52 protein-coding genes (2 of these 52 running past the window's edge) are annotated in these 56,599 nt (G+C 71.9%); 38 read left to right on the forward strand and 14 right to left on the reverse strand.

The annotated features are described in order from the left end of the window. The 6 genes from rpsM to truA form a co-directional block, all read left to right on the forward strand. Nucleotides 1-358, forward strand: partial view of a 30S ribosomal protein S13 gene (gene rpsM, locus TU31_RS18475; RefSeq protein WP_018090888.1) — the 3' portion only. It extends 23 nt beyond the left edge of the window; 358 of the gene's 381 nt are visible here — the last part of the coding sequence; its start codon lies off the left edge, out of view; its stop codon occupies nt 356-358. Between the two features lie 96 nt (nt 359-454). Continuing rightward, nucleotides 455-859 (forward strand): 30S ribosomal protein S11, encoded by a 405-nt coding sequence (gene rpsK / locus TU31_RS18480; RefSeq protein ID WP_004571845.1) that lies wholly within the window; start codon nt 455-457, stop codon nt 857-859. 29 nt (nt 860-888) lie between these two features. Continuing rightward, nucleotides 889-1,515: a 30S ribosomal protein S4 gene (gene rpsD, locus TU31_RS18485; protein WP_042155896.1), complete on the forward strand. Its 627-nt coding sequence runs from the start codon at nt 889-891 to the stop codon at nt 1,513-1,515. 109 nt (nt 1,516-1,624) lie between these two features. Next, on the forward strand, nt 1,625-2,647 hold the full coding sequence (locus tag TU31_RS18490; RefSeq protein WP_003956430.1) for a DNA-directed RNA polymerase subunit alpha: 1,023 nt from the start codon (nt 1,625-1,627) through the stop codon (nt 2,645-2,647). A gap of 196 nt (nt 2,648-2,843) precedes the next feature. Further along, a complete protein-coding gene (gene rplQ, locus TU31_RS18495) occupies nt 2,844-3,311 on the forward strand; it encodes a 50S ribosomal protein L17 (RefSeq protein WP_042155899.1) in 468 nt (155 codons plus the stop codon). A gap of 97 nt (nt 3,312-3,408) precedes the next feature. Continuing rightward, nucleotides 3,409-4,263: a tRNA pseudouridine(38-40) synthase TruA gene (gene truA, locus TU31_RS18500; RefSeq protein WP_042155902.1), complete on the forward strand. Its 855-nt coding sequence runs from the start codon at nt 3,409-3,411 to the stop codon at nt 4,261-4,263. A 49-nt stretch (nt 4,264-4,312) separates the two neighbouring features. Here the strand turns inward: truA and TU31_RS18505 are convergent, their stop codons facing one another. Further along, nucleotides 4,313-5,179, reverse strand: coding sequence for a hypothetical protein (locus tag TU31_RS18505; RefSeq protein WP_042155903.1), 867 nt, complete (start codon nt 5,177-5,179; stop codon nt 4,313-4,315). Between the two features lie 56 nt (nt 5,180-5,235). On the opposite strand from TU31_RS18505, the gene TU31_RS18510 reads away from it, so the two are divergent. From TU31_RS18510 to glmM, 4 genes are all read left to right on the forward strand, one after another. Next, the gene (locus TU31_RS18510) at nt 5,236-6,879 is read left to right on the forward strand and encodes an ABC-F family ATP-binding cassette domain-containing protein (protein ID WP_042155905.1); all 1,644 of its coding nucleotides are present in this window, start codon (nt 5,236-5,238) and stop codon (nt 6,877-6,879) included. 248 nt (nt 6,880-7,127) lie between these two features. Further along, a complete protein-coding gene (gene rplM, locus TU31_RS18515) occupies nt 7,128-7,571 on the forward strand; it encodes a 50S ribosomal protein L13 (RefSeq protein ID WP_042155907.1) in 444 nt (147 codons plus the stop codon). A 42-nt stretch (nt 7,572-7,613) separates the two neighbouring features. Further along, nucleotides 7,614-8,126, forward strand: coding sequence for a 30S ribosomal protein S9 (gene rpsI, locus TU31_RS18520; protein ID WP_042155909.1), 513 nt, complete (start codon nt 7,614-7,616; stop codon nt 8,124-8,126). 141 nt (nt 8,127-8,267) lie between these two features. Continuing rightward, nucleotides 8,268-9,626 carry a phosphoglucosamine mutase gene (glmM, locus tag TU31_RS18525; RefSeq protein WP_042155911.1) on the forward strand — a complete coding sequence of 453 codons (1,359 nt, stop codon included), beginning with the start codon at nt 8,268-8,270 and terminating at the stop codon, nt 9,624-9,626. A 123-nt stretch (nt 9,627-9,749) separates the two neighbouring features. On the opposite strand, the gene TU31_RS18530 is transcribed toward glmM, so the two are convergent. Next, entirely contained in the window at nt 9,750-10,688 is a 939-nt protein-coding gene (locus TU31_RS18530) for a DUF389 domain-containing protein (protein WP_042155913.1), read from the reverse strand. Nucleotides 10,689-10,702: 14 nt separating this feature from the next. Beyond that, a complete protein-coding gene (gene coaA / locus TU31_RS18535) occupies nt 10,703-11,686 on the reverse strand; it encodes a type I pantothenate kinase (protein WP_042155915.1) in 984 nt (327 codons plus the stop codon). Nucleotides 11,687-11,882: 196 nt separating this feature from the next. On the opposite strand from coaA, the gene TU31_RS18540 reads away from it, so the two are divergent. The 9 genes from TU31_RS18540 to TU31_RS18580 all read left to right on the forward strand — a co-directional run bounded on the left by TU31_RS18540 (nt 11,883) and on the right by TU31_RS18580 (nt 20,765). Then, the gene (locus tag TU31_RS18540) at nt 11,883-12,158 is read left to right on the forward strand and encodes a hypothetical protein (protein ID WP_245698588.1); all 276 of its coding nucleotides are present in this window, start codon (nt 11,883-11,885) and stop codon (nt 12,156-12,158) included. A gap of 264 nt (nt 12,159-12,422) precedes the next feature. Continuing rightward, complete coding sequence (gene glmS / locus TU31_RS18545; protein ID WP_042155916.1) at nt 12,423-14,270, forward strand: glutamine--fructose-6-phosphate transaminase (isomerizing); 1,848 nt, start codon at nt 12,423-12,425, stop codon at nt 14,268-14,270. Beyond that, the gene (locus TU31_RS18550) at nt 14,267-14,635 is read left to right on the forward strand and encodes a holo-ACP synthase (protein ID WP_042155918.1); all 369 of its coding nucleotides are present in this window, start codon (nt 14,267-14,269) and stop codon (nt 14,633-14,635) included. Before glmS ends, TU31_RS18550 begins: the two co-directional genes overlap by 4 nt. A gap of 97 nt (nt 14,636-14,732) precedes the next feature. Continuing rightward, nucleotides 14,733-16,157 (forward strand): bifunctional ADP-dependent NAD(P)H-hydrate dehydratase/NAD(P)H-hydrate epimerase, encoded by a 1,425-nt coding sequence (locus TU31_RS18555; RefSeq protein WP_042155920.1) that lies wholly within the window; start codon nt 14,733-14,735, stop codon nt 16,155-16,157. Nucleotides 16,158-16,264: 107 nt separating this feature from the next. Continuing rightward, entirely contained in the window at nt 16,265-17,074 is an 810-nt protein-coding gene (locus tag TU31_RS18560) for a L,D-transpeptidase family protein (protein ID WP_042155922.1), read from the forward strand. A gap of 59 nt (nt 17,075-17,133) precedes the next feature. Then, on the forward strand, nt 17,134-18,321 hold the full coding sequence (alr, locus tag TU31_RS18565) for an alanine racemase (protein ID WP_042155923.1): 1,188 nt from the start codon (nt 17,134-17,136) through the stop codon (nt 18,319-18,321). Then, nucleotides 18,318-19,652 (forward strand): alpha/beta fold hydrolase, encoded by a 1,335-nt coding sequence (locus TU31_RS18570; RefSeq protein WP_042155925.1) that lies wholly within the window; start codon nt 18,318-18,320, stop codon nt 19,650-19,652. The genes alr and TU31_RS18570 overlap by 4 nt, the downstream gene beginning before the upstream one ends. A 149-nt stretch (nt 19,653-19,801) precedes the next feature. After that, nucleotides 19,802-20,326 (forward strand): tRNA (adenosine(37)-N6)-threonylcarbamoyltransferase complex ATPase subunit type 1 TsaE, encoded by a 525-nt coding sequence (gene tsaE, locus TU31_RS18575; RefSeq protein WP_042155927.1) that lies wholly within the window; start codon nt 19,802-19,804, stop codon nt 20,324-20,326. 199 nt (nt 20,327-20,525) lie between these two features. Further along, complete coding sequence (locus tag TU31_RS18580; RefSeq protein WP_042155929.1) at nt 20,526-20,765, forward strand: hypothetical protein; 240 nt, start codon at nt 20,526-20,528, stop codon at nt 20,763-20,765. A 40-nt stretch (nt 20,766-20,805) separates the two neighbouring features. Here TU31_RS18580 and TU31_RS18585 read toward each other — a convergent pair whose 3' ends face one another. Beyond that, on the reverse strand, nt 20,806-21,375 hold the full coding sequence (locus TU31_RS18585; protein WP_042155932.1) for a L,D-transpeptidase: 570 nt from the start codon (nt 21,373-21,375) through the stop codon (nt 20,806-20,808). Nucleotides 21,376-21,514: 139 nt separating this feature from the next. On the opposite strand from TU31_RS18585, the gene tsaB reads away from it, so the two are divergent. From tsaB to TU31_RS18605, 4 genes are all read left to right on the forward strand, one after another. Beyond that, nucleotides 21,515-22,174 carry a tRNA (adenosine(37)-N6)-threonylcarbamoyltransferase complex dimerization subunit type 1 TsaB gene (gene tsaB, locus TU31_RS18590; protein WP_042155935.1) on the forward strand — a complete coding sequence of 220 codons (660 nt, stop codon included), beginning with the start codon at nt 21,515-21,517 and terminating at the stop codon, nt 22,172-22,174. Further along, the gene (locus TU31_RS18595) at nt 22,171-22,794 is read left to right on the forward strand and encodes a GNAT family N-acetyltransferase (protein ID WP_370682745.1); all 624 of its coding nucleotides are present in this window, start codon (nt 22,171-22,173) and stop codon (nt 22,792-22,794) included. Before tsaB ends, TU31_RS18595 begins: the two co-directional genes overlap by 4 nt. Nucleotides 22,795-22,799: 5 nt before the next feature. Further along, a complete protein-coding gene (tsaD, locus tag TU31_RS18600) occupies nt 22,800-23,939 on the forward strand; it encodes a tRNA (adenosine(37)-N6)-threonylcarbamoyltransferase complex transferase subunit TsaD (RefSeq protein WP_042155938.1) in 1,140 nt (379 codons plus the stop codon). Between the two features lie 120 nt (nt 23,940-24,059). Next, nucleotides 24,060-24,425 carry a hypothetical protein gene (locus tag TU31_RS18605; protein WP_042155940.1) on the forward strand — a complete coding sequence of 122 codons (366 nt, stop codon included), beginning with the start codon at nt 24,060-24,062 and terminating at the stop codon, nt 24,423-24,425. Here TU31_RS18605 and TU31_RS18610 read toward each other — a convergent pair. Both TU31_RS18610 and TU31_RS18615 read right to left on the reverse strand, forming a co-directional pair. Beyond that, nucleotides 24,409-25,659: a class I SAM-dependent methyltransferase gene (locus TU31_RS18610; protein ID WP_042155942.1), complete on the reverse strand. Its 1,251-nt coding sequence runs from the start codon at nt 25,657-25,659 to the stop codon at nt 24,409-24,411. The genes TU31_RS18605 and TU31_RS18610 overlap by 17 nt on opposite strands. A 508-nt stretch (nt 25,660-26,167) precedes the next feature. Beyond that, on the reverse strand, nt 26,168-27,520 hold the full coding sequence (locus TU31_RS18615; protein ID WP_042156617.1) for an FtsW/RodA/SpoVE family cell cycle protein: 1,353 nt from the start codon (nt 27,518-27,520) through the stop codon (nt 26,168-26,170). A gap of 505 nt (nt 27,521-28,025) precedes the next feature. On the opposite strand from TU31_RS18615, the gene groES reads away from it, so the two are divergent. Together groES and groL are read left to right on the forward strand one after the other, a co-directional pair. Further along, on the forward strand, nt 28,026-28,334 hold the full coding sequence (gene groES / locus TU31_RS18620; RefSeq protein ID WP_018090856.1) for a co-chaperone GroES: 309 nt from the start codon (nt 28,026-28,028) through the stop codon (nt 28,332-28,334). 135 nt (nt 28,335-28,469) lie between these two features. After that, entirely contained in the window at nt 28,470-30,092 is a 1,623-nt protein-coding gene (gene groL, locus TU31_RS18625; RefSeq protein WP_042155947.1) for a chaperonin GroEL, read from the forward strand. Between the two features lie 148 nt (nt 30,093-30,240). On the opposite strand, the gene TU31_RS18630 is transcribed toward groL, so the two are convergent. From TU31_RS18630 to TU31_RS18640, 3 genes are all read right to left on the reverse strand, one after another. Next, nucleotides 30,241-31,299: a hydroxyacid dehydrogenase gene (locus tag TU31_RS18630; RefSeq protein ID WP_245698589.1), complete on the reverse strand. Its 1,059-nt coding sequence runs from the start codon at nt 31,297-31,299 to the stop codon at nt 30,241-30,243. 217 nt (nt 31,300-31,516) lie between these two features. Then, entirely contained in the window at nt 31,517-32,290 is a 774-nt protein-coding gene (locus TU31_RS18635; RefSeq protein WP_042155951.1) for an SDR family NAD(P)-dependent oxidoreductase, read from the reverse strand. A gap of 132 nt (nt 32,291-32,422) precedes the next feature. Then, the gene (locus TU31_RS18640; protein WP_042155954.1) at nt 32,423-33,088 is read right to left on the reverse strand and encodes an MOSC domain-containing protein; all 666 of its coding nucleotides are present in this window, start codon (nt 33,086-33,088) and stop codon (nt 32,423-32,425) included. Nucleotides 33,089-33,245: 157 nt separating this feature from the next. Between TU31_RS18640 and TU31_RS18645 the strand changes: the two genes are divergently transcribed. Then, on the forward strand, nt 33,246-34,157 hold the full coding sequence (locus TU31_RS18645; RefSeq protein ID WP_042155959.1) for a LysR family transcriptional regulator: 912 nt from the start codon (nt 33,246-33,248) through the stop codon (nt 34,155-34,157). A 68-nt stretch (nt 34,158-34,225) separates the two neighbouring features. Here the strand turns inward: TU31_RS18645 and TU31_RS18650 are convergent, their stop codons facing one another. Next, nucleotides 34,226-34,558: a WhiB family transcriptional regulator gene (locus TU31_RS18650; protein WP_042155964.1), complete on the reverse strand. Its 333-nt coding sequence runs from the start codon at nt 34,556-34,558 to the stop codon at nt 34,226-34,228. Nucleotides 34,559-34,938: 380 nt separating this feature from the next. On the opposite strand from TU31_RS18650, the gene TU31_RS18655 reads away from it, so the two are divergent. The 4 genes from TU31_RS18655 to TU31_RS18670 all read left to right on the forward strand — a co-directional run bounded on the left by TU31_RS18655 (nt 34,939) and on the right by TU31_RS18670 (nt 39,292). Beyond that, on the forward strand, nt 34,939-35,550 hold the full coding sequence (locus TU31_RS18655; RefSeq protein WP_003948568.1) for a response regulator transcription factor: 612 nt from the start codon (nt 34,939-34,941) through the stop codon (nt 35,548-35,550). 283 nt (nt 35,551-35,833) lie between these two features. Next, nucleotides 35,834-36,409, forward strand: coding sequence for a sigma-70 family RNA polymerase sigma factor (locus TU31_RS18660; protein ID WP_018090849.1), 576 nt, complete (start codon nt 35,834-35,836; stop codon nt 36,407-36,409). 139 nt (nt 36,410-36,548) lie between these two features. Then, the gene (gene guaB, locus TU31_RS18665) at nt 36,549-38,051 is read left to right on the forward strand and encodes an IMP dehydrogenase (protein ID WP_042155968.1); all 1,503 of its coding nucleotides are present in this window, start codon (nt 36,549-36,551) and stop codon (nt 38,049-38,051) included. A gap of 125 nt (nt 38,052-38,176) precedes the next feature. Beyond that, nucleotides 38,177-39,292, forward strand: a complete 1,116-nt coding sequence (locus tag TU31_RS18670; protein WP_042155970.1) for a GuaB3 family IMP dehydrogenase-related protein — start codon at nt 38,177-38,179, stop codon at nt 39,290-39,292. Between the two features lie 466 nt (nt 39,293-39,758). On the opposite strand, the gene TU31_RS18675 is transcribed toward TU31_RS18670, so the two are convergent. Next, a complete protein-coding gene (locus tag TU31_RS18675; protein ID WP_042155974.1) occupies nt 39,759-41,006 on the reverse strand; it encodes a nucleotide sugar dehydrogenase in 1,248 nt (415 codons plus the stop codon). Between the two features lie 217 nt (nt 41,007-41,223). Between TU31_RS18675 and TU31_RS18680 the strand changes: the two genes are divergently transcribed. Continuing rightward, a complete protein-coding gene (locus tag TU31_RS18680; RefSeq protein ID WP_042155976.1) occupies nt 41,224-42,930 on the forward strand; it encodes a glycerol-3-phosphate dehydrogenase/oxidase in 1,707 nt (568 codons plus the stop codon). A 46-nt stretch (nt 42,931-42,976) separates the two neighbouring features. Here the strand turns inward: TU31_RS18680 and TU31_RS18685 are convergent, their stop codons facing one another. Next, complete coding sequence (locus TU31_RS18685) at nt 42,977-44,212, reverse strand: serine hydrolase domain-containing protein (RefSeq protein WP_042155980.1); 1,236 nt, start codon at nt 44,210-44,212, stop codon at nt 42,977-42,979. Between the two features lie 207 nt (nt 44,213-44,419). Here TU31_RS18685 and TU31_RS18690 point away from each other — a divergent pair, with 207 nt between their 5' ends. Beyond that, on the forward strand, nt 44,420-46,525 hold the full coding sequence (locus tag TU31_RS18690) for a serine/threonine-protein kinase (protein ID WP_042156619.1): 2,106 nt from the start codon (nt 44,420-44,422) through the stop codon (nt 46,523-46,525). A 216-nt stretch (nt 46,526-46,741) separates the two neighbouring features. Beyond that, nucleotides 46,742-48,949 (forward strand): serine/threonine kinase C-terminal domain-containing protein, encoded by a 2,208-nt coding sequence (locus tag TU31_RS18695; protein ID WP_042155982.1) that lies wholly within the window; start codon nt 46,742-46,744, stop codon nt 48,947-48,949. Nucleotides 48,950-48,977: 28 nt separating this feature from the next. Here the strand turns inward: TU31_RS18695 and TU31_RS18700 are convergent, their stop codons facing one another. Next, the gene (locus tag TU31_RS18700; RefSeq protein WP_042155984.1) at nt 48,978-50,501 is read right to left on the reverse strand and encodes a class I adenylate-forming enzyme family protein; all 1,524 of its coding nucleotides are present in this window, start codon (nt 50,499-50,501) and stop codon (nt 48,978-48,980) included. A gap of 224 nt (nt 50,502-50,725) precedes the next feature. Between TU31_RS18700 and TU31_RS18705 the strand changes: the two genes are divergently transcribed. The 3 genes from TU31_RS18705 (at nt 50,726) to TU31_RS18715 (ending at nt 53,867) form a co-directional block, all read left to right on the forward strand. Then, nucleotides 50,726-51,904, forward strand: a complete 1,179-nt coding sequence (locus tag TU31_RS18705) for an acyl-CoA dehydrogenase family protein (protein WP_042155987.1) — start codon at nt 50,726-50,728, stop codon at nt 51,902-51,904. A 7-nt stretch (nt 51,905-51,911) separates the two neighbouring features. Continuing rightward, nucleotides 51,912-52,910: an acyl-CoA dehydrogenase family protein gene (locus tag TU31_RS18710; protein ID WP_042155989.1), complete on the forward strand. Its 999-nt coding sequence runs from the start codon at nt 51,912-51,914 to the stop codon at nt 52,908-52,910. Nucleotides 52,911-53,381: 471 nt separating this feature from the next. Beyond that, nucleotides 53,382-53,867, forward strand: coding sequence for an ATP-binding protein (locus TU31_RS18715; protein WP_042155993.1), 486 nt, complete (start codon nt 53,382-53,384; stop codon nt 53,865-53,867). A gap of 335 nt (nt 53,868-54,202) precedes the next feature. Here the strand turns inward: TU31_RS18715 and TU31_RS18720 are convergent, their stop codons facing one another. Continuing rightward, entirely contained in the window at nt 54,203-55,129 is a 927-nt protein-coding gene (locus TU31_RS18720; RefSeq protein WP_042155999.1) for a cyclase family protein, read from the reverse strand. A gap of 108 nt (nt 55,130-55,237) precedes the next feature. Between TU31_RS18720 and TU31_RS18725 the strand changes: the two genes are divergently transcribed. Beyond that, entirely contained in the window at nt 55,238-56,158 is a 921-nt protein-coding gene (locus TU31_RS18725) for an SDR family oxidoreductase (protein WP_042156002.1), read from the forward strand. Nucleotides 56,159-56,407: 249 nt separating this feature from the next. Next, nucleotides 56,408-56,599: the beginning of an acyl-CoA dehydrogenase family protein gene (locus tag TU31_RS18730; protein WP_042156004.1), read on the forward strand. Its footprint extends 999 nt past the window's final position; 192 of the gene's 1,191 nt are visible here — the first part of the coding sequence; the start codon lies at nt 56,408-56,410; its stop codon lies off the right edge, out of view.

Genomic DNA, 56,599 nt, shown 5'->3' on the forward strand with positions numbered 1-56,599 from the left:
TCTCCCGCGCGAAAAGCGTGTGGAGGTCGCCCTCACCTACGTCTTCGGTATCGGGCGGACGCTGTCGCAGCAGACTCTCGCCGCCACCGGCGTGAACCCGAACACCCGGGTTCGCGACCTGGCCGAGGAAGACCTCGTCAAGATCCGCGAGTACGTGGACAACAACCTCAAGACCGAGGGTGACCTCCGTCGCGAGATCCAGGCCGACATCCGCCGCAAGGTCGAGATCGGCTGCTACCAGGGTCTGCGTCACCGCCGCGGTCTGCCGGTGCACGGCCAGCGCACCAGCACGAACGCCCGTACCCGCAAGGGCCCGCGTCGCGCGATCGCCGGCAAGAAGAAGCCGGGCAAGAAGTAGTCCTCAGCAGGACGCACTGTGTGCTCTGGGGGGATACCCCCCAAGCCCCCCAAGCGGTCTTCGCTGTAGGACCGACCACCTCCACGGGAGTAATGAATGCCTCCGAAGGGCCGTACGGCCGGCGCCAAGAAGGTGCGCCGCAAGGAGAAGAAGAACGTTGCCCACGGGCACGCTCACATCAAGAGCACGTTCAACAACACGATCGTCTCGATCACGGACCCCACGGGCAACGTGATCTCTTGGGCCTCGGCCGGCCACGTCGGCTTCAAGGGCTCGCGCAAGTCCACCCCCTTCGCCGCGCAGATGGCCGCCGAGTCGGCCGCCCGCCGCGCGCAGGAGCACGGCATGCGCAAGGTCGACGTCTTCGTCAAGGGTCCCGGCTCCGGCCGTGAGACCGCGATCCGCTCCCTCCAGGCCACCGGCCTCGAGGTGGGTTCGATCCAGGACGTGACCCCCACCCCGCACAACGGATGCCGCCCGCCCAAGCGCCGGCGCGTCTGACGCACTGAGGTAACGGAGACAACTGGAAAATGGCGCGTTACACCGGGGCCGACTGCAAGCGTTGCCGTCGGGAGAAGCAGAAGCTCTTCCTCAAGGGGAGCAAGTGCGAGAGCGCAAAGTGCCCGATCGAGATCCGTCCTTACCCCCCGGGTGAGCACGGTCGCGGGCGCACCAAGGACAGCGAGTACCTGCTCCAGCTTCGTGAGAAGCAGAAGTGCAGCCGTATCTACGGTGTCCTTGAGAAGCAGTTCGTGAACTACTACAAGGAAGCGAACCAGAAGACCGGCAAGACCGGTGAGAACCTTCTGCGCATCCTTGAGACCCGCCTCGACAACGTGGTCTACCGGGCCGGCTTTGCCAAGTCCCGCGACCACGCCCGTCAGCTGGTGCGTCACGGACACATCACTGTGAACGGCCGCAAGACCGACATCCCGTCGGCGCGGGTGGCCGTGAACGACATCGTCGAGGTCCGCGAGGGCTCTCGGAACCTGACCCCCTTCGAGGTGGCCAAGGCCGAGGCCGGCGAGAAGACGGTTCCGGCCTGGCTGGAAGCGATTCCGTCGAACCTGCGGATTCTCGTGCACAGCATGCCCGAGCGCCAGGTGATCGACACCCAGGTGCAGGAGCAGCTGATCGTTGAGCTCTACTCCAAGTAAGAGCTGACCGGTGGGGGCGGTACGGAGCCGATGGCGCCGTGCCGCCCGTACCCTTGTCAGTACAGCGGACGTCAAATAGCGGGCGTCCACGACTGAAGGATCGAAGAACATGCTGATTGCTCAGCGTCCCTCGTTGACCGAAGAGGTCGTCGACGAATACCGCTCCCGGTTCGTGATCGAGCCGCTGGAGCCGGGCTTCGGTTACACCCTCGGCAACTCCCTGCGTCGTACCCTCCTGTCCTCGATCCCGGGTGCGGCGGTCACGTCCATCCGCATCGACGGTGTCCTGCACGAGTTCACCACCGTGCCGGGCGTCAAGGAGGACGTCACCGACCTCATCCTCAACATCAAGCAGCTGGTCGTCTCCTCGGAGCACGACGAGCCGGTCGTGATGTACCTGCGCAAGCAGGGTCCCGGCCTGGTCACCGCGGCGGACATCGCCCCGCCGGCCGGTGTCGAGGTGCACAACCCGGACCTGGTCCTCGCCACGCTCAACGGCAAGGGCAAGCTGGAGATGGAGCTGACCGTCGAGCGCGGTCGCGGCTATGTCTCCGCCGTCCAGAACAAGCAGGTGGGCCAGGAGATCGGCCGTATCCCGGTCGACTCCATCTACTCGCCGGTGCTCAAGGTCACCTACAAGGTCGAGGCGACCCGTGTCGAGCAGCGCACCGACTTCGACAAGCTGATCGTCGACGTCGAGACCAAGCAGGCCATGCGCCCGCGTGACGCCATGGCGTCCGCCGGTAAGACCCTGGTCGAGCTGTTCGGTCTGGCGCGCGAGCTCAACATCGACGCCGAGGGCATCGACATGGGCCCGTCCCCGACGGACGCCGCCCTGGCCGCCGACCTGGCGCTGCCGATCGAGGAGCTGGAGCTCACGGTCCGCTCGTACAACTGCCTCAAGCGTGAGGGCATCCACTCCGTGGGTGAGCTCGTGGCGCGCTCCGAGGCCGACCTGCTCGACATCCGCAACTTCGGTGCGAAGTCGATCGACGAGGTCAAGGCGAAGCTGGCCGGCATGGGCCTGGCCCTCAAGGACAGCCCGCCCGGATTCGACCCGACCGCCGCCGCCGACGCGTTCGGCGCGGACGACGACGCGGATGCCGGGTTCGTCGAGACCGAGCAGTACTAAGAGGTCGGGCCGGACGGCCTGATTTCGGCTGCGGGCCGGCTGTCGCTGGTCGCGCAGTTCCCCGCGCCCCTTACAGGGCGCGGGGGTCCCGCCCCTCTCCTCGCGGGAGGGGCTGGTTGTTGCCGGTGAGCAACCGCTCGCCGGGTCCTGACCTCGGTACCTGATACGGCCGGGGCAGATACCAAGGAGAAAGAACATGCCGAAGCCCGCCAAGGGTGCCCGTCTGGGCGGCAGCGCTGCGCACGAGCGCCTCATGCTGCGCAACCTGGCCACCGCGCTCTTCGAGCACGGCCGCATCACGACGACCGAGGCCAAGGCCCGTCGTCTGCGTCCGTACGCGGAGCGCCTGGTGACCAAGGCGAAGAAGGGCGACCTTCACAACCGCCGTCAGGTCATGCAGCTGATCTCGGACAAGAGCGTCGTGCACACGCTCTTCACGGAGATCGCCCCGCGGTTCGAGAACCGCCCGGGTGGCTACACCCGTATCACCAAGATCGGTAACCGTCGTGGCGACAACGCTCCCATGGCCGTCATCGAGCTGGTGGAGGCGCTGACCGTGGCCCAGCAGGCCACCGGTGAGGCCGAGGCCGCGACCAAGCGTGCGGCCAAGGACGCGGAGGCGGCCGCGGCTGCCGAGGCGACCGAGGAGTCGAAGGACGCCTGAGTCCCGGCTTGAGCGTCAGCGGGTCCGCCCTTCGGGGCGGGCCCGCTTTCGTATGCGGGCGCGGGCAGCCCGCGCGGGGCTTGAGAGGATTGCTGGTGTGAGTGACGAAGTGAAGCCGGGCGCGGTCCGGGTGCGGATGGACCTTTCCTACGACGGAAAGGACTTCTCCGGATGGGCGAAGCAGGCCGGCGGGCGGCGGACCGTCCAGGGGGAGATCGAGGACGCGCTGCGGACGGTGACCCGGTCCGCGGAGACGTATGAGCTCACCGTGGCCGGGCGGACGGATGCCGGGGTGCATGCGCGGGGGCAGGTGGCGCATGTGGATCTTCCCGCGCAGCTGTGGGCCGAGCATCAGGACACGCTGCTGCGGCGGCTGGCCGGGCGGCTGCCGAAGGATGTGCGGGTGTGGCGGCTCGCCGAGGCGCCGTACGGCTTCAATGCGCGGTTCTCGGCGATCTGGCGGCGCTATGCGTACCGGGTGACCGATCACCACGGCGGGGTGGATCCGCTGCTGCGCGGCCATGTGCTCTGGCACGACTGGGCGCTGGACGTCGAGGCGATGAACGAGGCCTCCCGGCCGCTGCTGGGTGAGCACGACTTCGCGGCGTACTGCAAGCGGCGGGAGGGCGCGACGACGATCCGTACGCTCCAGGAGCTGAGCTGGGTGCGCGGGGCCGACGGGATCATCACGGCGACGGTGCGGGCGGATGCCTTCTGCCACAACATGGTGCGGTCGCTCGTGGGGGCGATGCTGTTCGTCGGGGACGGGCACCGGCCCGTGGAGTGGCCGGGCAAGGTGCTGGCCGCCGGGGTGCGGGACTCCGCCGTGCATGTCGTGCGGCCCCATGGGCTGACGCTGGAGGAGGTCGGCTATCCGGCCGACGAGCTGCTGATGGCGCGCAACCAGGAGGCGCGGAACAAGCGGACGCTGCCGGCGGGCGGCTGCTGCTGAGCGGCGGCCCGGTGGTGGCGCCGCCGGAGGGGCGGCGCCACCGGAGGCGTCAGGACTGGCCGGCCTTCTCCCGGGCGTCCTTCAGCTGCTGCTCGGCGGCCTTCGCGGCCTGGTCCTTGCCGCGCTGGGTGATCTGGCTGAACGCGTAGGCACCGCCGTCCCGGGCGATCTGCCGGGCCTTGGTCTCGGTGTTGGTGACGTCCTTGCCGTTGAGGTAGCCGGCGATCGTGAAGTAGGCGTAGCGGCCGGTGGCATTGGTCGCCATCCGGCACTTCGTGCCCTGGCAGAAGTCCGCCGGGACACCGCCGCCGGGCAGCGGCATGAGGTTGGCCTTGTTCTCGTTCATGACCTTGGTGGCCTGCGCCGGGGAGTCGAAGACCGCGATGCCGATGGTGACCGCGACACCGCCCTTGGAGTACGTGGCCCGCAGCAGCTTCCGGCAGCCGTTGTGGGTCAGCGAGGAGACCAGCGGGCCCTGGGCGGCTGCGGTGCAGTCCGTGGTGGCGGCGGTCTTGGTGCGGGGGTAGGTGTGCTCGCCGACGACCATGCTCTTCTGCGGGAAGACGGTGGCGGGCGTCAGCGGCGCCTTGTCCTTCTTGGGGTCGGAGATGTAGTCCCGCGGGTTGGGCGGGGGCGGGACGGAGACGTCCGGGAAGGACGGCTGGTCGTCCGGCACCGCGGCGTCGTCGGACGCGCTGGGCGACGCCGTCGGACTGCCGCCCTTCGCACCGCCGGTCATGACGGCGGCGGTGACGATGCCGGCCACCGCGAGGGCCGCCAGCACGCCGCCGCCGATCCACATCCAGCGTTTGCGTCGGGCCTGTGCCTCACTCTCCTCGGCGAGTGCGCCCCAGTCCGGCGTCGACGACGAAGAACCCCCGGGGCCGTCGAACGGCCCGCCTTGCCCAAAGCTCATGCCGCGCATCCTAAACCGGTTGGTAGAAGGCTTGGAGGGCGGTCACAATCCCGTTCATGGGACATCTTGAGGCGGGACATCTGGAGTACTACCTCCCGGACGGGAAGGTCCTGCTGGGGGATGTGTCCTTCCGGGTGGGGGAGGGTGCGTCGGTCGCGCTGGTGGGGGCCAACGGGGCCGGCAAGACGACGCTGCTGCGGCTGATCGCGGGGGAGATCCAGCCGCACGGCGGGGCGGTGACGGTCAGCGGCGGGCTGGGAGTGATGCCGCAGTTCGTGGGCTCCGTACGGGACGAGCGCACCGTGCGTGACCTGCTGGTTTCCGTGGCGCAGCCGCGGATCAGGGAGGCGGCCGCCGCGGTGGACGCCGCCGAGTTGGCGATCATGACCGCAGAGGACGACGACGAGGCCGCGCAGATGGCCTATGCCCAGGCGCTCAGCGACTGGGCCGAGGCCCGCGGCTACGAGGCCGAGACCGTCTGGGACATCTGCACGACGGCGGCGCTGGGGATGCCGTACGAGAAGGCACAGTGGCGCAAGGTGCGCACGCTCTCCGGCGGTGAGCAGAAGCGGCTGGTGCTGGAGTCGCTGCTGCGCGGCACGGACGAGGTGCTGCTGCTGGACGAGCCGGACAACTATCTGGACGTACCGGGCAAGCGGTGGCTGGAGGAGCAGCTGCGGGAGACCCGTAAGACGGTGCTGTTCGTCTCGCACGACCGGGAGCTGCTGGCCCGCGCCGCGGAGAAGATCGTCAGCGTGGAGCCGGGCCCGGCGGGCTCCGACGTATGGGTGCACGGTGATGGTTTCGCCACCTATCACGAGGCCCGCAAGGAGCGCTTCGCCCGCTTCGAGGAGCTGCGGCGGCGCTGGGACGAGAAGCATGTGCAGCTGAAGCAGCTGGTGAACATGCTCAAGAACAAGGCGGCGTTCAACGACGGCCTCGCCTCGCGCTACCAGGCCGCCCAGACCCGGCTGCGGAAGTTCGAGGAGGCCGGGCCGCCGCCGGAGCCGCCGCGCGAGCAGGAGATCACCATGCGGCTGCGCGGCGGGCGCACCGGCGTGCGCGCGATCACCTGCGAGGGTCTGGAGCTCACCGGCCTCATGAAGCCCTTCTCGCTGGAGATCTTCTACGGCGAGCGGGTCGCGGTCCTCGGCTCCAACGGTTCCGGCAAGTCGCACTTCCTGCGGCTGCTGGCCGGAGACGCCGACGAGTCCGCGCATCCCGTCCCGCACACCGGTGCCTGGAAGCTGGGCGCCCGGGTCGTCCCCGGCCACTTCGCGCAGACGCATGCCCACCCCGAGCTGCTGGGCCGCACCCTGCTCGACGTCCTGTGGACCGAACACGCCAAGGACAAGGGCCAGGCGATGTCCGCGCTGCGCCGCTATGAGCTGGAGAAACAGGCCGAGCAGCGCTTCGACCGGCTCTCCGGCGGCCAGCAGGCGCGCTTCCAGATCCTGCTGCTGGAGCTGGCCGGGACGACCGCCCTGCTGCTCGACGAGCCGACCGACAACCTGGACCTGGAGTCGGCGGAGGCGCTTCAGGAGGGGCTGGAGGCGTACGACGGGACGGTGGTGGCGGTCACCCACGACCGGTGGTTCGCGAAGTCCTTCGACCGGTTCCTGGTGTTCGGCTCGGACGGGCTGGTGCGGGAGACGGCGGAGCCGGTGTGGGACGAGCGGCGGGTGGAGCGGAAGCGGTAGCCGGGGCCGCCCCGGACCGTACGCCGGTTCGGGAGGCGTTTTGACCCCGCTGGGGACGGCCCGGTATTCTGCTGGTTCGTTATGCGTATTGGCTTGCTCTATCTCACGTGAGGGGCCCTTACGCCGGTCCCTGGGCCGATAACCAGCGGCGGACGATCGGGTTGCGTCACCCGTAGTGCCGCCCTGCTGCGGGATCGGTCACGGCGACCAGTACAGGACCCATTCACTTAAGAAGCGAAGGCTAAGACGTGCGTACGTTCAGCCCCAAGCCCGGCGATGTCCAGCGCCAGTGGCACATCATTGACGCGCAGGACGTTGTCCTGGGCCGTCTGGCCAGCCAGGCCGCGTCCCTCCTGCGGGGTAAGCACAAGCCGGTCTACGCGCCGCACGTTGACATGGGTGACTTCGTCATCATCGTCAACGCCGACAAGGTGCACCTGTCCGGCAACAAGCGGACCCAGAAGATGGCCTACCGCCACTCGGGCTTCCCGGGTGGTCTGCGCTCGGTCCGCTACGACGAGCTGCTCGACAAGAACCCCGAGAAGGCCGTCGAGAAGGCCATCAAGGGCATGCTCCCCAAGAACACCCTCGGCCGTCAGATGCTCTCGAAGCTGAAGGTCTACGCAGGTGCCGAGCACCCGCACGCTGCGCAGCAGCCGGTCCCGTTCGAGATCACCCAGGTCGCGCAGTAAGTCCGGCCACCCCCTAAGACGACAGAGAATCTGAGGAGCATCGTGGCCGAGACCACTCCCGAGACCGTCATCGAGAACGACGACGCCGTCGAGGAATACACCACCGAGACCGAGGTCGTGGAGTCGGAGTACACCTCCGAGTCCCTCGCGTCGCGCTTCGGCGACCCGCAGCCGGCGGCCGGCCTGGGCCGTCGCAAGAACGCCATCGCCCGCGTCCGGATCGTTCCGGGCACCGGCCAGTGGAAGATCAACGGTCGCACTCTTGAGGGCTACTTCCCCAACAAGGTGCACCAGCAGGAAGTCAACGAGCCCTTCAAGGTGCTCGAGCTCGACAACCGCTACGACGTCGTCGCCCGCATCTCCGGCGGCGGCATCTCCGGCCAGGCCGGTGCGCTGCGCCTGGGCGTGGCCCGTGCGCTGAACGAGGCGGACGTCGACAACAACCGCCCGGCGCTGAAGAAGGCCGGATTCCTCAAGCGTGACGACCGTGCGGTCGAGCGCAAGAAGGCCGGTCTGAAGAAGGCCCGTAAGGCGCCGCAGTACAGCAAGCGCTAATCGCGCGTGCTGCACCGTGCAGCATCTTGGCGAACGCCCCGGTGGCACCTCCGTGCTGCCGGGGCGTTCGGCTATCCGGGACCAGGGGCGTATACCTGGACTTAATGCTCTGGTCCAAGCTCATCTACTCGGAGGACACCAGTGGGACGACTCTTCGGCACGGACGGTGTGCGCGGCGTCGCCAATGCGGATCTGACGGCGGAGCTGGCGCTCGGTCTGTCGGTCGCTGCGGCGCATGTGCTCGCGGAAGCCGGCACCTTCGAGGGGCACCGGCCGGTGGCGGTGGTCGGACGGGATCCACGCGCGTCCGGTGAGTTCCTGGAGGCCGCGGTCGTCGCGGGCCTGGCCAGCGCCGGTGTGGACGTGCTGCGGGTGGGGGTGCTCCCGACCCCGGCGGTCGCGTATCTGACCGGCTCGCTCGGCGCGGACCTCGGCGTGATGCTCTCCGCCAGCCACAACCCGATGCCCGACAACGGCATCAAGTTCTTCGCCCGCGGCGGCCACAAGCTCGCCGACGAGCTGGAGGACCGTATCGAGCAGACCTACCGCGCGCACAGCTCCGGTGAGCCCTGGGAGCGGCCGACCGGGGCCGGCGTGGGCCGGGTCACCGTCTATGACGAGGGCTTCGACAACTACGTCGCGCACCTCGTCGGCGTGCTGCCCAACCGCCTGGACGGGCTGAAGATCGTCATCGATGGCGCCCACGGCGCGGCGGCGCGGGTCTCGCCCGAGGCGTTCGCCCGGGCCGGCGCCGACGTCATCACGATCGGCACCGAGCCCGACGGCCTGAACATCAATGACGGCTGCGGCTCCACGCACCTGGAGCTGCTGCGCGCCGCCGTGGTCGAGCACGGCGCGGACCTGGGTGTCGCCCACGACGGCGACGCGGACCGCTGCCTGGCGGTGGACCGCGAGGGCAACGAGATCGACGGCGACCAGATCCTGGCCGTCCTGGCGCTCGGGATGCGCGAGGCGGGCACGCTGCGCAAGAACATCGTGGTCGCCACCGTGATGTCGAACCTCGGCTTCAAGCTGGCCATGGAGGGCGCGGGCATCGACCTCGTCCAGACCGCGGTCGGCGACCGCTACGTCCTGGAGGAGATGAAGGCGCACGGCCTCGCGCTGGGCGGCGAGCAGTCCGGGCACGTCATCGTGCTGGACCACGCCACCACCGGTGACGGCACGCTGACCGGTCTGATGCTGGCCGCACGGGTCGCCGCGACCGGCAAGCCGCTGGCCGAGCTGGCGGGCGTCATGGAGCGGCTGCCGCAGATCCTGATCAACGTCCCCGACGTCGACAAGTCCCGGGTGGCCACCTCGCCCGAGGTGACCGCGGCGGTCGCCGAGGCGGAGCGCGAGCTGGGCGCCACCGGGCGGGTGCTGCTGCGGCCGTCCGGTACGGAGCCGCTGGTGCGGGTGATGGTGGAGGCGGCGGACATCGAGCAGGCCCGCGCGGTCGCCGAGCGGCTGGCGGACGCGGTCAAGTCGGCGCTGGGATGAGTCCCGTACGCGGTGGCCGCGGCCGCCGTTGAGGCAACGGACCGCGGCGCGGGTGCCGCGGACGCACCGGCCTCGCCCCGGGGTGGCATCTTGTCGCCTCGGGGCGAGGCCGTTTCCGGTCTGCTAGCGGGCGACCGGGAGAGTGCCGTGCCGGGCCCACAGCAGCTTCTGTGTGGCCAGGGTGAGGGTGCCGGCGACCACGATGCCCACCATGTTCAGCCCGAGCTGGCCGACGGAGCCCCAGGTCTGCGCGTAGTCGCCATAGGTGAAGGCGACGGCGGCGTTGGCGGCGGCGGGCACGGTCGTCACGGAGATGGCCACGCCCACCAGGGCGCCGGACTTCGCCGAGGTCAGCGAGAGGGTGCCGGCGACACCGGCGAGGAAGGCCACCACGAACGACATCCAGTCCGGCTGCCAGATGAACGACGTATTGGGCCGCGGGCCCTCGACCCGGTGCTCGGTGAACAGCCCCACCGCGTCCATGAAGTAGCTGAAGCCGCCGGTCAGCGCCATCGCCACAACGAAGCCGACGACCAGCGCCACCAGCGAGCGCCAGGCCGGCCGCGGGGCGCGCCGGACCAGGGCGGTGGAGATGCCCGCCAGCGGGCCGAACTCGGGGCCGACCGCCATCGCGCCGACGATCAAGATGGCGTTGTCGAGGACCACACCGCAGGCCGCGATCATCGTCGCGAGGGTCAGGAACGCGAGGTAAGTGGCCGACAGCGTCGACTCCTCGTGGGTGGCGTCGGTCAGCGACTCCCACAGCACGGCGTCCGCGCCCTCGCCGGGGGCTTCGTCCTCCGCCCGGTCGGCCCGCCGGGACAGCGACAGATCGATGTGCTCCAGCGCGATGGAACCACTCCGGTCGAGGCCCATCTCCCGCAGCCGGGCCAGCAGTCCGTCACCGGCCTCCCGGGCGACATCGCACAGCACCACATCGCCCCGCGGCTCACGGGCCGCCCCGCTCAGCACGACGAGATGGGTGGTCCCGACGGTCCGCTCCAGCAGCTGGAGCACCTCGTCCGTACGGTCCGCAGGGATGATCAGGCGCAGATGCAGCACGGCGTTCGCACTCCCTAGAGTTTGCGCAACGACAGCCGTTGCACCTTGTGGTCCGGCCCCTTGCGGAGCACCAGGTTGGCGCGGCCGCGGGTCGGGGCGACGTTCTGTTGCAGGTTGGGCTTGTTGACGGTGCGCCAGATCATCCGGGCGTAGTCGAGGGCCTCGTCCTCGGAGACCTGGGTGTACTTGCGGAAGTACGAGAACGGGTTCTGGAAGGCGGTCTCGCGCAGCTTGCGGAAGCGGCCGAGGTACCACTTCTCGATGTCCTCGGTGCGGGCGTCGACGTAGACGGAGAAGTCGAAGAAGTCGGCGAGCCCGAGGCGGGTGCGGCCGTCCTTGCCGGGCAGGGCCGGCTGGAGGACGTTCAGGCCCTCGACGATGAGGATGTCGGGGCGCTGCACGGTCAGCTGCTCGCCGGGCACGATGTCGTAGATCAGGTGGGAGTAGACCGGTGCGGTGACCTCGGCCTTGCCGGACTTCACCGCCGCGACGAAGCGGGTCAGCGCCCGCCGGTCGTAGGACTCCGGGAAGCCCTTACGGGACATCAGACCGCGCCGGTGCAGTTCGGCGTTGGGGAAGAGGAAGCCGTCGGTGGTGACCAGCTCGACGCGCGGGTGCTCGGGCCAGCGGGCCAGCAGCGCCTGGAGCAGCCGGGCGGTGGTGGACTTCCCGACCGCCACGCTGCCCGCGACCCCGATGACGAACGGGGTGCCGGGCTGGGGGCCGCCGCCCGCGTCGCCGAGGAAGGTGTTCAGCGCACCGCGCAGATTGCTGGTGGCGCCGACATAGAGGTTGAGGAGCCGGGACAGCGGGAGATAGACATCGCGTACCTCGTCGAGGTCGATGACATCGCCCAGGCCCCGCAGCTGTTCGACCTCGTCGGCCGTCAGGGGCAGCGGGGTCTTCTCCCGCAGGGCGCTCCACTGTGCGCGCGTCAGATCGACGTACGGGGAGCTCTCGGCGCGGCGTCGTTGCTGCGGATCGGTCGTCAGGGGCACGCGCCCATTGTGCGCAGCCGCCACCCGCCGTTCATCTCGGGGTGGCCGGCCGGGCGCCGGAAGGTGGTCTTGTGGATGTCAGGGTGGTCTTGGGTGAATCTCAGCCACCCTGTCTGTACCCGGTCGATATTGCCCGGTACGGTCAGCGGCGGGGAAGGGCCCGGAGACGGGCCGCGGACGAATCAGGGGGGTTCGGGTGCGCACGCGTAAGGCCGGTCTGCTGGGACATCGGCCATGGGGGAGAAGTGCCGGCGCGGACCACACCGGTCCGGACTGCACCACGGACGGCTTCGCCGCCCAGGTGTACGCCGAGCTGGCCGAGGAACTGCCGGACGAGGACCTGGGAGAGGATCTCGCCGATTTCCTGGAGCGCTACGAGCCGGGCACCGGCCCCGGCGCGGACGCGGAGGCGGACGAGGAGTCCTTGGAGGCGGTGCGGGAGGCGCACGACCGGATAGCGCGGGGGTACTGAGGCCCGCGACGGCCGCCGCGGGACCCGGGCATGTGGGCCTTGCCGCGCTGTGTGGGGGGGCGTCCCCTGGGGGCGCGGTCATCGGTCATGATCATGACTGGGGTGTTGATACGGCCCTCCGCGCCGCGTAACCGGTATCTGAAGAGCTTCCTTCCGGAACCTGAGCCCCGCGGCGAACGGTGACCTCGGGGTCGGCGGTACGGCCGCGAGCCAACCGCGTCGCCGTGCCGCCGCGGCGCAGGACCCGGCGCGTACGCTGCCCCCATGTGCGGAATCGTGGGATATGTGGGCGGGCAGAGCGCCCTTGATGTTGTCCTGGCCGGGCTGAAGCGGCTGGAGTACCGCGGGTATGACTCGGCGGGGGTCGCCGTGCTGGCCGATGGGGGGCTGGCGGCGGCCAAGAAGGCCGGGAAACTGGCCAACCTGGAGAAGGAGCTGGCGGACCGTCCGTTGCCGGCTGGTTCGACGGGGATCGGGCACACCCGGTGGGCGACGCACGGCGGGCCCACCGACGAGAACGCCCATCCGCATCTGGACAACGCCGGCCGGGTCTCGGTCGTGCACAACGGCATCATCGAGAACTTCGCCGGGCTGCGCGCCGAACTCACCGACCGCGGGCATGAGTTGGCGTCCGAGACGGATACCGAGGTCGTGGCGCATCTGCTCGCCGAGTGCTACTCGTCGTGCGGTGAGCTGGCCGAGGCGATGCGGCAGGTGTGCCGGCGGCTGGAGGGTGCGTTCACGCTGGTCGCGGTGCACGCCGATGAGCCGGATGTGGTCGTCGGGGCGCGCCGGAACTCGCCGCTGGTGGTGGGCGTCGGGGACGGCGAGGCCTTCCTGGCCTCCGATGTGGCGGCGTTCATCGCGCACACCCGGGAGGCGATCGAGCTGGGCCAGGACCAGGTCGTGGAGTTGCGCCGGGACGGGGTGACGGTCACCGACTTCGAGGGGGCGCCGGCGGAGGTCCGCGAGTACCACGTGGACTGGGACGCCTCGGCCGCCGAGAAGGGCGGCTACGACTACTTCATGCTGAAGGAGATCGCGGAGCAGCCGAAGGCCGTCGCGGACACGCTGTTGGGGCGGATCGACGCGTCCGGCGTGCTGTCGTTGGACGAGGTGCGGATCCCGCCGGAGGTGCTGCGGGAGGTCGACAAGGTCGTCATCGTGGCGTGCGGGACGGCGTACCACGCGGGGATGATCGCCAAGTACGCGATCGAGCACTGGACCAGGATTCCCTGCGAGACCGAGCTGGCCAGTGAATTCCGTTACCGGGACCCGATTCTGGACCGGCACACGCTGGTGATCGCGATCAGCCAGTCCGGCGAGACGATGGACACCCTGATGGCGCTGCGGCATGCGCGGGAGCAGGGCGCGAAGGTGCTCGCCATCTGCAACACGAACGGGTCGACCATCCCGCGGGAGTCGGACGCGGTGCTGTACACGCACGCCGGGCCCGAGGTGGCGGTGGCGTCGACGAAGGCGTTTCTGACGCAGTTGGTGGCCTGCTATCTGGTGGCGCTCTATGTCGCGCAGGTGCGGGGCACGAAGTGGGGCGACGAGATCCGGGACGTGGTGCGCGAACTCGCCGCCATCGGCACCCAGGTCGAGCAGGTGCTCGGCACGATGGAGCCGGTACGGGAGCTGGCGCGCTCCCTCGCCGACAAGAACACGGTGCTGTTCCTCGGGCGGCATGTGGGCTATCCGGTGGCGCTGGAGGGTGCGCTGAAGCTCAAGGAGCTCGCGTACATGCATGCGGAGGGCTTCGCGGCCGGGGAGCTCAAGCACGGGCCGATCGCGCTGATCGAGGACGATCTGCCGGTCGTCGTCGTGGTGCCGTCGCCGCGCGGGCGGTCCGTGCTGCACGACAAGATCGTGTCGAACATCCAGGAGATCCGGGCCCGGGGGGCGCGGACCATCGTGATCGCGGAGGAGGGCGACGAGACGGTGGTGCCCTACGCCGACCACCTCGTACGGATCCCGCGGACGCCGGTGCTGCTCCAGCCGCTGGTGTCCACGGTCCCGTTGCAGGTCTTCGCCTGTGAGCTGGCCACCGCCCGCGGCAACGAGGTCGACCAGCCGCGCAACCTCGCCAAGTCGGTGACGGTGGAGTGATCATCGGGGTCGGGATCGATGTCGCCGAGATCGACCGCTTCGGCGCGGCGCTGGAGCGCACGCCGGAGCTGGCGCATCGGCTGTTCATCGAGGACGAGCTGATATTGCCGAGCGGGGAACGGCGGGGCATCGCTTCCCTGGCGGCGCGGTTCGCCGCCAAGGAGGCGCTGGCCAAGGCGCTCGGGGCGCCGGCCGGTCTGCACTGGACCGATGCCGAGGTGTACGTCGAGGACAGCGGGCAGCCGCGGCTGCGGGTGCAGGGCACGGTCGAGGCGCGGGCGGTGGAGCTCGGGGTCCGGTCGTGGCATGTGTCGCTGAGCCATGACGCGGGGGTCGCCTCCGCCGTGGTGATCGCCGAGGGGTGAGGCGGGTACGGCGCCGGTCCGGTCCGTCGCGGCGGGCGCCGTCCCCGGCCGGGGGAAATCCCCCGCACCTGGTGGGTGAGGGGCGAGACTTGGCGGTATGAGGACTGCCTACAGCGTGGAGACCGTACGGGCCGCGGAGCGAGAGCTCATGGCCCGGTTGCCCGGAGGGGCCCTGATGCAGCGGGCGGCGGCCGGACTGGCCGTGGCCTGTGGGGAGTTGCTGGGCAAGGTGTACGGCAGCCGGGTGGTGCTGCTGGTGGGCAGCGGTGACAACGGCGGGGACGCGCTGTACGCCGGTGCCCGGCTGGCCCGGCGGGGGGCCGGGGTGGCGGCGGTGCTGCTCTCGCCCGAACGGGCCCACCAGGGCGGCCTGGCCGCGCTGCGGGCGGCCGGGGGACGGGTTTCGGACGACGCGCCGCGGGACATCGGCCGGGCCGATCTGGTCGTGGACGGCATCGTCGGGATCGGGGGGCGCGGCGGGCTGCGCCCGGAGGCCGCCCAACTCGCGCGGGCGGCATGGGAGTCGGCGCCCGTGGTCGCGGTCGATCTGCCCAGCGGGGTGGACGCGGACAGCGGCGAGGTGCACGGGGACGCCGTATGGGCCGATGCGACGGTGACGTTCGGTGCGTACAAGCCGGGGCTGCTGATCGATCCGGCGCGGGAGCGGGCGGGCGCGCTGCGGCTGGTGGACATCGGGCTCACGCTGCCGCAGGAGGCCGAACTGGAGGCGTTGCAGCACGCGGACGTGGCGGAGCTGCTGCCGCGCCCGGCGCCCGAGAGCGACAAGTACCGGCGGGGCGTGGTCGGGGTGGTCGCCGGTTCCGCGCGGTATCCGGGGGCGGCGGTGCTCGCGGTGGCGGGTGCGCTGCGGGGCGGCGCGGGGGCCGTGCGGTATGTCGGCCCGGCCGCCGACGCGGTGCTGGCGCGCTTCCCGGAGACGCTGGTGCATCCCGGGCCGCCGGACAAGGCGGGCCGGGTGCAGTCGTGGGTGATCGGGCCCGGCATCGGGGACGAGGCGGACGCGCTGGAGGACGTGCTGGCGGCGGACGTGCCGGTGCTGGTGGACGCGGACGGCCTGCGCTTCCTGACGCCGGAGCGGGTCCGGGAGCGGACGGCGGAGACCTTGCTGACGCCGCACGCGGGGGAGGCCGCCGCGCTGCTCGGGCGCGGGCGCGAGGAGGTCGAGGCGGCGCGGCTGGCCTCCGTACGGGAGTTGGCGGCGCGCTACGGGGCCACGGTGCTGCTCAAGGGCTCGACGACGCTGGTGACGGAGGCGGACGGTCCGGTACGGGTCAACCCCACCGGGACCGGCTGGCTGGCGACGGCCGGGAGCGGGGATGTGCTGTCGGGGGTGACCGGGTCGTTGCTCGCCGCGGGCCTTCCGGCGCGGGACGCCGGATCCGTCGGCGCGTATCTGCACGGGCTGGCGGCGCGCCGCGCGGCCGGGCCGGACGGCGCGCCGGTCCTGGCCTCCGAGGTCGCCGCCCATCTGGGCGCCGCCTGGCGTGATGTGACGCACTGACAGCTGCCGGGGCGGCGTTACGCCCCGCGGGGGAATGCGCCGGGCACCAGGGCGAACCTGGCGCCCGGCGGGCGGTTTGGCCGCGCGCCCACGGCATGCGTGAGGGCATGAAACGCACCCTTTCGGCGTTGCTGGTCTGCGCCTCGCTCCTCGTTGTCGCCGGGCCGCCCGCGGTGGCCGTGGCGCCGTCGCCCACCGTGGCGTCCCCGTCCGCCGCGTACCGCCTGCCCGCCCTGGTCCCCGGGCTGCCGCGCGCGGTGCGGGCGACCACCCGGCCCCGGCACATCGAGTACGTGCCGCGGTCCGAGGTGGCGCCCGCCGGCCGGGCGGCCCGGTGCAGTGCCTCCACCGGGCCCTACCAGCGGCAGGCGGAGCGCTACCTGGGGCGGCAGGTGGACGGGCGGCAGAGCACGGGGGACTGCCGGGCGATCCGGCGGTTCCAGCAGGCCCACCGCATCGCGCCGGCGACCGGCTTCGCCGGCCCGGTCACGGGAGCGATCGTGCGGGTGATGCGGGCCAGGAAGGACCCCAACCGGGCCGGGCACTGCCCCGCCCTCGCCCAGCGGACCGCGTGTGTCGACCTGAACCGGCAGCTGATGTGGGTGCAGCAGAGCGGTCGGGTGATCCTCGAACCGGTGGCGATCCGGAGCGGTGCGCCGACGATGGAGACCCGCACCGGCTCGTACCGGATCTATCTGCGCCACCGGCACCACATCTCGAACCTCTACGGCACGCGGATGCCCTACGCCCAGTTCTTCGACCGCGGGGAGGCGCTGCACGGCGTCTACGAGGACATCTTCTCGGGGGCCGGCTCGCACGGCTGCGTCAACCTCACCATGGCGGACGCGCGGCGGGCGTGGGAAGTGCTGAGGAAGGGCGACACCGTGTACGTCTGGGGGCGGAAGCCCGGCGTGTGAGCACGGTTTCCGCGCCCGTCCCCCGGGGCCCCGCGGCGTCGCCTGCGACACTGAGGGGGATGAACGAGACAGCGAAGCGCGCCCGTGCCGCCATCGACCTCGCCGCCGTGCGGTCGAATGTGCGTGCACTGCGGGACCGCGCACCCCGGGCAGAGCTGATGGCCGTGGTCAAGTCCGACGGCTACGGACACGGAGCGGTGCGCTGTGCGCGTGCCGCCCGTGAGGCCGGTGCGGGCTGGCTGGGCACAGCGCTGCCCGAGGAGGCGTTCGCGCTGCGGGCGGCCGGTGACACCGGGCGGCTGCTGTGCTGGCTGTGGACGCCGGGCGGCCCCTGGCGCCGGGCCATCGAGCAGGACATCGAGGTCGCGGTGAGCGGGCTGTGGGCGCTGCGTGAGGTGACCGCGGCGGCCCGGGAGTGCGGCCGGCCCGCCCGCGTCCAGCTCAAGATCGACACCGGGCTCGGCCGCAACGGCTGCGCACCCGCCGACTGGCCCGAGCTGACCGCCGCGGCGCGGGCCGCCGAGGCCGAGGGCACGCTGACCGTCACCGGCGTCTGGTCGCACTTCGCCTGCGCCGACGAGCCCGGCCACCCCTCGATCGCCGCCCAGCTGGCCGTCTTCCAGGAGGCGTTGCGGACCGCCGAGCGGGCCGGGCTGCACCCCGAGGTGCGGCATATCGCCAACACCCCGGCGCTGCTGACCCTCCCCGAGGCGCATTTCGACCTGGTCCGTACCGGTATCGGCATCTACGGCATCTCGCCCAGCCCCGAGGTCGGCACCTCGCAGGACTTCGGGCTGCGGCCCGCGATGACGCTGGAGGCCTCGCTCGCCTCGGTCAAGCGCGTCCCGGGCGGCCACGGCGTGTCGTACGGGCACCACTACACGACGCCCGGGGAGACCTCCCTGGCGCTGGTCCCGCTCGGCTACGCGGACGGCATCCCGCGGCACGCCTCCGGGACCGGCCCGGTGCTGGTCGCCGGCAAGTGGCGGACGGTCGCCGGGCGGATCGCGATGGACCAGTTCGTGGTCGACCTGGGCGGCGACAGCGCCGAGCCGGGTGATCCGGCGGTGCTGTTCGGCCCGGGGGACCGTGGTGAGCCGACCGCGGAGGACTGGGCCAGGGTGGCCGGAACCATCGGCTACGAGATCGTCACACGGATCGGATCCCGGGTCCCGCGCGTCTACGTGGACAGCGGCATACGGAGCGAAGCCGAAGGAGACAGCGCGCTCACGGGGGGTACGGCATGACCGAGGGACAGGAGGCCGCCGCGCAGGCGGTCGAGACGGCCGTCGAGGCGGCCGGCAACTGGGCGCGGGCGGGCCGGCACGCCGGTGTGGCCGGTGCCGCGATCGGGGTGGTCGCGGCGGGCGCCGCGGCCGGTGTGGCGATAGAGCGGCTGACGGTCGGCCGCGGGATGCGCCGCCGGGCCCGGCTCGCACTGGACGCCGCCGGCCCGTACGGCACGCTGCGCGGCACACCCGGGGCGGCGATCGCCGAGGACGGCACCGAGCTGTATTACGAGGTCGACGAGCCGGGCGTGGAGACGGGCCGGCCGGAGAAGGACGGCCACCCGGGCAAGAGCAGGAACGGCAAGGGCGGCAAGGCCGACCGGTCCGCCAAGCCGGTGCGCGGCAAGGAGGCCCGGGCCGCGCAGGAGGCCCAGGGCGGTCTGCGCAAGCGGCTGTCGGCGGCGCTGGGCCGGCGCGCCACGGCCCCCACGGTCGTCTTCAGCCACGGCTACTGCCTCAGCCAGGACTCCTGGCACTTCCAGCGCTCCGCCCTGCGCGGCGCGGTGCGGACCGTCCACTGGGACCAGCGCAGCCACGGCCGCTCCTCGCGCGGCCACGGCCAGATCGACGGCACCGAACCCGTCACCATCGACCTGCTGGGCCGGGACCTGAAGGCGGTGCTGGACGCGGCGGTCCCCGAGGGGCCGATCGTGCTGGTCGGGCACTCCATGGGCGGGATGACGGTGATGGCGCTGGCCGACCAGTTCCCCGAGTACGTCGCGGAGCGGGTGGTCGGGGTGGCGCTGATCGGCACGTCCGCGGGCCGGCTCAGCGAGGTCGGCTTCGGGCTGCCGTCCATGGGCGTCAAGGCCTTCCACTGGCTCGCGCCGGGGGTGCTGAAGGCGCTGGGCTGGCAGCGCGAGATCGTCGAGCGCGGGCGGCGGGCCACCGCCGATCTGTTCGCCGGGCTGATCAAGCGGTATTCGTTCGGGACGCCGGAGAAGGTGGACCCGGGCATCGCGCGGTTCGGCGAGCGGCTGATCGAGGCGACCCCGATCGATGTGGTCGCCGAGTTCTTCCCGGCGTTCGCGGTGCATGACAAGACCGAGGCGCTGGTCGCGTACGACGCGGTGCCCTCGCTGGTGCTCGCCGGGGAGAACGATCTGATCACCCCGGCCGACCACAGCCGGACGATCGCCGAGGTGCTGCCCGACGCGGAGCTGGTCTGTGTCCCCGGCGCCGGGCATCTGGTGATGCTGGAGCGGCCCGAGCTGGTCAATGAACATCTGGTGTCCCTGGTGGAACGCGCCGGCGCGGCGGCCCGCAGCTCCCGGCACGCCCGCGCCTGAGGTCATGGCCTGCCGGGGCCTGGCCCGGCAGGCCGGGGCCCCAGCCGGACCAAGGGGTGGCGAAGGGGCGACGGGGACCGGCTGCCGTCCCGCAGGGGCGTCGATGAGGGGTGGCGGCCGGGTGGCGGGCGGGACGTACCATTTGCGGCATGAGCACCACCGGCGCGATGGCGCACATCACCGTCAAGTCCCCCGATCAGATGCAGGAGTTGGGTCGCCGCCTGGCCCCGCTGCTGCGCCCCGGCGACCTGGTACTGCTCACCGGTGAGCTGGGAGCCGGCAAGACGACGCTGACCCGCGGCCTGGGCGAGGGCCTGGGCGTGCGCGGCGCCGTGACCTCTCCCACCTTCGTCATCGCCCGGGTCCACCCCTCGCTGGCCGGCGGCCCCCCGCTGGTGCATGTCGACGCCTACCGGCTCGGCGGCGGGCTGGACGAGATGGAGGACCTGGACCTCGATGTCTCGCTGCCGGAGTCGGTGGTGGTCGTGGAGTGGGGCGAGGGCAAGGTCGAGGAGCTGTCCGACGACCGGCTGCACGTGGTCATCGGCCGCGCCGTGGGGGACGACGGTCCGGCGGTCCTGGAGGCCGACGCGGACGATGTGCGCGAGGTGACGGTCACCGGCTTCGGCGCGCGCTGGGCGGACGCCGGCCTGCCCGCGCTGGAGACCTGCTGACGGCGGGGCGGGACGGCCGCTGCGGCGCCCCGGTCCGGCCCTGGACCCGGCCGGGCGCCCGGTAGTTTCCGACAAGCCGTCGGTAAGATGTTGCGCACCCGGTGCCGGGCGTGGTCACATGGGTGGAGACCCCAGTTAGGTGTGCCTAAGTAGCCAGCCTAGCTTCTGTCGCTTGCCCCAGGAGCCCCGGGAGGCGTCCATGTCGGCCCACCAGCCCTTCCCCCCGTCTGACGGCCGCGAGGACAGCCCCGTCGCGGCGGCCGGGCGCGCCGGCCGCGAGACGCCGACGATGAATGAGCTGCTGGCGGCGTGCGCCGCGGCCAGCGCGGTCTCCACACCCCCCGACGCCGCCGCGGAGGCCCGTCAGGACCAGCCCGCGGAGCCGGAGGCGGAGGAGTCCGAGGAACCGGCGTCCACCGGAGGCCGCGACGCGGCGTAGCCCGTAGGGGCTAAGCGCGGACCGTCCGGGAGCCGTGCGGTCAGGAGACCACGACGACCTTGGTGCCGGTGGGTGCGAAGTCCCACATCGCCTTGCCGTCCGCACGCGACTCACGGATTCCGCCGGTCTTCTTCCCCGCGCCCGGATCGGGCCGCGAGCCGTCCACGGCGGCGCTGAAGCCGACCGTGACCCCGCTGACGCTGGCGAACCGCACCACGTGCTCGATCGCGATCCCGTCCGAGCCCGTGACGCTGACCGACCGCGAGGCGACCGCGTAGGACCCCGGCGGCGGGCTGACGGTGCTCGGCGTGACCGTGAACGTACGCAGCGCCTTGTCCTGCGCGCCGACCAGCCAGACCCGCTTGGCGCCGAGCGAGTAGACGATCCGCTGGCCCTTGCCGGATGCCGCCGGGACCGGGGCCGGAGCCGGGGCCTTGTGCTTCTTGCCCTGCTTGGCCGGGTGCTTCTCGGGAGTGCTGTGCCGGCCGTCGCTGCGGGCCTGGGTGAGGGTGTCCGGGGCGGACGCCGCGGCCTGGTAGCCGAGCACTCCGACCACGACCAGGGCCGCCGTGGTCAGCGCGGTGACGATCGTGCTGCTCTTACCGGGCACCGCTGTGCCACCTTTCCTCCCTCTCCCTGCCGCCGGCGGGGAGTCCCGGGCCTGGAGGCCGGGCTGCTTGCTGCTGGGCTACGGGGGCGACGGTAGCACCGGGAACGGGAACCACCCGTCGAGCCGTAGTCTTAAGGACGTGCTGCTGCTAGCTCTTGACACCGCCACCCCCGCCGTCACCGTCGCGCTCCATGACGGCACCCGCGTTCTCGCCGAGTCCCGCCAGGTGGATGCGCGCCGGCACGGCGAGCTGCTGCTGCCCGCCGTCGACCGGGTGCTGGCCGAGGCCGGGCACAAGCTCGACGCGGTCAGCGACATCGTGGTCGGCGTGGGCCCGGGCCCGTACACGGGGCTGCGCGTCGGCCTGGTGACCGCCGCCACCTTCGGGTCCGTGCTCGGCGTACCCGTGCACGGACTGTGCACCCTGGACGGCATCGCTCACGCCTCCGGCCTGACCGAGCCCTTCGTCGTGGCCACCGACGCCCGCCGCAAAGAGGTCTACTGGGCGCGCTACGCGGATGCCCGCACGAGGCTCACGGACCCGGCCGTCGACCGCCCCGCGGACCTCGCCGACCAGGTGGCCGGCGTCCCGGCCGTGGGCGCGGGCGCGGTGCTCTACGACACGGTCTTCACCGGCGTACGGCGCGAGGCGCCCGAGCACCAGTCCGCCGGCGCGCTGGCGGACCTGGCCGCCCTGAAGCTCGCGGCGGGGGAGGAGCTGCTGCCGCCGCAGCCGCTGTACCTGCGGCGTCCGGATGCCCAGGTCCCCGCCAACTACAAGGTGGTCACTCCCCGGTGAGTTCCCGCCCGTCGTCCGAGTCCCGCACCCCGGCGCCTCCCTCAGACGCTGTCCGGGCGGACCTCCAGTGCGGCGACGACGCCCGGCCGGGGGTCGTGCTGCGCGAGATGCGCTGGTGGGACATAGCGCCGGTGCTGGAGCTGGAGCGGGAGCTGTTCCCCGAGGACGCCTGGTCGCCGGGCATGTTCTGGTCCGAGCTGGCGCACGCCCGCGGCCCGTCCGCCACCCGCCGCTATCTCGTCGCCGAACTGGAGGTGCCGCCGCGTAGAGGCGCCGATGAGGGGCGGCGTGCGGGCCGGCTGGTCGGCTACGGCGGGCTGGCCGCCGTCGACGGCACCGGCGACATCCAGACCATCGCCACCGCCCGGGACCAGTGGGGCAGCGGCCTCGGCGCCCGGCTGCTGACCGAACTCCTGGGCGCGGCAACGGACTTCGAATGCCATGAGGTGCTGCTGGAGGTACGGGTCGACAACCTCCGCGCGCAGCGCCTCTACGAGCGTTTCGGCTTCGAGCCGATCGGTTTCCGCCGCGGCTACTACCAGCCCGGCAACGTCGACGCCCTGGTGATGCGCCGCACCACCCAGACCTCCTCCGAAGCACCCTCCGTACAAGGAACTTGACAACCATGGCTGACTCACGCGGCGGACCGCTGGTCCTCGGCATCGAGACCTCCTGCGACGAGACCGGTGTCGGCATCGTCCGCGGCCACACCCTGCTGGCCGACGCGGTCGCCTCCAGCGTCGACGAGCACGCCCGCTTCGGCGGCGTGGTGCCGGAGGTGGCCTCCCGCGCCCACCTGGAGGCGATGGTCCCCACCATCCAGCGCGCCCTGAAGGACGCCGGGGTCGCGGCCTCCGACCTGGACGGGATCGCGGTCACCGCGGGACCGGGCCTGGCCGGCGCGCTGCTGGTCGGCGTCTCGGCGGCCAAGGCGTACGCCTACGCCCTCGGCAAGCCGCTCTACGGCGTCAACCACCTCGCCTCGCACATCTGCGTCGACCAGCTGGAACACGGTGCGCTGCCGGAGCCGACCATGGCGCTGCTGGTGTCCGGCGGCCACTCCTCGCTCCTGCTGGCGCCGGACATCACCTCCGACGTACGGCCGCTGGGCTCGACCATCGACGACGCGGCCGGTGAGGCGTTCGACAAGATCGCGCGGGTGCTGAACCTCGGCTTCCCGGGCGGCCCGGTCATCGACCGCTACGCCCGCGAGGGCAACCCCGACGCGATCCGCTTCCCGCGCGGACTGACCGGCCCCCGCGACCCGGTCTACGACTTCTCCTTCTCCGGTCTGAAGACGGCGGTGGCCCGCTGGATCGAGGCCAAGCGGGCGGCCGGCGAGGAGGTGCCGGTGGCGGATGTCTCGGCGTCGTTCCAGGAGGCCGTGGTGGACGTGCTGACCCGTAAGGCCGTGCGGGCCTGCAAGGACAACGGTGTGGACCACCTGATGATCGGCGGCGGGGTCGCGGCCAACACCCGGCTGCGGGCGATGGCCGAGCGCCGCTGCGAGGACGCCGGCATCACCCTGCGGGTACCGCGGCCCAAGCTGTGCACCGACAACGGTGCGATGGTCGCGGCCCTGGGCGCGGAGATGGTGGCCCGCAACCGGCCGGCCTCCGCCTGGGACCTCTCCGCGGACTCGTCCCTCCCGGTCACCGAACCGCATGTGCCCGGCGAGGCCCCCGAGGACGCCCCTCACACGCACTCCCACTCCCACGACCATGACCACGTCCACGAGATGAGCAAGCACAACCTCTACTCCTGAGGCCCGGCGAGGACTCGTTTTGTACTTCTTCGAGTCCTCGCGCCGCCCCCGGCCCCACGTCCGGCCCGAGGTCTTACCCTGACTGGAGCACCGAGCGTGCGAGTGGGGAGGCGGCAGGCTGTGGACTGGTTCTGGTGGGTCTTCATCTTCTTCATGGCGGGCGGCTTCGCGAAGGTCGCCGACACCGCCCGCACCGCGCTGCGTACCCGGCACGAACGCAAGATGGAGCGCCTGGAGACCGCCCGCCAGGAGCGGCAGGAGCTGGCCGCCGCCCAGAAGCCGCCGGAGCCGGTGTGCGGGTGCACCCACCACCTCGCCAAGCATGACAAAAAGGGCAAGTGTCATGAGCGGGTGGAGATGGCGGTCGCCTGGGACGCCGACCACAAGCCGGTGCAGTACGAGGCCGGCCAGTGCACCTGCCAGCAGTACATCGGCCCGCGGCCGCTCTCCCAGATCTACGCCGAGGACCTCACCGACCTGGCGTGACCGGGTCCGTGGCCGGGTGCCCCAGCAGCATGGTGGGGGCGCCGGCGACCCGGGTGAGGAAGATCGTGCAGGACGTGCGGCCGCCGCCGAGCTTCAGCTTCTTGCGCAGCTCCTCGGGCTCCACCGCGGAGCCCCGCTTCTTGATCACCGCGATCCCGACCCCGCGCTCCCGCAGCAGCGCCCTGAGCTTCTTGACGTGGAACGGCAGCACATCGGTGATCGCATAGGCGGTCGCGTACGGCGTCCCGACCAGCCGGTCCGCGGTGATGTAGGCGATCGTCGGGTCGATCAGCCGCCCGTCGATCCGCGCCGCGACATCCGCGACGAGATGCGCCCGGATCACCGCCCCGTCCGGCTCGTACAGCCAGTCGCCGACCGGGCCGACCGGCGCCTGTGGCGTGTCGTCGCCGGCGGACGGGTCCGGCAGCCCGGTACCGAGCAGCGAGTCCCCCGCGGGCAGCAGGGTGGCGCGGCGGCCACCGGGCACCGGGCGGGGCACGCCCCCCGCACCGGTCCCGAACCACACCACGGCCTCCTTGACGTCGCCCCCGTCCGAGATCCACTCCGTCTCGGCGTCCTCGGGCAGCGCCTCGTGCGGCACCCCCGGCGCGATCTTCAGCGCCGCGACCGGTGCCTTACGGGCCGCCTCGACGGCCCAGGACAGCGGCGGTGAGTACGCCTCCGGATCGAAAATCCGGCCACCCCTGGCCTTGCTGCGCCGGGCCGGATCGACGAACACCGCGTCATACCCGGCGGTGTCCACCTCCGTCACATCCGCACAGCGCACCTCGATCAACTCCGCGAGCCCCAGCGCCTCCGCGTTGGCCCGCGCCGCCGCACAGGCCAATGGGTCACGGTCGACGGCCAGCACCCGGATGCCGGCGCGCGCCAGCGCGATCGCGTCGCCGCCGATACCGCAGCACAGGTCGGCCAGCGTACGGACGCCCAGCGCGGCGAGCCGTCGCGCACGGTGTGCTGCCACCGTGGCGCGGGTGGACTGCTCCACACCGTTGGGCGTGAAGTACATCCGCCCCGCGTCGGCCCCGAACTTCGCCGCGGCCCGCTGCCGGAGCCGCGCCTGCCCGAGCGCGGCGGAAACGAGCTCAGCGGGGTGCTCCCGCCGCAGCCTTGTGGCTGCCGCCAGCTCATCCGACGGGTCGTGGTCCCGCAGCTCTGTCAGCAGGGCCTGCCCCTCGGGGGTGAGGAGGGCGGTGAGGGTGTCTCCGTCATTCACGGTGTCATTGTCCTCCCACGTTTTTGTCTGTCCCGCCGTGGTGGTTGTTCGCCGTTGCGCCTGCGGCGGGCCGGGTCCGCTGCGCGGGCGTGGGTTCGGGTGATGCTTGCGGTTTCCCGCCGTGGCGCCTGCGGCGGGCTGGGTGGTTGTTGGGTGCGGTGACGGGCCTCCGGGGCCTGGTGTGTGGACTGCTTCGCTTTACGTCCACACACCAGGCCCCTCCGGCCCGTCCCCTCCCGTTGGGGAGTGGGTGACGGTGGGTGGGGGCGTGCCGCCGTCAGCCATAACCGGGCCCTACGAGGTGCACCGGCCCACCTACGCCAACCCCCACCCGCGCAGACCCGTCACCGCACCCGACAGCCCCGCGCAGCGGCCCCGCCCGCCGCAGGCGCAACGGCGAACAACCACCACGGCGGGAAAGCCGAAAACACGGGCCGAAGGCAAAGCGCAGCGGGCCACAAACGGCGAGCAACCACCACGGCGGGACAGCCGAAAACGTGGGAAGAATTCAAACCGGCTCACGCCGCCGCTGCGCGTGATCGCTGATCCGCAGGAGCAGGGCCACCATGAGCCAGTTGGCGACCAGTGAGGAGCCCCCCTTGGCGAGGAAGGGGAGGGCTTTGCCCGTGAGGGGGATGAGGCCGGTGACGCCGCCGGCGACGACGAAGACCTGGAGGAGGAGCGCGCCGGAGAGGCCGACCGCGAGGAGTTTGCCGAAGGGGTCGCGGGCGCTCAGGCCGACCCGGAGGCCGCGCTGGGCCAGCAGTACGTAGAGCATGATCACGGCCATGACCCCGGCCAGGCCCAGCTCCTCGCCGACGGTGGTGAGGATGAAGTCGCTGTTGCCGGCGAAGCCGATCAGTTCGGGGCGGCCCTGGCCGAGGCCGCTGCCGCTGATGCCGCCGCTGCCGAAGCTGAACAGGGCCTGGGCGAGCTGGTCGGACATGTGCTCCGCCTGGCCCGCCTTGGTGAACGCCCGCATCGGGTCGAGCCAGGCGGTGACCCGGCCGTGGACATGCGGTTCGAGGGAACCGACCACGGCCGCGCCGACCGTGGCCATCAGCAGGCCGCACACCACCCAACTGGTGCGGTCGGTGGCCATGTAGAGCATGATCACGAAGACGCCGAAGAAGATCAGCGAGGTGCCCAGGTCCCGTTCGAAGATCAGCACCAGCAGGCTGATCGCCCAGATCGTGAAGATCGGCGCGAGCTGCCGCCCCGGGGGCAGCTGGATGCCCATGACCCGGCGGCCGGCCAGCGCCAGGGCGTCGCGGTTGACGGTGAGATAGCCCGCGAAGAACACCGAGATCATGATCTTCACGAACTCACCGGGCTGCAACGACAGCGGCCCCAGCAGGATCCAGCGCTTGGCGCCGTACATATCGGCGCCGAAGAAGGCCGGTGCCATCAGCAGCACCAGCGCGATCACCATCGTCAGATAGATGTAGCGCTGGAGGATGCGGTGATCGCGCAGCATCAGCAGGATGGCGAGGCAGGCCACCACCCCGATCACCGTCCACAGCAGCTGGCCGTTGGCCGCCTGGGCCGTCTTCAGCCGGGGCGACTGTGCGTAGGTGAGGTCCAGGCGGTGCAGCAGCACCAGGCCGATTCCGGTCAGCAGGGTCGTCAGCGGCAGGATCAGCGGATCGGCGCGGGGCGCGTAGCGGCGCAGGACCAGATGCGGGACCAGCGTCATGAACAGCATGGCGGCGGTGAAGACGGCCAGTCCGCCGGGGAGCAGACCGCCCATCGACAGGCCGGTGTAGGTGTAGCCGAAGACCGCGATTAAAACGACGAGGGCGAGCAGCCGGGCCTCGGTTCTCCGCCGGTCCGGGGCCTGGGCGAGCGCGGCGAACGTCATGGTGCGCTCGACATCCCTCTCCGGCACCCGGGCCTTCCGGGGAACTCTGGTCGGTGCACGCACGGCTTCTCCTCCGCCATCTTGTCGAGGCCGCCGGCCGGCCGGGTGCGGGCCCGGTTCGTCGGCCCGTCAGTCGAGGAAGTAGACGAGGCAGCCGAGGGCGTGGTTGCGAGGGAAGGGGAAGGCATGTCCGATTTGGCGGGAAGCTGCCTGCCTCGTAACCCGCCCCGCCCCCGCTGTAGATGGCCATGATCGCCGAAGCCGGGGCCGCCGGGGAACCGGGGCCGCGGATGGCCGGTCAACCGGCGTCGCGGGAAGAGCTCCCCGCCGCGCTGGCACTCCGCTTGACCGAGTGCTAACCGCGTCATAGTCTCGGCGTTGGCACTCTCCAGTGGGGAGTGCCAGACACAGCGACGGGCAGGTCCGGCACCCGCGACGACGGATCCACCTGGTCGCCACCTCAGACAGTTAACCCCGTGAGATCTCCGAAGGGGGAGGTCGGATCGTGACGACCACCAGCTCCAAGGTTGCCATCAAGCCGCTTGAGGACCGCATCGTGGTCCAGCCGCTCGACGCCGAGCAGACCACGGCCTCGGGCCTGGTCATTCCGGACACCGCCAAGGAGAAGCCCCAGGAGGGCGTCGTCCTGGCCGTGGGCCCGGGCCGGGTCGAGGACGGCAAGCGCGTCGAGCTCGACGTGAAGGTCGGCGACGTCGTGCTCTACAGCAAGTACGGCGGCACCGAGGTGAAGTACAACAACGAGGACTACCTCGTTCTCTCGGCTCGCGACGTGCTCGCGATCGTCGAGAAGTAAGTCACCCAGTTTTGCCGTGATCTGCGCCCCTGGTTCCCGCGTCTAATCAACCCGGGGCAGGGGCGCAGTTCGTTTGAGCGACAGCGGTCCCCACGTCGTGGCCGAGGATCGCAATGAGAGGACTTGAAGCAACCCATGGCGAAGATCCTGAAGTTCGACGAGGACGCCCGTCGCGCCCTTGAGCGCGGCGTCAACAAGCTTGCCGACACCGTCAAGGTGACCATCGGCCCCAAGGGCCGCAACGTCGTCATCGACAAGAAGTTCGGCGCGCCGACCATCACCAACGACGGTGTCACCATCGCCCGTGAGGTCGAGGTCGACGACCCGTACGAGAACCTGGGCGCCCAGCTCGTCAAGGAGGTGGCGACCAAGACCAACGACATCGCGGGTGACGGCACCACCACCGCCACCGTGCTGGCCCAGGCGCTGGTCCGTGAGGGTCTGCGCAACGTCGCCGCCGGCGCCTCCCCCGCCGCCCTGAAGAAGGGCATCGACGCCGCCGTCAAGGCCGTCTCCGACGAGCTTCTCTCCACCGCCCGTCCGATCGACGACAAGTCCGACATCGCCGCCGTGGCCGGTCTGTCCGCGCAGGACAAGCAGGTCGGCGAGCTCATCGCCGAGGCGATGGACAAGGTCGGCAAGGACGGTGTCATCACCGTCGAGGAGTCCAACACCTTCGGTCTGGAGCTGGACTTCACCGAGGGCATGGCCTTCGACAAGGGCTACCTCTCGCCGTACATGGTCACCGACCAGGAGCGTATGGAGGCCGTCCTCGAGGACCCGTACATCCTGATCCACCAGGGCAAGATCTCCTCGATCCAGGACCTGCTGCCGCTGCTGGAGAAGGTCATCCAGGCCGGTGCCTCCAAGCCGCTGCTGATCATCGCCGAGGACGTCGAGGGCGAGGCCCTGTCGACCCTGGTCGTGAACAAGATCCGTGGCACCTTCAACGCCGTGGCCGTCAAGGCCCCCGGCTTCGGTGACCGCCGCAAGGCGATGCTCGGCGACATGGCCACCCTCACCGGTGCCACCGTCATCGCCGAGGAGGTCGGCCTCAAGCTCGACCAGGCCGGTCTGGACGTGCTCGGCACCGCCCGCCGGGTGACCGTCACCAAGGACGACACCACCATCGTCGACGGTGGCGGCAAGGCCGAGGACGTCACCGGCCGCGTGGCCCAGATCAAGGCCGAGATCGAGTCCACCGACTCGGACTGGGACCGCGAGAAGCTCCAGGAGCGCCTCGCCAAGCTCGCCGGTGGCGTCTGCGTCATCCGCGTGGGTGCGGCCACCGAGGTCGAGCTCAAGGAGAAGAAGCACCGTCTGGAGGACGCCATCTCCGCGACCCGCGCCGCGGTCGAGGAGGGCATCGTCTCCGGTGGTGGCTCCGCGCTGGTCCACGCCGGCAAGGTGCTGGAGGGCTCCCTCGGCAAGGAGGGCGACGAGGCCACCGGTGTCGCCGTCGTCCGCCGCGCCGTCGTCGAGCCGCTGCGCTGGATCGCGGAGAACGCCGGTCTTGAGGGCTACGTCATCACCGCCAAGGTCGCTGAGCAGGACAAGGGCAACGGCTTCAACGCCGCCACCGGCGAGTACGGCGACCTGGTCAAGGCCGGCGTCATCGACCCGGTCAAGGTCACCCGCTCCGCCCTGGAGAACGCCGCGTCCATCGCCTCGCTGCTGCTGACGACCGAGACCCTGGTCGTCGAGAAGCCCGCCGAGGAGGAGCCGGAGGCCGGTCACGGTCACGGCCACGCGCACTGACGCGAGCCGTCGCGCACTGACGTGAGCCGTCACCTCGGCTGACGCGCCGCGCCGGACTGCTTCACCCGAGACCCGGTTCCCGCTTGGCGGGGGCCGGGTCTTCGGGTTTCCGGCGCGCGGCCGGGGCCCTGCCGGGGCCCCGGCAGGTTCACGCCGAGTGGTGCAGCTCCTCCCGCCGTACGGGGGTGAGGAACGGGCGGCCGCGGCCGTAGCGTTCGAGTTCGTCGAGGGCGTGGTCGGCCAGGCGGTGGAGCTCGGTGCCCAGGGAACCCGCCACATGCGGTGTCAGCAGCACGTTCGGCAGGTCGTACAACGGCGAACCGGGGCGCGGGAGTTCGGGCTCGGTGACGTCGAGGACGGCGTGCAGCCGGCCGGTGACCAGCTCGGGCAGCAGGGCCGCCTCGTCGACCAGCGAGCCGCGGGCGGTGTTGATCAGGGTCGCGCCGTCCGGCATCAGGGCCAGCTGCCGGGCGCCCAGCAGACGGCGGGTGGCGGGCAGCTGCGGGGCGTGCACGGTGACGATGTCGCTGTCGGCGCAGAGCGCGTCGAGCGGAACCGGGGCCGCGCCGAGCCGGGTGGCCTTGGCGGCCTCCACGTACGGGTCGTACAGCAGAACGCGCAGGTCGAAGGGGCGCAGCAGTTCGATGACGCGGCGGCCGATGCGGGAGGCGCCGATGACGCCGACGGTGCGGCGGTAGTTGCCGGCCCCGGCGAGTTCGCCCGGCCAGTCGTGGGGCGCGCGCAGACCGCGGTAGCGGTGGGCGGCGTGCAGAACGCGCTTGTTGGCGAAGAGGATCGCGGCGAGGGTGTATTCAGCGACCGGGAGGGCGTTGGCGGCGGCGGCCGAACTGACGGCGATGCCGCGGTCCCAGCAGGCGTCGGTGAGGTGGTGCTTGACCGAGCCGGCGGCGTGCACGACGGCCCGCAGCCGGGGGGCCGCGGCCAGCACCCGGTCGGTGAGCGGTGGCGCGCCCCAGCAGGTGAGCAGCACCTCGGCGCCGGCGAGGGCGGCGGCGACCTCGGGGGTGGGGTCGGCCAGATCGTGGGCGACCAGGTGCGGATCCGTACGGGCCAGGGCCGCGAGGCGGGTGTGGTGGCGGGCGCCGAGGAGCCGGCCGGCGACGCCCGGCCCCATCGACAGCAGCAGACCGGGCCGGACCGGTGGCGTTTCCGCAGGTCCTGGGGGACTGTCAGAGGTGGGGTGCATAGTGCTGAACGGACCTCCTTCGCGGTCGTCCGCCGTCGCGCCTCGCTCGTCCGCGTCGCGCGTCGCCGGCCGGTTCGCGTCGTTGTGCGTCCTGTGCCGTTCCGCGGGGACGGGCCCGTGGACGCTCCGTCCCCCGCACCCCACCGCCCCGCCCCGCGCGCCACGGCCATGGCACCACCCCGGCGCCGCCCTCGGCAACGGGCCGGATGACCCGGCGTCAGCGGGGCCCGTATTTACGGCCGGTACGGGACGTCAGTCCCCCCAGCACGCCGCGGGGCGCCAGCTTCACCGCGCCCATCAGCGCCTTGTACCGCGGATCCGGAATGGACAGCGACTTCCCCCGCGTCAGGTCCTTCATCGCGGCGTCGACCAGCTTGTCGGCGTCCAGCCACATCCACCCGGGGATGTTGTCCGTCCCCATCCCGGCCCGCTGGTGGAACTCGGTCCGTACGAATCCCGGGCACAGCGCCATCAACCGCACGCCGCTGCCCGCCAGATCGCGCGCCGCGCCCTGGGTGAACTGCACGACCCAGGCCTTGCTCGCGCCGTAGGTGCCCCGCGGTACGAACGCCGCCACCGACGCCACATTGACCACCGCGCCGCGCCGCCGGTCCCGCATCCCGCGCACCCCGGCCGTGGTCAGCCGCAGCACCGCCTCACAGTGCACCTTGAGCATCGTCAGCTCGTCGGCCATCGAGACCTCGAGGTACTCGCCCTTGTTGCCGAAACCGGCGTTGTTCACCAGCAGGTCCACCGGGTGCTTGGGGTCCGAGAGCCGGGCCTCGACGGCTGCGATGCCCTCCTCGGTGGCCAGATCGGCGCTCAGCACCTCCGCCTCGATGCCGTGCCGGTCGTGCAACTCGGTGGCCTGCTCGCGCAGTCGCTTCTCGTCGCGGGCCACCAGCACCACGCTGTGGCCGTCGCTCGCGAGCCGCCGGGCGAACGCCGCCCCGATGCCCGCTGTCGCTCCCGTGATCAATGCAGTCGTCATACGGGCACGCTATCCGCCCCGGGCACGGCGCCCGAGCCCCAACCCCCGCGGCGCGGCCGCCCCACGGCCCACCGGAGGCAGATCCTCCGCCGCCCGCTCCGGGCCCCACCGCCCCGGGCCCGGCGGAACCGCTCAACCCGCCGCCCGCTCCGCATACTTCCGCGCCTTCTCCCGCGCCTCCTCCGGCAGCGCCGCATCCGCCTCCAGCAGCCGCGGCAGCAGCTCCCGCCGGGTCGTCAGGGCCCGGAACATCAGCCCGATCGTCACCTCGTGATCCGGCCGGTGCGTCACCTCGACGGCGTCCCCGGCGCGGATCTCGCCCGGCTCGATCACCCGCAGATACGCACCGGGCACCGCGGCCTGGGTGAACCGCCTGATCCAGCCGCGCTCGCCGAGCCACGCATGGAACGTCCGGCACGGAATCCGCGGTGAGGTCACCTCCAGCAGCAGCCGCGGACCCACCCGCCAGCGCTCGCCGATACGGGCGCCGGTGACCTCGACGCCCGACGTGGTGAGGTTCTCGCCGAAGACCCCATTGGCCAGCTCGCGGCCCAGCTCCCGCTGCCAGTCGTCCAGATCCTCCCGGGCATAGGCGTAAACGGCCTGGTCGTCGCCGCCGTGATGGCGCAGGTCGACCACCGCGTCACCGGCCAGCCCGCTGCCGCCGACGCCCTTGGGACCCGGCGCGGACACCGCCACCGTCCCGTCCACGGGCCGCTTGTCGATGCCCGTACCGCCCTCCGCAGTGGTGTGCCGGCACGGGGTCGGCCGCCCCAGGTTCACGCTCAGCAGCTTCATACGGTGCTCCGTAACTCGGTCGTGCGGCGTGCTCCGGGACCGGCTTCCGCCGGCGTCGCCCCAGCTCATACGCGCCGCTGATGCACGCTAGCCGTGTGCCCCAAAAGCAATGACGCAATTTTTCCCGATCGATCCAAGCGGCGCTTATGCTCGAAATATGATCGAGGCCCGTCACCTCCGTGTGCTGCGCGCTGTCGCCAGGTCCGGCTCGTTCTCGGCCGCCGCGCGTGAACTGGGCTGCACTCAGCCGGCCGTCAGCCAGCAGATGAAGGCGCTGGAACAGTCCGCCGGCACCCCGCTGCTGGTCCGCGCGGGCCGCGAGATGCGGCTGACCCAGGCGGGTGAGGCGCTCGTCCGGCACGCCGTCGGCATCCTGGCCGGGCTCACCGCCGCCGAGGAGGAGATCGCCGCCATCGCGGGCCTGCGCGCAGGACGGGTGCGGCTGGTGTCGTTCCCCTCCGGCAGCTCGACGCTGGTGCCGACGGCCCTGGCGACGATGCGCGCCGCGCATCCGGGCACCCGGGTCTCGCTGGTCGAGGCCGAGCCGCCGCGCTCGATCGAGATGCTGCGCAACGGTGACTGCGAGATCGCACTGGCCTTCCGCTACCCCGAGGTGCGCGGTGCGGACCCGGCGGCGGGGGCGGAGTGGGACGACCTGGTGGTGCGCCCGATCCTGGCGGACCGGCTGGTCGGGCTGGTGCCGGCCTGCCACCGGCTGGCGAAGGCGGGCGTCGCGCGCTTCGCCGACTTGGCCGACGAACCGTGGATCGCGGGCTGTCCCCGCTGCCGCAGGCATCTCGTGGAGGTCTGTGAGAGCGCGGGCTTCACCCCGCGGATCGACTTCGCCACGGACGACTATCCGGCGGTCATCGGCCTGGTCGGGGCCGGTCTGGGAGTCGCCGCGCTGCCCGAGCTGACCCTCGCGTCGGTGCGTCCCAAGGGGGCGACGGCGGTACGTCTGGAGCCTGCCGTCCATCGCGAGATCGTCGCGCTCACCCTGCCGGATCTGGCGCAGGTCCCCGCCGTCGAGGCGACGCTCGACAAGCTGGTGGACGCCGCGGGGCGCTGACGGCCCGGGGCCTTCGGCTTCGGCGCCATGCAGGAACGTTTCTTCAGGAGCGGTCCGCTCCCGGGGTGTCAGGCGCCGGAGGCGCCCGGGTGGCCGGTCATGGAAGAGGCGGGGACCAGCCGGTGCCGGGCCCGGCCCATGAGTTCCTCGCGCTCGTCCTCCGTCAGTCCGCCCCACACCCCGTAGGGCTCACGAACGGCCAGTGCATGCGCCGCGCACTCGGCCCGTACCGGGCAGCGCATGCAGACCTCCTTCGCCGATGTCTCACGCGCGCTGCGGGCCGCTCCGCGCTCACCTTCGGGATGGAAGAACAGCGAGCTGTCCACGCCACGGCAGGCGGCCAGCAGCTGCCAGTCCCAGAGGTCTGCGTTCGGGCCCGGGAGGCGGGAGAAATCTGCCATTGCTTGTCCCCTCGAAGCGATGCTGATTCGGGCTCGGTGCTCACGACGGTACATCTACTGTCGAAGTAGATGTAAATATGACTCATTGCGAATCTAGTCATAGTCACCACGAAAATGGAAGAAAGAGAGCCAAATAGGGCATAGGGTGCACGCGCGGATGCCGGTCGCCCATTGAGTCGTCTGCGTATCCGGCTCCTCACGGAGCGTGCTGAACTCGGTCGCCGAAGCCGTAACTCTTTCGAGTGACCGTCGTTGAGAGTGCGGAGGCGGTTGGCAGAGGTAGACCCCGGGCAAATGTCCGAGGGCCGTCAATCGCTCAGGTGACGATACGTACCAGCCTGGAGGCTCAAGGTGACGCGCATCAGCTGCGGAGGGCGGTCATGACATCCGTCCTCGTCTGCGACGACTCCCCGCTTGCCCGAGAGGCGCTCCGTCGGGCGGTTGCGACCGTGCCCGGCGTCGAGCGCGTGACGACCGCGGCCAACGGCGAGGAAGTCCTCCGCCGCTGGGGTGCCGATCGTTCGGATCTGATTTTGATGGACGTACGGATGCCCGGTCTCGGCGGTGTCGAGACCGTGCGCCGGCTGCTGTCGGCGGACCCGGGCGCCCGGATCATCATGCTCACGGTGGCCGAGGATCTGGACGGGGTCGCGCTCGCGGTCGCCGCCGGTGCCCGCGGCTATCTGCACAAGGACGCCTCGCGCGCCGAGCTGCGGGCGACGGTGACCCAGGCGCTCGCGGATCCGACGTGGCGGCTCGCCCCGCGCCGGCTGCGGTCCGCCGAGATGGGTGCCGCGCCGACGCTCACCGCGCGTGAGATCCAGGTGCTGGAGGGCATGAGTCACGGCCGCTCCAACGCCGAGATCGGCCGTGAGCTGTTCCTCTCGGAGGACACGGTCAAGACCCACGCCCGGCGCCTCTTCAAGAAACTCGGCGCCTCGGACCGAGCGCATGCGGTGGCCCTGGGCTTCCGCTGGGGACTGGTCCGCTAAGGCGTTGTGACGTGCAGCGACGCGGGGGAGTGAAGATCCCCGCCCGCCGTGTGGCGGGCGGGGCGGCAGAGCGCCCCGCGGCCGTCGGCGTACGACGGCGGTCCGATTCGCCGCGCGGTGCCGCATCCTTGGGAGTATGGAGTTCCTCGGGGACGGGCCGGTCGGGCACGAGGGGAGGGCGCAGGACATGACATCAGCCGGCGCACCTGCCGCTCATAACGCTTCAGTGCACAAGTGCGGACCTGATGCCGCGGATCGCGCGGCGCCAAGGCACCATGGTCCGATGCGCGATGACGGGAAGCAGGAAATCGGCGATCTCGTCGCACGCGCCGTAGAGGGGGACCAGCGGGCCACCCACGATCTTCTGGCCCATGTGCACCCCCTCGCCCTGCGCTACTGCCGTACCCGGCTGTCGCGGCTGCCGGGTGATGCCCGGCACTTCGTCGAGGATCTGGCGCAGGAAGTGTGTGTCGCGGTGCTCTGTGCGCTGCCGCGCTACCGCGACACCGGCAAGCCCTTCGAGGCCTTCGTCTTCGCGATCGCCGGCCACAAGGTCGCCGATCTCCAGCGCGCCGCCATGCGGCATCCGGGCAGCACCGCCGTGCCGTCCGACGAGATGCCCGAGCAGCCGGACGACTCCCTCGGTCCCGAGGAGCGGGCGCTGCTGAGCAGCGACGCCGAGTGGGCCAAGAAGCTGCTGGCGAATCTTCCGGAGAACCAGCGTGAGCTGGTGTTGCTGCGGGTCGCCGTCGGGCTGACGGCCGAGGAGACCGGGCAGATGCTGGGGATGTCGCCCGGTGCGGTGCGGGTGGCCCAGCACCGTGCGCTGAGCAGGCTGCGGGCGCTGGCCGAGCAGTAGCGGTTCCCGGTCGGAAGCGGCCGGATGTCGCCGTAGAAAAGCACAAGTGACGAGGCCCTCATCGCTCGTGGAATGGGCCACCCCATTAGGCCGTTAGCATGGGAGTCCGCGCTGAGGCAAGAGCATTGGGGAAGGTGTCATGAGTGACAACGTCGACGGTATGCCCGCCAAATTCGCCATGCTCGGGCTGACATACGACGACGTGCTGCTGCTGCCCGGTGCGTCGGAGGTGCTGCCCAACGCGGTGAGCACCGCGTCCCGGGTCTCGCGCAACGTCACGGTGAACATCCCGCTGCTGTCCGCGGCGATGGACAAGGTCACCGAGGCGCGGATGGCCATCGCCATGGCGCGGCAGGGCGGCGCGGGTGTGCTCCACCGCAACCTGTCCATCGAGGACCAGGCCAACCAGGTCGACCTGGTCAAGCGCTCCGAGTCCGGCATGGTCACCGACCCGATCACGGTCCGCCCGGACGCCTCGCTCGCCGACGCCGACGCGCTCTGTGCCAAGTTCCGCATCAGCGGTGTGCCGGTGACGGACGCCGCGGGCAAGCTGCTGGGCATCGTGACCAACCGCGACATGGCCTTCGAGATGGACCGCAGCCGTCAGGTCCGCGAGGTCATGACGCCGATGCCGCTGGTCACCGGCAAGGTCGGCATCTCCGGCGAGGACGCCATCGAGCTGCTGCGCCGCCACAAGATCGAGAAGCTGCCGCTGGTCGACGACGCGGGCGTGCTCAAGGGCCTGATCACCGTCAAGGACTTCGTCAAGGCGGAGAAGTACCCGAACGCCGCCAAGGACGCCGAGGGCCGGCTGGTCGTCGGTGCCGCGGTGGGCGTCGGCGGCGAGGCGTACGAGCGGGCCCAGGCGCTGGTCGAGGCCGGTGCCGACTTCCTCGTCATCGACAGCGCGCACGGCCACAGCCGCGGCATCCTCGACATGATCGCCAAGGTCAAGTCCAACATCAACGTCGATGTCGTCGGCGGCAATGTCGCCACCCGCGACGGTGCCCAGGCGCTGATCGACGCGGGCGCCGACGGCATCAAGGTCGGTGTCGGCCCCGGCTCCATCTGCACCACCCGCGTCGTCGCCGGTGTCGGCGTACCGCAGGTCACCGCGATCTACGAGGCCGCGCAGGCCGCGAACGCCGCGGGTGTGCCGCTGATCGGTGACGGCGGTCTCCAGTTCTCCGGTGACATCGCCAAGGCCATCGCGGCCGGTGCGGACACGGTGATGCTGGGCTCGCTGCTGGCCGGCTGCGAGGAGTCGCCCGGCGAGATGGTCTTCATCAACGGCAAGCAGTTCAAGTCGTACCGCGGCATGGGTTCGCTGGGCGCGATGCAGTCCCGCGGCCAGGCCCGCTCCTTCTCCAAGGACCGCTACTTCCAGGACAACGTGCTCTCCGAGGACAAGCTGGTCCCCGAGGGCATCGAGGGCCAGGTGCCCTACCGCGGCCCGCTCGCCTCGGTCGCCCACCAGCTGATCGGTGGTCTGCGCGCCTCCATGGGCTACGTCGGCTCCGCCGACATCCCCGAGCTCAAGGAGAAGGGCCGCTTCGTCCGGATCACCGCGGCGGGTCTCAAGGAGAGCCACCCGCACGACGTCCAGATGGTTACCGAGGCGCCCAACTACTCTCGTCGCTGAGCGTCCCCGGTCGACAGGGACCGGATGACAGCACTGAGCACCGATGCCCGCGGCCGCTCCCCGGCCGCGGGCTTCGGTGTGTCGGGGATACTGGAACGGCAGACGTAGAGGGAAAGGCCACACACGTGACTGAGATCGAGATCGGGCGCGGCAAGCGCGGCCGCCGGGCATACGCATTCGACGACATCGCCGTCGTACCCAGTCGCCGCACCCGCGACCCGAAGGAGGTCTCGATCGCCTGGCAGATCGACGCCTACCGTTTCGAGCTGCCGTTCCTGGCCGCTCCCATGGACTCGGTGGTCTCGCCGCAGACCGCGATCCGCATCGGTGAGCTGGGCGGCCTGGGCGTCCTCAACCTGGAGGGTCTCTGGACCCGGTACGAGGACCCGGAGCCGCTGCTCGCCGAGATCGCGGAGCTGGACGGCGCCACGGCCACCAAGCGGCTCCAGGAGATCTACGCCGCGCCGATCAAGGAAGAGCTGATCGGGCAGCGCATCAAGGAGGTGCGGGACGCCGGCGTGGTCACCGCTGCCGCGCTGTCGCCGCAGCGTACGGCGCAGTTCTCCAAGGCCGTCGTCGACGCGGGCGTGGACATCTTCGTGATCCGCGGCACCACCGTCTCCGCCGAGCACGTCTCCTCCGCGGCCGAGCCGCTGAACCTCAAGCAGTTCATCTACGAGCTGGATGTCCCGGTCATCGTCGGCGGCTGCGCCACGTACACCGCGGCGCTGCACCTGATGCGTACGGGCGCGGCGGGTGTGCTGGTGGGCTTCGGCGGCGGCGCCGCGCACACCACCCGGAACGTCCTCGGCATCCAGGTTCCGATGGCCACCGCGATCGCCGATGTCGCGGCCGCGCGCCGCGACTACATGGACGAGTCCGGCGGCCGCTACGTCCACGTCATCGCCGACGGCGGGGTGGGCTGGTCCGGTGACCTCCCGAAGGCGATCGCCTGCGGCGCCGACGCCGTGATGATGGGCTCCCCGCTCGCCCGCGCCACGGACGCGCCGGGCCGTGGCCACCACTGGGGCATGGAGGCGGTCCACGAGGACGTGCCGCGCGGCAAGCGGATGGACCTCGGTGCGGTCGGCACGACGGAGGAGGTGCTGTTGGGACCGTCCACCGTTCCCGATGGCTCGATGAACTTCTTCGGTGCGTTGCGCCGGGCGATGGCGACGACCGGGTACTCCGAGCTGAAGGAATTCCAGCGGGTCGAGGTGACGGTCGCCCCTCGGCGCTGAGTCCCACGTTGTCGGGTGGCCCGCCGTGCCTGTTTTCGCCTGTCGGCGGGAGGGGTGTGTTGGGGTGGGGCCCCTGGTTTGTGGTGGGTGCCGGGTGCGGGGCCTCCGGGGTGGGTGTTCGGACTGCTTCGCTTTACGTCCGAACACCCACCCCTCCGGCCCCGCCCCCTCCCGCCGTTGAAGGACCCCACCCCGGTGGGGGTGAAGAATGCAAAAGACCAGTAGCTCGGCCCGCACCGCGACGCGGCCGCACTACTGGTCTTTGACATTTCCCCCACCGGACGGGGGTCGCCATCCGTACGGGAGGGGGCGGGCCGGAGGGGCCTGTGTTGTGGACGTAAAGCGAAGCAGTCCACAACACAGGCCCCGGAGGACCGACCCCGCCACCCACCACCAACAACCGCGGCCCCCGCCCAAACAACACCCCCGCCGGAGGCGGCGCGGCGCCGCAGACGACAACGTGGGGCTACAAACGATGCGCGGCGCCCGTAGGGGTCGCTCCCCTCGTGTCCAGGAGCAGCTGCGCTTTCACGGCCAGGCCCTGGAGGTCGTAGGTGCGATGCGGCTGTAGCAGGACCGTCAGGTCGGCGGCGGCCGCGGCTTCGTACAGGGAGTCGGCCCTGGGCACGGGCCGACCCAGCACGTTCCACTGCGGGACGTACGGGTCGTGGTACGTGAGGTGCGCCCCCAGTTCCAGCAGGCGGGCGGCGATCTCGCGGGACGGTGAGCCCGCCTGGTCGCCGATGTCCGGCTTGTAGGTGACGCCGAGCAGCAGGATGCGCGCGCCGCGGGCGGATTTGCCGTGCTCGTTGAGGAGGGTGGCGCAGCGCTGGATGACATAGCGCGGCATCCGGCCGTTGACCTCCTGGGCCAGTTCCACCATGCGGAGCGGGTGGCCCGGTGCACGGCCCTTGTACGCGAGGTAGTTGGGGTCGATGGGTGCGGCGTGGCCGCCCACCCCGGGGCCGGGGCGGAAGGCCTGGAAGCCGAACGGTTTGGTCTCGGCGCAGCGGATGACGTCCCACAGGTCGACGCCGATCTCATGGCAGAAGACCGCCATCTCGTTCATCAGGGCGATGTTGATGTGGCGGTAGTTGGTTTCCAGGAGCTTGGCGGTCTCGGCCTCGCGGGGGCCGCGGGCGCGGACGACCTTGTCGGTGAGGCGGCCGTAGAAGGCGGCGGCCGCTTCCGTGCAGGCGGGGGTGAGGCCGCCAATGACCTTCGGGGTGTTGGCGTAGCGGTGGGTGCGGTTGCCGGGGTCGTGGCGGCCGGGGGAGCAGGCGAGGTGGAAGTCGCGTCCGGCGGTGAGGCCCGAGCCCTCCTCCAGGAGGGGGCGCAGGAATTCCTCGGTGGTGCCCGGGTAGGCGGTGGATTCGAGGATCACCGTGGTGTGCGGGCGCAGCTGTGCCGCCAGGGTGCGGGCGGCGTCGGCCAGGGCGGTGAGGTCCAGGGCGCGGTCCTCACCGAGGGGCGTGGGCGTGCAGAGGACGGCGGTGCGGACCCGGCCGAGGGCGGTGGGGTCGGTGGTGGTGCGGAAGCCGGCGGAGAGCAGCCGGCGGAGTTCGGTGGCGGACAGCGGCCCGTCGGCGCCGGAGAACGCGGCGGTGGGCGGGTCGGGGTCGTAGCCGATGGTGCCGATGCCGGCGGCGGTGGCGGCCTGGGCGAGTGGGAGGCCGAGGTGACCGAGTCCGATGACGGCGAGGTCTGCGGGCATGCTGCGGCCGTCCTTCCCGAGCGACTGCGGATGGCGTGTGCGCATGACGTGTGCGGAGGGCGCATAAATACACTAAGCGGATATTTGACCCAGAATAGGGATTGGTGGATCAAGGCGGCGGGGTGTTGCCGCCCGGAGCGAAGGGTGGATACCGGCACGCAGCGTGGACAGAATCGACGGACGGGGGGTGTGGCCCCGATCACAGCGGGAGGCAGCGGTGAAGACAGCGATACTGGGACCGGCGCAGCGGGCCGAGGCGCTCGCCCGAATGGCGGAGCGGGAGCTCGACATTCTCGTGGTCGGCGGCGGAGTCGTCGGCGCGGGGACCGCGCTGGACGCGGCGACCCGCGGTCTGTCCACCGGACTGGTCGAGGCGCGGGACTGGGCCTCGGGCACGTCCAGCCGGTCGAGCAAGCTCATCCACGGCGGTCTGCGGTATCTGGAAATGCTGGACTTCGCGCTGGTCAGAGAGGCGTTGAAGGAGCGGGGGCTGCTGCTGGAGCGGCTGGCGCCGCATCTGGTCAAGCCGGTCCCGTTCCTGTATCCGCTTCAGCACAAGGGCTGGGAGCGCTGGTACGCGGGCTCCGGTGTGGCGCTGTACGACGCGATGTCGGTCTCGTCGGGGCACGGCCGCGGGCTGCCCGTGCACCGGCATCTGTCGCAGAAGCGGGCGCTGCGGGTGGCGCCCTGTCTGAAGAGGGACGCGCTGGTCGGTGCGCTCCAGTACTACGACGCGCAGATGGACGACGCGCGCTATGTCGCCACGATGGTGCGGACCGCGGCCGCCTACGGGGCGCAGGTCGCCAACCGGGCACGGGTGGTGGGCTTTCTGCGCGAGGGCGAGCGGGTGGTCGGCGTACGGGTCGAGGACGTCGAGGGGGGCGGCGACTACGAGATCCGGGCGCAGCAGATCGTCAACGCCACCGGGGTGTGGACGGATGACACCCAGGCACTGATCGGGGAGCGCGGGCAGTTCCATGTCCGGGCGTCCAAGGGGATTCACCTGGTGGTCCCCAAGGACCGGATCCACTCCACAACGGGACTGATCCTGCGGACGGAGAAGAGCGTCCTGTTCGTCATCCCCTGGGGGCGGCACTGGATCGTGGGGACGACGGACACCGACTGGGATCTGGACAAGGCGCATCCGGCGGCCTCCAGCGCGGACATCGACTATCTGCTGGAGCATGTGAACGAGGTCCTCGCGACGCCGCTGACCAGGGACGACGTGGAGGGGGTGTACGCCGGGCTGCGGCCGCTGCTGGCCGGGGAGTCGGACGCCACCAGCAAGCTGTCGCGGGAGCACACCGTCGCGCATCCGCTGCCGGGGCTGGTCGTGGTGGCGGGCGGCAAGTACACGACGTACCGGGTGATGGCGAAGGACGCGGTGGACGAGGCGGTGCACGGCCTCGACCAGCGGGTCGCGGACTGTGTGACCGAGGATGTGCCGCTGGTCGGGGCCGAGGGCTACAAGGCGCTGTGGAACGCGCGGGCCCGGATCGCGGCGCGCACCGGACTGCATGTCGCCCGTATAGAGCATCTGTTGAACCGCTACGGCTCGCTGACCGAGGAGCTGCTGGAGCTGGTGGTGGCCGATCCGTCGCTGGGCGAACCGCTGGCGCACGCGGACGACTATCTGCGGGCCGAGGCGGTCTATGCCTGCACCCACGAGGGCGCCCGCCATCTCGACGACGTCCTGACCCGGCGCACCCGTATCTCCATCGAGACCTTCGACCGGGGCACCGGCAGCGCCCGCGAGGTCGCCGAGCTGATCGCGCCCGCGCTGGGCTGGGACGACGACCAGGTCGAGAAGGAGATCGCGCACTACCGGAAGCGGGTCGAGGCGGAGCGCGAATCGCAGCGTCAGCCGGACGATCTGACGGCGGATGCGGCGCGGTTGGGGGCACCGGACATCGTGCCGCTCTGACGGCACGCTCTGACGGACGCCGTGCCCGGCGCGGAACTCCGCCGCTCTAACGGCCGCCGTGCCCGGCACAGAACTCCGCCGTCAGCACCGCCGTGTCGGCGACCGGGGCGGAGTGGGTGTCGGTGTTCACGCGGTAGCTGAGGACATGGTGGCCGTCGGCGGTGGCGGCGGTGCGGGCGTGGGAGCCGTTGATCTCGCCGTTGTGGCCCCAGACGGTGACGCCGCAGGGCAGTTCGGTCGCGTAGAGGCCGAGGCCGTAGGTGCCGCCGGTGTGCCGCTCGTTGCGTATCTGAGCCATCTGGCGGGGCGCCAGGAACCGGCCGCCGAGGAGCGCGGAGAAGAAGCGGTTGAGATCGCCCAGGGTGGTGACCATCTCGCCGGCCGCGCCCGCCCAGCTGGGGTCCAGTGAGGTGGCGTCCACCCGCCGGTCGCCGATGTGGGAGTACGCCCGGCCGTGCGGCCTCGGCAGCGCCGGGACGGTGCCGGGGAACGAGGTGTGGTGGAGCCCGGCGGGGACGAGGAGGCGGCGGCGGATCTCGGTGGCGTACGGGTGTCCGGTGACGGCCCGGATGACCAGGCCCAGCACGAGGTAGTTGGTGTTGGAGTAGGAGTACCGGGCGCCCGGGGCGGCCGCCGGCGGATGGCGCAGGGCGGTGCGCAGCAGCTCCGCGGGGGTGTGGCGGTCGTAGCGGTGGGCGCCGAAGCCGGTGCCGAACAGCTGTTGTGCGAGCCGGGGATCGTCGGTGTAGTTGAACAAACCGCTCGTATGGTCCAGCAGCTGGCGGATCGTCACCCGGCGGAGGCCGCCGCGGTCGCCGGGGCCCGTGACCGGCAGGCCCGGCGGGAGGTGGGCGGCGGCGCTGTCGTGCAGGGCCAGCCGGTGCTCGGCGGCCAGCTGGAGGACGACCGTGGCGACCAGGGTCTTGGTGAGGCTGCCGGCCCGGAAGTGGTCCTGGGGCCCCATGGTGCGGCCACTGCGCAGATCCGCCACACCGGCCGTGGCGAAGCGCGCGGCGGGGAAACCGGCGCGGGTGGTGAGGGCGGCCGCGCCCGGGATCCGGTCGCCGACCAGGCGGTGCAGCGCCGGTGCCGTCCGGGCGGGCGGCCGGGCGGGTTTCAGGGCCACGGGGGCGAGGCGGGGTTGGCCGGTGGAGGCCGTCAGGAGCAGCGTGGCCAGGACCGCCAGGGCGCCCGTACGGACCATGGCGTGACGGTGGCCCGCCGGGGGCGCCGCGGGGCGGAGTGCGCGGGCCGCGGCCGGGCGGCGCGGGCGCTTCGTCATCGGGACTCCCGTTCGTCGGGGCCATCATGACGGGGGCAGGGTGTTGTTCGGCACCGACCCGGGCCTTCCGCACGGCCGCGGATGAGGGAGAATGAAGGCTCTGCCAGGGTGGGTTGTCCGAGTTGGGCCAGTTTGGTGATCGATGGGATGTCGAAGCTGCCAACTCGGCTGGATTGCAGAGGGGATGCAGTGGGCGACGAGGTCGAGATGGACGGCAAGGAGGGCAGGCTGCTCGCCGGCCGGTACCGGCTCGCCGATGTTCTCGGCCGGGGCGGCATGGGCACGGTCTGGCGGGCACGTGACGAGGTCCTGGGCCGTACGGTCGCAGTCAAGGAACTGCGCTTCCCGGGCGGGGTCGAGGAGGACGAGAAGCGTCGTCTGATCACCCGCACGCTGCGCGAGGCCAAGGCGATCGCCCGGATCCGGAACAACGGCGCGGTGACGGTCTATGACGTGGTCGACGAGGACGACCGCCCGTGGATCGTGATGGAGCTGGTCGAGGGACGCTCGCTCGCCGAGGTCATCCGGGACGACGGCCCGCTCACCCCGCGCCGGGCCGGCGAGGTCGGCCTGGCGGTGCTCGATGTGCTGCGCGCCGCCCACGAGGCCGGCATCCTGCACCGCGATGTGAAGCCGTCCAACGTTCTGATGTCCGATGACGGCCGGGTCGTGCTCACCGACTTCGGTATCGCCCAGGTCGAGGGCGACCCCTCCGTGACCTCGACCGGCATGCTCGTCGGCGCCCCCTCCTACATCTCCCCGGAGCGCGCCCGCGGCCAGAAGCCGGGCCCGCCGGCCGACCTGTGGTCGCTGGGCGGGCTGCTGTACGCCTGCGTCGAGGGCGTGCCGCCGTACGACAAGGGCTCGGCGATCGCCACGCTGACGGCGGTGATGACCGAGCCGGTCGAGCCGCCGAAGAGCGCCGGCGGACTGGAAGAGGTCATCTACGGCCTGCTGGTGAAGGACCCGGCGGGCCGGCTGGACGACGCCGGGGCGCGGGCGCTGCTGCTGGATGTGGTGCACGCCCCCGAGGCGCGGAAGCCGGAGCCCCCGCTCGACGAGACCCGGGCGATGGTGCTGCCGACGGTGCCCAAGGAGCGGGCCAAGGCGAAGCCTGACAGCGCGCCGAAGCCGAAGCCCGCCGCGAAGTCGCGGGTGCCGCGCAAGCCGAAGCCGAAGCCGGCCGCCGCCCCGGTGGCGGAGCCGGCGGCCGGGAGCGCCTCGGCGTCCGACGGTGCCACGGCGGGCAAGAGCAAGACCCGTGCCGCCGGGGCCGGCAGCGCCAAGGCCGCCGCGACGAGCACCCCGGAGCGGACCGGGCGCCCGCAGCGGACGGCCGCCCCGGCCGCCGGGGAGAAGGCCGGCGCGGACCCCGCCGGCTCCGCCGCGTCCCGTCCGACGCTCACCCGTCCCGGGTTCGACACCGAGGCCGCCAAGGAGCGGCTGCGCGGTGCGCTGCGGACGGTCCGTGCGGCGGCCGCCGCCGCGAGAGCCCGTGCGGACTCCAGACCCGCTGACGGGAACCGTCCGGCGACCCGCGCTTCGGTGACCGATGTTGTCCCGCGCCGCACCCTGGTCATCGTGGCCGTGGTCGTCGTCCTGGCGGTGCTGGGCACGGTCCTGGCCGTCGCGCTGAGCGGCGACGACACCACGAAGAACAGCGGCAAGCCGGCCGGCAAGCAGGACAAGTCGTCATCCGCAGCGAAGGCGAAGCCCTCCACGGAATCGGCCGACACGGGCGAGGACGCGAAGCAGGGCGGGCCCGGCTCGCCGGACCCGCAGGCGCCCGGCGGTGTCAGCCCGGCCGAGGACAAGGACGACACCGGCGGCGAGGACGGCAAGGGGGACAAGGCGGTGCCGGACGGCTTCGCCCAGATGTCCAACGGCAGGTTCCACTTCGGTATGGCGATGCCCAAGGGCTTCCAGCAGACGGGCACCGCGGGGGAGGGCTCCGGCGTCATCTACAGCGCCTCGGGCGGTTTCCCCCGCGTCCAGGTGGACTACAACGCCGAGCCCGGCAGCGACGCGGCGGCTTCCTGGCGCGGTCTGGAGCCGGCCGTGCGCGGCTCCAGCGAGGACTACCACCGCATCAGCATCAAGACGGTGAAGTGGCGGGGCTATCCGACCGTCGCCGACTGGTCCTTCACGCGCCGTCAGAGCGGCCAGGACGTCCGCGTTCTCGACCGGGGCTTCCGGGCCGACGACCAGCACGGCTACGCCATCATGATCACTTGCAAGAAGGACAAGTGGCCGGACAAGGAGTGCCAGGAAGTGGTCTCGACCGCGTTCAAGACCTTCGCGATCAAGGACTGAGCGCGGGACCGGGGTGCGGGCCGGGCGATGCACGGACAGAGCGCGCGTCGTTGCGCAGACCGGCCCGCAAGCCGCGGTGCGGGCACGTATCGTGAGACCGCGAAGACCGTACGCATCCGCAATCGGCGGGAATACGACCGGAAGTGACCGGAGGCGCCCAGCGCCGAGGGCGTTCCGGCGCGACGGTAGACACAGCGCGCGCTGCGGGGAGGCGTCGTGGACGAGTACGCGGGAAGGGTGCTCGCCGAGCGTTACCGCCTGCCGTTGCGGCCCCTCGGCGATGACGACTTCACCGAGTCCCGGGCGTTCGACACGTTCAGCGGACAGGAGGTCCTGGTCCGCCAGGTGCCGCTGCCCGAGGTGGTCGACGCGGAGGTCGTGGGGGCGGAGCCGGCCGGGCCCGCGGAGCGGGGGACCGCCGGCGGCCGCTACGGTGCCGCACGGCTGACCGCCGGAGCGGGAGTGGCCGACCGCAGCCCCCGGGACCCGGCCGTACGACGCGCGCTGGAGGCCGCCACGACCGCGGCCCAGCTCGCCGATCACCCCCGGTTGGAGCAGGTCTTCGACGTCTTCGCGCAGGACGGCAGCCTGTGGATCGTCGCCGAACTCCTGCTCGCCCGCCCGCTGTCCGCGCTGCTCGCCGAGCGGACGCTGTCCCCGCACCGTGCCGCGGAGATCGCCGCGGATCTGCTCACCGTGCTGCGGGTGCTGCACGCGGAGGGCCGGCTGCACCGCAACATCACCGCCCGTACGGTCCTGGTCTGCGACGACGGCCGGGCCATCCTGACCGGTCTGGCGGCGGGCGCGGCGCAGGAAGCGCTGTGCGGGACCGAGCCGCCCACCGCCGGGGACCCGCCGGACGAGCCCGCGCCGGATGCCCCGGCCACCAAGACCTCGCTGACCAAGCCCGCACCGGACGACGCCACCACCGGCCCCGCGTACGGCCGGCCCACCGCCGGGCTCGCCGCCGAACGGGCCCGGCAGGCACGGCTGACCGTCGTCGGCCCGCTCACCGAGCGCTGGGCGCCGGAGCAGGCCGGACCGGTGCACGAGAACTGGCAGTTGGCGCCGCCGGTCGGCCCGGCCACCGATCTGTGGGCGGTCGGCGCGCTGCTCTTCCGGAGCGTGCAGGGGCAGGCGCCGTTCCCCGAGGACAGCGCCGTCGAGCTGGCGCAGCTGGTCTGTTCGCAGCCGCCCGCGGACGCCGAGGAGTGCGGGGCGCTGCGGCCGGTCGTCGAGTCGCTGCTGCGTCAGGACCCGGCCGACCGCCCGGATGCCGAGGAGCTGAGCGGCTGGCTGCGCTCCTTGATCCGTACGGCGCCGGAGCCGGCGGTCGGCAGCCGGCTGGTGACGATGCCGGCGGAGGGGGCCGATCCGCGGCGGCTGCCGATCGTGCGGCGCCGCGGCGAACTCGTACGGAAGGGCCGGCACAAGAAGACCCGGCCGGCCCGCCGCACCCGGCCGCAGCCGGCCCCGGCCGCCGTGGGGGCCGCCGCGGCCGCACCGCCCGTACCGCGGGCATCGGCCCCGGAGGAGCCCACCCCGCTCGTCTCCACCACCCGCCCGCCGCGCCCACCGAAGCAGCCGAAGCCGCTCCGGCAGTCCAGACCGGCCCGCCCGGCCCGGCCCGGCAGACCGGCGCCCGGACAGCGCGGGCCCGCGGACCGGGACCCGTACGACCAGCGGACACCGGACCGGTCCGGCCCGGACGCCGCCTCCCGCCCGGCCCGCGGGTCGCGCCACCTCGGCCGGGTGCTGCTCACCGCGATCCTGCTGCTGCTCGTCGGCGCGGTCGTCTACGCGATGGCGTTCCTGCCGGAGTCCGGCCCGGACTCCAAGGCGGGCGAACGCGGTGCGGACCGTACGGGCAGCTCGGGTGCGGCGCCCGCCGACCCGGCGCCGTCCGGTGACCAGGAGGGCGCCCGCGCCTCGGCCGGCACCGGCGCGCCGCAGACCACCGCGCCCGCCGAGGTCGCCAAGGGCTTCGAGGTACGCAGCGACCCGGAGGGTTTCCAGGTCGCGGTCCGCGAGGGCTGGCAGCGGCGCGGCGCGAACGACCGGGGCCAGGTGCGGTACGTCGGCGGGGACTATGAGCTGGTGGTGGTGCCCGGCCGCGACACCACGGCGCGCTTCGGCACCGACCCGATGGCGTATCTCCAGAACAAGGAAGCCGAGCTGGCCCCGTACCGCTCCTCCGGCTGGGCCTCGGCCTCCGGCCTCCAGCGGATCGATGTCGGCAAGACGGCGATGGCCGAGGGCACCTTCTCCTGGCGCGACGGCAGTGGCCGCGAGGTGTACGTACGGAACCTCGCGATGATCCACAAGGGCCGCTACCACCTGGTCCTCGTCATCGGCCCGGACCGCGGCCGGCACGAGGTCGACCAGCTCTACACCCAGGCGACGAGCGCCTACCGGCCGGGCTGAGACGGCCGGCCGCCGGTCCCGCGGGGAGTCAGCCCGCCGCCCCGCCGCCTCCGAACCGCTCCCGCAACTCCTGTTTGAGGACCTTGCGCAGCGTGGCGCCGCGGGGCAGGACGGGCAGCAGCTCCAGCTGTTCGGGGAGCTTGTGCCGGGCCAGGCCCTGGGCGAGCAGGTGCGCCGAGACGGCGGCGAGGGTCAACTCCCCGGCATCCGGGGGCTGTTCGATGACCGCGCAGACGCGTTCGCCGCGCTCGGGGTCCGGCAGGCCGATGACGGCGGCGTCGGCGATGTCCGGGTGGCGGTAGAGGAGTTCCTCGATCTCCTGGGCGGAGATGTTCTCGCCCTTGCGGATGATGATGTCCTTGAGGCGGCCGGTGACGACGAGGTGCCCGGTGGCGGTGAGGTGGCCGAGGTCGCCGGTGGGGAGGAAGCCGTCGGCGTCGAACGGGGCGGGCTCGTCGAGGTAGCCGCGGCAGACGCACGGGCCGCGCAGCAGGATCTCGCCGCTGCCGGGGGCGATCCGGATCTCCATGCCCGCCGGGGGCCGGCCGTCGGTGCCGGCCAGGTGCTCGGGGCTGTCGTCCGGGTCGCCCATGGTGACCATGGGGGCCTCCGTCAGGGCGTAGCCGTGGGCGAGTTGGCAGCCGAGTCCGGCGACGACCTCGTGGTACAGCGCGGGGGGTTTGGGCGCGCCGCCGCCGGCCAGCAGCCGCAGCGACGGCAGCAGCCGGTGGCCGGGCGGCAGGGCGCGTGCCTCGGCGAGGAAGAGGGCGTAGAAGGCGGTGGAGCCGCCGGCGACGGTGACGCCGTGCCGGCGGTAGGGGGAGAGCGCGGCGGGCAGCGCGAAGTGTTCCAGGAGGACGGCGGGGATGCCGTGCTCCAGCAGCATGACGGTGTAGTCGGGCCCGGCGACATGAGCGTACGGGAAGGCCATCGAGCCGATGTCCGACGGGCCGAGGCGCAGCGCAGTGCCCAGCCAGCGGCCGGCCGTCCGCAGGCTGCGGTCGGTGTGCAGCACGCCCCTGGGGGCAGCGGTCGTCCCGGAGGTCCAGTAGATCCAGCGAACCGTGTCGGCGTCGGCCGGGGGCGGCGGCAGTACGGCAGGGTCGGCGTCGGGCAGGGTGTCGTAGGCCTCGATGACGGTGGGCGGACCGGGCAGACCGGCGGTCAGCCGCTCCGCCGTCGCGCGGTGGCCGAAGCCGCCCCGGACGCCGGGGACCGCGAAGAACTCCGCGCGGGTGCGGCGCAGCACCTGGCCGGTCTCGTGGGCGCGGTAGAGCGGCACGACCGGGCTCTGGACGGCGCCGATCCGGGCCAGCGCCAGGCTGAACAGCACGGTTTCGATCCGGGTCGGCAGCTGCCAGACCACCAGGCTGCCGGGCCGGACACCGCGCTCGTACAGCCCGGCCGCGACCCGTTCCGCCCGCCGGTGCAGTCCGCCGAAGGTGATCCGCCGTTCCTGCCGGGCGGACTCGGCCCCCTGCACGAGGGCGAGCGCCTCGGGTGTACGGGCGGCGCGCCAGGCAACCAGGTCCCAGAGGGTGGTGCCGGTCATCTGCCCTCCTCATGGCTGACGGAGCGTCAGATCGCCTGCCGAGAGTAGAGCCCGGTGCCTTGTCGGTCCAGAGCGGCGCGGCTAGCCTATTTCTGACGATCTATCAGATATGGCTGAGGGGGGCGGGAGATGGCGGACCCGAACGAGGGCCTCGACGGCGGGGCGGCATACCCTCCGGGGCACGGCCCGGCGCTCCCCGGCCCCCTCCCCGCCGGGTAGCCGCCATGGACCTCAGCTGCACACCGGAGGAGGAGAACTTCCGGGCCCGGCTGCGCCGGTGGCTCGACGAGGTGCTGCCGAAGCTTCCCGCGCCGCCCGCCGCGACCGACTGGCCCGGCCGACGGGCGTACGACACGGCCTGGCAGCGGATGCTGTACGACGCCGGATACGCGGGCCTGCACTGGCCGCGGGACGCCGGCGGGCAGGGCGCCACCCCCGCCCAGCACCTGATCTTCCTGGAGGAGACCGAGCGCGCCGGCGCCCCCTATGTCGGCGCCAACTTCGTCGGGCTGCTGCACGCCGGTCCGACCCTCGCCGCCGAGGGCACGGCCGGGCAGCGCGCCCGCTGGCTGCCGCCGATCCTGCGCGGCGAGGAGATCTGGTGCCAGGGCTTCAGCGAACCGGACGCCGGCTCCGACCTCGCCGCGCTGCGCACCCGGGCCGTCCGTGACGGGGACGACTATGTCATCAGCGGCGCGAAGATCTGGACCTCGCACGCCGAGGTCGCCGACTGGTGCGAACTCCTCGTCCGCACCGACCCGGCCGCGCCCCGGCACCGCGGCATCAGCTGGCTGGCGATGCCGATGGACGCGCCGGGGGTGACCGTCCGGCCGCTGCGCACCCTCGCCGGTTCGACGGAGTTCGCCGAGGTGTTCCTCGACGAGGTGCGGGTCCCGGTCGCCAACCGGGTCGGCGCGGAGAACGACGGCTGGCGGGTGACGATGGTGACGCTGTCCTTCGAGCGCGGCACCGCCTTCGTCGGCGAAGTGGTCGCCTGCCGCCGGGTACTCGGCGAGCTGGCCCGGGCCGCCCGCGCCAACGGCCGCTGGGACGATGCCGTGCTGCGCCGCAGACTGGGCCGGCTGAGCGCGGAGTTCACGGCGCTGTGGCGGCTGACCCAGTGGAATGTGAGCGAGGCGATGCGGGGCGCGGCACGCGGGGGGCAGCGGGGCGGCGGCGTCCCGGGCACCGGCGGCTCGGTCTTCAAGCTGCGCTATTCGCACGCCCGCCAGGAGCTGTACGACACAGCGGCCGAGGTGCTGGGCGCCGGTGCGCTGGACGCGGACCACGCATGGGTCGCGGACCGGCTGTCGTCCCTCTCGTACACCATCGCGGCCGGTACCTCGCAGATCCAGCAGAACATCGTCGCCGAGCGCCTTCTCGGCCTGCCGAAGGGGCGGTGACCGGGCGATGGACTTCCAACTCACCGATGAACAGCGGGCGTTGAAGGACGGCACCCGGGAGCTGCTGGCCGGGCGGTTCGGGCGGGACCGGCTGCGGGCGGCCGTCGAGGACCCCACGCCGGACCGTGCGCTGTGGTGTGAGCTGGGCGCGGCCGGCTTCTTCGCGCTGCGGCTGCCGGAGCGGGACGGCGGGGTGGGGCTGGGTCTGCCGGAGGCGGTGCTGGTCCTGGAGGAGGCCGGGCGGGCACTGCTGCCGGGACCGCTGGTGGCGTGCCAGCTGCTGGCCGGGGTGGTCGACGGGGTCGCGGCCGGCGAGCGGATCGTCGGGCTGTGCGACGGGGCGCGGGAGCCGCTGCTGTGGGAACACCCGGCCGGCTGCGATGAGTTGATCATGCTGGACGCCGGCGACGGCCCGGCGGACGGTGAGGCCGACGGCCGGGCGGAGGGCGCACGGGGGCGCACGGTCGGTGCGTACCGGAGCGCGCCGGACCAGGTGACCTGCGCCCCGTTTGCTTCCGTCGACCCCCTCACTCCGCTCGCCCGCGTCCTGGACCTGCCGTGCACCGACCCCGTGGCCGTGGACGCCCCCCGGCTCCGCCGCGAGGCCGCCTTGCTCACCGCGGCCCAGCAGCTCGGCAGCGCCCTCCGCACGGTCGAGATGGCGGCCGGCCATGCCCGCGAGCGCGAGCAGTTCGGCGTCCCCATCGGCTCGTTCCAGGCCGTCAAGCAACTGTGCGCGCAGATGCTGGTACGCGCGGAAATCGCCCGAAGTGCGGTGTATGCGGCGGCGGTCACGGAGAGTGCTCTCGATGTCACGGGCGCGAAACTTCTCGCCGACGAGGCCGCGGTGCGCAACGCCCGGGACTGTGTGCAGGTCCACGGCGGAATGGGCTTCACCTGGGAGGCCGATGTCCATCTGCATCTGAAGCGGGCCTGGTGGCACGCCGAGCGCTGGGGAACGGCGGGCGAGGCGGAGGAATTGCTGGCCGCGGGCCTGATCGCCTGACGGCGCGAGGCGAAGGCCGTTGCGGGGGGCGTGTGTGCCGCCGGTGTCAGACTGTGGCACTCCGTGTACGGAATGTCGGACTCACTACGCAGAAGTGGTCACGGAGTGTCGATATCGGGTTGTGTCCTAGGCGTGACTCGTCACAGGGGGGAGTCGGCGTTCCGCTCGGGTACTCTCCGTTGGGTGCGAGTGGTTCTGTGGCGCAACGAACCCGGTGCCGTCGGAAGGACGGCTCCGGGGTACGGACTGCGCGCCGCTCGCCTCAGGCAGGGGCCGGGTCGCCCCCCTTGTTCGACTCCCCGCAAAGTGCGTCGCACAGTATGCAGGATGCATACTCCCTTGCGCTGGAATATGCCCGAAGCGCTTGTTGGGGTGACTGAACGTCAACCATGCTGTGCTTCGCCGGGGTCACGCACCGTGACTCCGTGGAGGCGCGAGGCGATGTTTCCGCCGGTTCGGATGGTGTGAGCGGTGCAGGTGCTTCAGGTGCAATTGGACGTACGGCCTGACCCCGCGGAGGTGGGGCGGGCCCGGCGGTGGGCCCGGTCGCGGCTCGTGGGTTCCGGCATAGGGATCGATGAGCCACTCGCGGAGACATTGATCCTCTTGATCTCCGAGCTCGTCACCAACGCCGTGGTGCACACCGGCACGTCGGCCGAGCTGCGGATGTGTTTCTCCGGCTCGGGGGCCGTGGTGGGCACGGTCCGGGTCGAGGTGCGGGACGCCAGCGCCCGCCCGCCACGCCAGCGGCACGCCGACGGTGACGACACCAACGGCCGCGGCCTGGAGCTGGTCGACGGTCTGGCCGACCGCTGGGGCTGGCAGCAGGAAGGCGCCGGCAAGCGGATCTGGTGCGAGGTGGACCGCGGCCGCCCGCTGCTGATGGCGGCAGGGGCCGATCTCGGGACGTATGAGCCCTCTTGCGCGGTGTCACGCACCGTGACGCACCAGGCGTAATCGAGGCGACCGGCGCACATCCGGCGCTCCTCCACCAGATCCGGCAAACCGGTCGTCACGCATGAAGTCCAGACCAGGTGTTGACGTGGCGTGCTCAGTTGATCACTCTTGGGTGAAGCGATGCGCCGTGAGGGGACGCCGAGGTCGTGGGGACCGGGATTCCGGCCCGGCCTTGGCGAGTGCGGATCGCGGCCCGGTCGGGGGCCCGGTGAGAGCCGGGGGAGGGTGGCGGTCCGCGGTGCCGTGCTCGGGGCGCGCATGAGCGCACCGCCGCCTGACCGGCCGGGCGCCGTCGGGTCGCCGGCCGGTGCGGTCGGCGACCCGACGCGGCCGCCTCAGAGGATCGCCACGGGGGCGACCGGCGCACCGGACCCGCCGACGAACGGTTCGGCCACCGCGGACAGGAAGAAGGCGAAGCGGCCCTCCTCCGCGCAGGCCGCCGACAGCTCCTCCAGATTCCAGTTCTGGCCCTGGAGCATGCCCATCTCCACGAGGTGGAGGGCGTGCACCGGCATCCACAGGTTCTCGATCTCCGGCGGGAAGATCTCGAAGGTCAGGGTGTCGTTGGCGACCGCCGCGACATCGCGTGCGTGGAACCACTCCGGGGTGCGCAGCGACAGGCCGGGTGACGGGAAGGCGTAGCCCTGCCGGTCGCCGACGAGATAGTGCCGCATCTGTCCGGTCCGGACGAGGACGATATCGCCGGCCCGGACCGTCGTTCCGGCCAGTTCCTCGGCGGCGTCCAGGTCCTCCGGGGTGACGGCGTGCCCGCCGGGCAGCCCTTCGGCGTTGTGCACCCGGGCCACGTCCAGGAGGACGCCGCGGGAGACGATCGGGGTGGCCTTCTCCACGCCGAGGGCGGTGGCGCCGCCGTGTGCGGTGACCGAGCCGGCGGGGCGGTTGTTGTAGAGCCGTCCGGAGTGGGAGACATGGGCCAGGCCGTCCCAGTGGGTGGCGGCCTGGAGGCCCATGGTGACCGCGTCGTCGGAGGTCGCGACCGTACCGGGGCCGAAGATCTCCTGGTTGATGGCGGTCATGGTGTGCAGCGGATTGACCCGGCCCGGGATCACGCCGGTCTGTACGCCGTCCTGCCGGAGGGGGAGCGCGAGCGGGATCCGGCGCCCGCTGCGGACGCTGCCGGCGGCCTCCCGGACGACCTGACGAGTGATCAGATTGAGGGTGCCGATCTCGTCGTCCGCGCCCCAACGCCCCCAGTTGTTCACGCGTTTGGCGATGTCATGGAACTCCTGGGGCAGGGGCATGGGGCCTCCTCGGGGCGGCCGGGGCCGGTTCGGCCCGGGGTCTTGTGTTCGTACCGGGTCTGCTCAAAAATCTAACGGTCCGTCAGAAACTGCGGGAAGGGTCACGGCATGGGGAACTTCTTGACCGGCAAAGTGATCGCCGTAACGGGGGCGGGCCGCGGCATCGGCCGGGCGGTCGCCCTGGCCTGCGCGGAACAGGGCGCGAAGGTGGTCGTCAACGACTACGGGGTCGCCATCGATGGCGGTGCACCCAGCAGTGAGATCGCCGAGTCCGTGGTGAAGGAGATCGAGGCGGCGGGCGGCGTCGCGACCGCGGTCGCCGACGATGTGTCGACCATGGCCGGCGGCCAGCGGATCGTGGACACCGCGCTGGCGCAGTACGGACGGATCGACGGTGTGGTGTGTGTGGCCGGGATCCTGCGCGAGCGGATGCTCTTCAACATGACCGAGGAGGAGTGGGACCCGGTCGTCGCCACTCATCTGAAGGGGACGTTCACGGTGTTCCGGGCGGCGGCCGCGGTGATGCGCCGCCAGAAATCCGGCACCCTGCTGGGCTTCACCAGCGGCAATCACCAGGGCTCCGTGTCCCAGGCCAACTACGCGTCCGCGAAGGGCGGGATCATCTCGCTGGTACGGAGCGCCGCGCTCGGGCTGCACAAATACGGGGTGACGGCCAACGCGGTGGCTCCCGTCGCGCGGACGCGGATGTCGGAGAAGGTGCCGATGGAACTGACCGAGATCGGCGAGCCGGAGGACGTGGCGGCGCTGGTCGTCTATCTGCTGAGCGAGCGGGCCCGGGAGATCACCGGCCAGGTCTATACGGTCGCCGGGCCGAAGATCGCCGTGTGGGCCCAGCCGGTGGAGCTGCGCTCCGTGTATGCCGACGGGGGTGGGTGGACGCCGGAGCGGGTGGCGGAGGTGTTGCCGGGGTCGGTGGGGGTTGATCCGATGCCGATGCTGGGGCGGGTGGCGGCGATGGCTTCCGCGGCCGCGGCGGCGGCCGAGGCGCGGGGCGCTGCGCTTGGCTGAGCGGCTCACGTTGTCGGCTTTCCCGCCGTGGGTGTTGCTCGCCGTTTGTGGCCCGCTGCGCGGTGCCCTCGCCGTTGCGCCTGCGGCGGGCGGTGCCGCTGCGCGGGGCTGTTGGGGTGCGGTGACGGGCCTCCGGGGCAGGGGTGTGGGACTGCTTCGCTTTACGTCCCACACCCCTGCCCCTCCGGCCCGTCCCCTCCCGTGGGTGGGTGGTTGTGAGGTTGGTGGGGGTGGGCGTGGGAGGGCGTCGTGGACTTTGGGTTCGGTAGGGCGGATGAGGACTTTAGGGCGGATGCCCGGGAGTGGCTTTCGGGGCATCTCATCGGGGCTTACGCCGAGTTGGCCGGTGCGGGTGGGCCCGGGAGCGAGCATCTGGGGGCCGGGGTGCGGCGGGATTGGGAGCGGGAGTTGGGGAGTGGGGGGTGGATCGGGCTCGGGTGG

Source organism: Streptomyces lydicamycinicus (genome assembly GCF_000829715.2).
GTDB lineage: Bacteria > Actinomycetota > Actinomycetes > Streptomycetales > Streptomycetaceae > Streptomyces > Streptomyces lydicamycinicus.

What these genes read in the sequence shown, in the direction of transcription:
- alr (WP_042155923.1), top strand. Translation starts at nt 17,134, where the DNA reads ATGAACGAGACAGCGAAGCGCGCCCGTGCCGCCATCGACCTCGCCGCC.
- tsaD (WP_042155938.1), top strand. Translation starts at nt 22,800, where the DNA reads ATGGCTGACTCACGCGGCGGACCGCTGGTCCTCGGCATCGAGACCTCC.
- TU31_RS18705 (WP_042155987.1), top strand. Translation starts at nt 50,726, where the DNA reads ATGGACCTCAGCTGCACACCGGAGGAGGAGAACTTCCGGGCCCGGCTG.
- TU31_RS18655 (WP_003948568.1), top strand. Translation starts at nt 34,939, where the DNA reads ATGACATCCGTCCTCGTCTGCGACGACTCCCCGCTTGCCCGAGAGGCG.
- rpsD (WP_042155896.1), top strand. Translation starts at nt 889, where the DNA reads ATGGCGCGTTACACCGGGGCCGACTGCAAGCGTTGCCGTCGGGAGAAG.
- TU31_RS18650 (WP_042155964.1), bottom strand. Translation starts at nt 34,558, where the DNA reads ATGGCAGATTTCTCCCGCCTCCCGGGCCCGAACGCAGACCTCTGGGAC.
- TU31_RS18640 (WP_042155954.1), bottom strand. Translation starts at nt 33,088, where the DNA reads ATGAAGCTGCTGAGCGTGAACCTGGGGCGGCCGACCCCGTGCCGGCAC.
- TU31_RS18690 (WP_042156619.1), top strand. Translation starts at nt 44,420, where the DNA reads ATGGACGGCAAGGAGGGCAGGCTGCTCGCCGGCCGGTACCGGCTCGCC.
- TU31_RS18510 (WP_042155905.1), top strand. Translation starts at nt 5,236, where the DNA reads ATGGGACATCTTGAGGCGGGACATCTGGAGTACTACCTCCCGGACGGG.
- TU31_RS18580 (WP_042155929.1), top strand. Translation starts at nt 20,526, where the DNA reads ATGTCGGCCCACCAGCCCTTCCCCCCGTCTGACGGCCGCGAGGACAGC.
- rplQ (WP_042155899.1), top strand. Translation starts at nt 2,844, where the DNA reads ATGCCGAAGCCCGCCAAGGGTGCCCGTCTGGGCGGCAGCGCTGCGCAC.
- TU31_RS18710 (WP_042155989.1), top strand. Translation starts at nt 51,912, where the DNA reads ATGGACTTCCAACTCACCGATGAACAGCGGGCGTTGAAGGACGGCACC.
- TU31_RS18725 (WP_042156002.1), top strand. Translation starts at nt 55,238, where the DNA reads ATGGGGAACTTCTTGACCGGCAAAGTGATCGCCGTAACGGGGGCGGGC.
- rpsK (WP_004571845.1), top strand. Translation starts at nt 455, where the DNA reads ATGCCTCCGAAGGGCCGTACGGCCGGCGCCAAGAAGGTGCGCCGCAAG.
- guaB (WP_042155968.1), top strand. Translation starts at nt 36,549, where the DNA reads ATGAGTGACAACGTCGACGGTATGCCCGCCAAATTCGCCATGCTCGGG.
- TU31_RS18675 (WP_042155974.1), bottom strand. Translation starts at nt 41,006, where the DNA reads ATGCCCGCAGACCTCGCCGTCATCGGACTCGGTCACCTCGGCCTCCCA.
- TU31_RS18570 (WP_042155925.1), top strand. Translation starts at nt 18,318, where the DNA reads ATGACCGAGGGACAGGAGGCCGCCGCGCAGGCGGTCGAGACGGCCGTC.
- groL (WP_042155947.1), top strand. Translation starts at nt 28,470, where the DNA reads ATGGCGAAGATCCTGAAGTTCGACGAGGACGCCCGTCGCGCCCTTGAG.
- TU31_RS18700 (WP_042155984.1), bottom strand. Translation starts at nt 50,501, where the DNA reads ATGACCGGCACCACCCTCTGGGACCTGGTTGCCTGGCGCGCCGCCCGT.
- TU31_RS18635 (WP_042155951.1), bottom strand. Translation starts at nt 32,290, where the DNA reads ATGACGACTGCATTGATCACGGGAGCGACAGCGGGCATCGGGGCGGCG.
- TU31_RS18630 (WP_245698589.1), bottom strand. Translation starts at nt 31,299, where the DNA reads ATGCACCCCACCTCTGACAGTCCCCCAGGACCTGCGGAAACGCCACCG.
- glmS (WP_042155916.1), top strand. Translation starts at nt 12,423, where the DNA reads ATGTGCGGAATCGTGGGATATGTGGGCGGGCAGAGCGCCCTTGATGTT.
- TU31_RS18660 (WP_018090849.1), top strand. Translation starts at nt 35,834, where the DNA reads ATGCGCGATGACGGGAAGCAGGAAATCGGCGATCTCGTCGCACGCGCC.
- TU31_RS18555 (WP_042155920.1), top strand. Translation starts at nt 14,733, where the DNA reads ATGAGGACTGCCTACAGCGTGGAGACCGTACGGGCCGCGGAGCGAGAG.
- TU31_RS18615 (WP_042156617.1), bottom strand. Translation starts at nt 27,520, where the DNA reads ATGACGTTCGCCGCGCTCGCCCAGGCCCCGGACCGGCGGAGAACCGAG.
- TU31_RS18685 (WP_042155980.1), bottom strand. Translation starts at nt 44,212, where the DNA reads ATGACGAAGCGCCCGCGCCGCCCGGCCGCGGCCCGCGCACTCCGCCCC.
- TU31_RS18490 (WP_003956430.1), top strand. Translation starts at nt 1,625, where the DNA reads ATGCTGATTGCTCAGCGTCCCTCGTTGACCGAAGAGGTCGTCGACGAA.
- TU31_RS18720 (WP_042155999.1), bottom strand. Translation starts at nt 55,129, where the DNA reads ATGCCCCTGCCCCAGGAGTTCCATGACATCGCCAAACGCGTGAACAAC.
- TU31_RS18645 (WP_042155959.1), top strand. Translation starts at nt 33,246, where the DNA reads ATGATCGAGGCCCGTCACCTCCGTGTGCTGCGCGCTGTCGCCAGGTCC.
- TU31_RS18560 (WP_042155922.1), top strand. Translation starts at nt 16,265, where the DNA reads ATGAAACGCACCCTTTCGGCGTTGCTGGTCTGCGCCTCGCTCCTCGTT.
- TU31_RS18505 (WP_042155903.1), bottom strand. Translation starts at nt 5,179, where the DNA reads ATGAGCTTTGGGCAAGGCGGGCCGTTCGACGGCCCCGGGGGTTCTTCG.
- tsaE (WP_042155927.1), top strand. Translation starts at nt 19,802, where the DNA reads ATGAGCACCACCGGCGCGATGGCGCACATCACCGTCAAGTCCCCCGAT.